We start from the raw sequence: 56,747 nt of genomic DNA on the forward strand, positions 1-56,747 counted from the left end.
CGCGCACCTCGGGGTCGGTGTAGCCCAGCTCCTCGCCGTCGGCGATCCGGAACATCTCCCGGACCAGGTCGATGCCGGTGACCTCCTCGGTCACCGGGTGCTCCACCTGGAGGCGGGTGTTGACCTCAAGGAAGGAGATGGTGCCGTCGGTTCCCACCAGGAACTCGCACGTGCCCGCACCCACGTATCCGGCCTCCGCGAGGATGGCCTTGGACGCCGAGTACAGGCGCTCGACCTGCTCCTGGGTCAGGAAGGGGGCCGGCGCCTCCTCCACGAGCTTCTGGTGACGGCGCTGGAGGGAGCAGTCCCGGGTGGAGACCACGACCACGTTGCCGTGGGAGTCGGCCAGGCACTGGGTCTCCACGTGGCGGGGCCTGTCCAGGTAGCGCTCCACGAAGCACTCGCCCCTGCCGAAGGCGGTGACGGCCTCGCGCACGGCGGACTCGTAGGCGTCGGTGACCTCCTCCAGCGTGTGGGCGACCTTGAGGCCGCGTCCGCCGCCGCCGAAGGCGGCCTTGATCGCGATGGGCAGGCCGTGCTCTCGGGCGAAGTCCACGACCTCCTCGGCGGAGCCGACCGGGTCGGTGGTGCCGGCGACCAGGGGCGCACCGACCTTCTGGGCGATGTGGCGGGCCTGGACCTTGTCGCCCAGGGCGGTGATCGCCGCCGGAGGGGGGCCGATCCAGGTCAGGCCCGCGTCGATGACGGCCTGGGCGAAGTCGGCGTTCTCGGCCAGGAACCCGTAGCCGGGGTGGACGGCGTCGGCACCGGAGCGGGCGGCCACGTCCAGGAGTTTGGCGACGTCCAGGTAGGAGTCGGCGGGAGTGGAGCCGCCCAGGGAGTAGGCCTCGTCGGCCGTCTTGACGTGCAGGGCGTGCAGGTCGGGTTCGGCGTAGACGGCGACGCTGGCGAGCCCGGCGTCGCGGCAGGCCCGGGCGATGCGCACGGCGATTTCGCCGCGGTTGGCGATCAGAACTTTACGCACGGTGGAAAATCCTTCTGCTGTGGCGTGTGGCGGATGCGCGCCGACCGCTCCATGAAAAGTCTAGGCAGGGAGGGTGCCCGGTCACCTGGTACTCATCCGCCAGGCGCCGGGACCGGGTCGCAGTGGGGCGCGCAGCCCACGCGAACGGTCCCGCCACCCGGACCGACGTCGGGATTCGGGTTCCTCGGTTCTGGGCACGGCCCTGGCCCGTGCGGTGAGCACCGCGGTGAGGACCGCGATCTCCTCGGCGGTCGGCTCGCCGCGCACCACGACCAGGTGCGGTGGTCTCCTCGGCGCGCTCACAGCGGAATGTTCCCGTGCTTCTTGGGAGGCAACTGCTTGCGCTTGTTGCGCAGTGCCTTGAGGGCCTTGGTGACCTGCACACGGGTCTCGGAGGGCATGATGACTCCGTCCACGTACCCACGCTCCGCGGCGGAGTAGGGGTTGAGCAGGGTGTCCTCGTACTCGCCGACGAGCCTGGCGCGCTCGGCCTCGACGTCGTCGGAGGCCGCCAGGGTGCGTCGGTGCAGGATGTTCACCGCTCCCTGGGCGCCCATGACCGCGATCTGGGCGGTGGGCCAGGCCAGGTTGATGTCGGCTCCCAGGTGCTTGGAGCCCATGACGTCGTAGGCGCCGCCGAAGGCCTTGCGGGTGATCACGGTGACCAACGGGACCGTGGCCTCGGCGTAGGCGTACAACAGCTTGGCGCCGCGGCGGATGATGCCGTCCCACTCCTGGTCGGTGCCGGGCAGGAAGCCGGGCACGTCCACGAAGGTCAACACCGGGACGTTGAAGGCGTCGCAGGTGCGCACGAAGCGCGCGGCCTTCTCGGAGGCGTCGATGTCCAGACAGCCCGCGAGGCTCAGGGGCTGGTTGGCCACGATGCCGACGGACTGGCCGTCCACACGTCCGAAGCCCACCACGAGGTTGGTGGCGAACTGGGAGTGGACCTCCAGGAAGTCACCGTCGTCCAGGACGCTCTCGATGACCGTCCGCATGTCGTAGGGCTGGTTGGCCGAGTCCGGGATGAAGGTGTCCAGGGCCAGGTCGTCGTCGGTGACCTCCTCGCCCGGCGGCTCCTCCGCGGGCAGGAGCGGCACGTCCTCCAGGTTGTTGTCGGGAAGATGCGCCAGCAGGGCCTTGACGTAGTCGATGGCGTCCTGCTCGTCGGCGCCCATGTAGTGGGCCACACCCGACTTGCCGGCGTGGGTGGCCGCGCCGCCCAGTTCCTCCATGGAGACGTCCTCACCGGTGACCGTCTTGATGACGTCGGGGCCGGTGATGAACATCTGGGAGGTCTGGTCGACCATCACGATGAAGTCGGTCAGGGCCGGCGAGTAGACGTGTCCACCCGCGGTGGCGCCCATGATCAGGGAGATCTGCGGGATGACGCCGGAGGCGTGGGTGTTGCGCTTGAAGATCTCGGCGTACAGGCCGAGCGCCACGACTCCTTCCTGGATGCGCGCACCGCCGCCCTCGTTGATGCCCACGACGGGGCATCCGGTGTTCAGGGCGTGGTCGAGGACCTTGCAGATCTTCTCGCCGTAGACCTCTCCCAGTGAGCCTCCGAAGACGGTGACGTCCTGGCTGAACACGGCGATCGGTCGACCGTCGACCGTTCCGTAGCCGGTGACGACGCCGTCGCCGTAGGGCCGGTTCGCCTCCAGTCCGAAGCTGGTGGAGCGGTGTCGGGCCAAGGCGTCGAACTCCACGAACGAGCCCGGATCGAGCAGGGCGTCGATCCGTTCGCGGGCGGTCATCTTGCCCTTGGCGTGCTGTTTCTCAACGGCTCGCGCGGACCCCGCGTGGACGGCCTCGTAACGGCGCCGTTGCAGGTCGGCGAGCTTGCCCGCGGTGGTACGGATGTCGATCTCGTCCGCGGACAGTGGTTCAGGGGCTTCTGTGGCCATAACTACGCAGGTTAACCGCGTGCCCCGGCACCAAGGAGAGGGAGGTTCGGGTTACTCGCCGGTAGGGATCGAGTGTGATCCGGCTCTCCCGAGAGGGCGACGCGAGGCTCGGAGAAAGCGAGAAGCGCCTCCCTCGTGCCGAGAAAACCGCGTGAGATAATGTGCTGATTTTTGCCCGGAGCAACAATTCTTAACGCTCGGGCAAAACCTCCGAAATGTGCCCCCGCGCACCTGGGAGGGGGTGCGATCTCTGTAGGCTCGGGGATCATGACAGCGGTAAGCGCAGAACGCGACAGTGCCCGGCAGGAAGTTCCCGAACAACTCAGGAATGACGTCAAACTGCTCGGCGAGATGCTCGGAAAGGTCCTTGCGGAAAGCGGTGGTGAGGATCTGCTCGACGATGTCGAAAGGCTCAGGCGGGCAGTGATCGGCGCTCGCGACGGCTCGGTGACGGGGGAGGAGATCACCGCGATCGTCGCCGCCTGGCCGCTGGAGCGGGCCAAGCAGGTGGCCCGCGCCTTCACCGTCTACTTCCATCTGGCCAACCTGGCCGAGGAGCACCACCGCATGCGGGCCCTGCGGGAGAGGGACGACGCGGCCAACCCGCCCCGGGAGTCCCTGGCGGCGGCCGTGCGCGCCATCCGTGAGGAGGAGGGCGGTGAGGAGCGCCTGGGCGAACTGGTCGCCGGCATGGAGTTCCATCCCGTGCTCACCGCCCACCCCACCGAGGCTCGGCGTCGGGCGGTGTCCACCTCCATCCAGCGGATCAGCGCCCAGCTGGAGGCCTGGCACGCCTCCCACCGGGGCAGTAGCGCCGCGGCCGAGGCGCACCGTCGCCTTCTGGAGGAGATCGACCTGCTCTGGCGCACCTCCCAGCTGCGCTACACCAGGCTCGACCCGCTCGACGAGGTGCGCACCGCGCTGGCGGCCTTCGACGAGACCATCTTCTCCGTCATCCCCCAGGTGTACCGGAGCCTGGACGCGGCGATCGACCCCGAGCACACGGGGACACGTCCGCCCCGCGCCACGCCCTTCGTCCGCTACGGCAGCTGGATCGGCGGGGACCGGGACGGCAACCCCTACGTCACCCACGAGGTGACGAGGGAGGCCGTCCTCATCCAGTCCGAGCACGTGCTGCGCGGCCTGGAGAGCGCCTGCGAGAGGGTGGGGCGCACCCTCACCGCCTACTCCAACCTCACACCCGCCTCCCCCGCGCTGCTCGACGCGCTCTCCACCGCCAGGGCGGGGCACCCCACACTGATGGCGGACATCGGCGCGCGCTCGCCCAACGAGCCGCACCGACAGATGATGTTGCTGACCACGGCGCGTCTGCGCGCCACGAGGGAGCGCGACGCCGACCTGGCCTACCCCGACGTCGCCGCCTTCCTGGCCGACCTGCGCGTCGTGCAGGACTCCCTGGCCGCGGCCGGCGCCGCACGCCAGGCCTATGGTGAACTACAGCACCTGGTCTGGCAGGCGCAGACCTTCGGCTTCCACCTCGCCGAGCTGGAGATCCGCCAGCACAGTGAGGTGCACGCCGCCGCGCTCGCCGAACTGCGCGAGGGCGGCACGCCCTCCGAACGCACGGAGGAGGTCCTCGCCACCATCCGGGTGATCGCCTGGATCCAGGAGCGTTTCGGTGTCGAGGCCTGCCGCCGTTACATCGTCAGCTTCACCCGCTCGGCCGAGGACATCGCGGCCGTCCACGAACTGGCCTCCTACGCCCTTCCGCCCGAACGCGTCCCCGTCCTCGACGTCATCCCACTGTTCGAGACCGGAGCGGACCTGGACGCCTCACCGCGGGTCCTGGAGGGCATGCTGGAGCTTCCCCGGGTCCGGGAGCGCCTGGAGGAGACGGGCCGTCGCCTGGAGGTCATGCTCGGCTACAGCGACTCGGCCAAGGACGTGGGCCCGGTCAGCGCCACACTGCGCCTGTACGACGCCCAGGCCCGCCTGGCGGCGTGGGCGCGCGAGCACGACGTGCGCCTGACCCTGTTCCACGGCCGTGGAGGCTCGCTCGGCCGCGGTGGCGGGCCGGCCAGCCGCGCCCTGCTCGCCCAGGCCCCCGGTTCGGTCGGCGGTCGGTTCAAGGTCACCGAGCAGGGGGAAGTCATCTTCGCCCGCTACGGGCAGTCCGCGATCGCCCGCCGTCACATCGAACAGGTCGGACACGCGGTGCTGATGGCCTCCACCGAGGGGGTCCAGGAGCGTGAGCGCTCGGCCGAACGCAGGTACCGCGGTCACGCCGACGCCATCGCCGCGGCGGCCCAGGAGACCTACCTGGAACTGATCGGCACCGAGGACTTCGCGGTGTGGTTCTCCCGGGTGAGTCCTTTGGAGGAACTGGGAGAGCTGCGGCTCGGTTCGCGCCCCGCGCGACGCGGCGCCGCACGGGGCCTGGAGGACCTGCGCGCCATCCCCTGGGTGTTCGCCTGGACCCAGACCCGGATCAACCTGCCCGGCTGGTACGGACTCGGCACGGGACTGGCCGCCGTCGATGACATCGGGGTGCTCCAAGCCGCCTACCGCGAGTGGCCCATGTTCTCCTCTCTGCTGGACAACGCGGAGATGAGCCTGGCCAAGACCGACCGCGCCATCGCCGAGCGCTACCTGGCCCTGGGCGGACGGCCGGAGCTGAGCGAGAGGGTGTTGGCCGAGTACGACCTCACCCGACGGCTGGTGCTGGAGGTGACCGGACACACCCGACTGCTGGAGAACCGCGCGGTGCTCTCCCGGGCGGTGGACCTGCGCAACCCGTACGTGGACGCCCTGTCCCACCTGCAACTGCGCGCGCTGGAGGCACTGCGGGGCGAGGAGGCCGACAGATTGTCCGAACAGGACCAGCAGCACCTGGAACGGTTGCTGCTGTTGTCGGTCAACGGCGTGGCCGCGGGCTTGCAGAACACGGGCTGATCCCGGCGGCGCCCCGTGCCCGGCGCGGGCGCGGGGCGCCGCCGCGCGAGGCGTCTTCTCTCGGACGCGGACCTTCGGTGCTTCCGGGAGCGGGGACGCGGGACTCCGGCGGGCGTCGTTGCCCGCCGGGGCACCGGCGCTGGTGTAATGGGGACATGACCAGCGCACCCGAGCCCTTTTCCCGCCCTCCGCTCGACGTCGCCTCGCTCGACGCCGTTCTCGTCCGGCCGGGCGGCATGTGGCGTCGGATCGAGGTGCTGCCCGAGACCGGATCCACCAACACCGAGTTGACCGAGCGCGCCCGTGGGGGCGCCGAGCACGGGAGTGTGCTGGTCACCGAGCACCAGACCGCCGGGCGGGGTCGGCTCGGGCGCGACTTCTCCACCCCGGCGCGCGCGGCCCTGACCTTCTCGCTCCTGCTCCGGCCGCGTGCGGCCGTCGAGCGGTGGGGTTGGCTCACCGCGCTCATGGGGGTGGCGGCGGTCGGCGCGATACGCCGGGTGGGCGGGGTCAAGGCCGCCCTGAAATGGCCCAACGACGTCATCGTTCCCGCGGGACTGCGCTCCGAGCCCGGAGCGGTGGACGGCAAGCTCGCGGGCATCCTCGCCGAGGCCGACCTCTCCTCCGAGACGCCCGGAGTGGTGGTGGGCATCGGGATCAACGTGTCCCAGGACCGGGCGGAACTGCCCGTGGGGCACGCGGTCTCCCTGCGCGGCGAGGGGGCCGCCGAGCCGGACCGGGACGCCCTGCTCGCCGCGATCCTGGGCGAGTTCGAGGAGCTGTACACGGTGTGGACCGCAGCCGGCGGCGACGCCGAGGCCAGTGGTCTGGCCACCGTCTACCGGGACATGTGCGTCACCATCGGCAGTCGTGTACGGGTGCATCTTCCCGGAGGGCGGGTGCGCGAGGGGACCGCGACCGAGGTCGACGCCGAGGCGAGACTGGTGGTGGAGGGGCCGACCGGAAGACAGGCGCTGAGTTCGGGCGACGTGGTACACGTGCGTCCGGGCGACTGACCGGCCGTCCACAAGCGGACGCGCGACCACTCCCGCACGCGCCCGGCCTGTGCCATGATCACCGGTATGGCTATCGCGGACCGCTACCTCTCCGAGGACGAGGAACTCGTCCACGTCGCGCGCCAGCACTGGACCGTCCTGGCGGGCGAGTTCGTGGCGCTCGCCCTCATCGTGGCGGCCGTGGTCGCCGCCCTGTGGTTCGTGCCCTGGGAACAGGACTGGAGCCTCATCGCGGCCGGGGTCGTGGTGGCCGTCGGCGTGGTCGCCGCACTCGTCCTGTGGTTCGTGCCCATGCTCAAGTGGGCCACGACCGTCTACGTCCTCACCGACCGGAGACTGATGATGCGTGACGGCATCATCTCCCGTCAGGGTCGCGATATGCCGCTCACCAGGGTCAACGACGTCGCCTTCACCATCGGTCTTTGGGAACGCCTCATGGGGTACGGGACCCTGTCCGTCCAGTCGGCGTCCGAGCAGGAGGGGATGGTCCTGAAACGGGTGCCCCGGCCCCAGCGCTTCCAGGCCGAGATCTACCGTCAGGTCAACGCCGCGCAGCGACCGGAGTACCCGTCGGGACCCCAGGGGTGAGCCCGCCCTCTCCTGTGGGCGAACCCTCCAGAGGCGACCACGGGCGTAAGCTGGAAGGGAACCCGCGCCACAGGCCGGTGACGAAGTGACTGCTCCCCGCCGCGGCGGGGATGGCCCCGTGAAAGAGAACTATGCCGTCGCGTCCTGACCCGAAAACGATCGAATCCGCCCTCCTCGGCGGTGAAGCGATCTACACCAGGGAGCAGGCGATCGAACTCGCCGGCACCGACGCGGAGCTGGCTGGACGCATCTGGCGTGCACTCGGCTTCCCCAACCAGGGCGATGGCACGGTCACCTTCGCCGAGAGCGACGTGGAGTCGCTGCGCATCGTCAACAGCCTCCTCCAGGAGGGTGTCCTGGACGAGGACGGCGTGGTCCGTTTCGCCCGGGCGATGGGCCAGACCATGGCGCGCCTGGCCGACTGGCAGACCAGCATCCTGAGCACGCTCATCTTCCAGGAGGGCGGCGAGGAGGCGGTCGACCCGTTGATGAACCGGGTCAAAGAGCTGCTACCGGACGTGGAACGGCTCCTGTTGCACATCTGGCGCCGCCAGCTCTCCGCCTCCGCGGCCCGCACACTGGCGGTGATGTCCAACGGCCAGGACACCGTCCCCAACTACTACCCGTTGATCGTCGGGTTCGCCGACCTGGTCTCCTTCACCACGTTGAGCCGCGAACTCGACGAGGTCGAGCTGGCCGGTGTGGTCGAGGGCTTCGAGGCCACCGCCGCCGACATCGTCGCCTCGGGAGGCGGGCGTGTGGTCAAGACGCTGGGGGACGAGATCCTCTACGTGGCCGACTCCCCGGCCGAGGCCGCCGACATCGCACTGCGGCTGGCCTCAGGGGTCAAGACCCATGTGGAGGTGCCCGACGTTCGGGTGGGTCTGGCCTCCGGACCGGTTCTGACCCTGCACGGTGACGTGTTCGGCACGACCGTGAACCGCTCCAGCCGCCTGACCTCCTTCGCTCGCCCGGGCACGGTCCTGATCGACGAGAACCTCGCCGAGAGCCTGACCGACCAGGAGGGGTTGCAGGTGGTCAAGGTGCGGGCCCGTCACGCGCACGGGCTCGGTCTCATCCAGCCCTACGCCCTGCGCCGCAACTTCGAGCCCTCGGGCTGAACCCGGCCCGATCGACCGTGTGCCGGAGGGGCGGGACGGATACTCTCGAAGACGACGCATCGGAAGCCCGCGAGAGGTCGAAAGTCTGTGAGCGCTCCTTCCATGGTCCACCGTCTTCGTACCTCGGGTGTCGTCAGCCTGGAGGGCGGCGAGGTCCATGTCCAGAACAACGTGTGGATCGTCGGAGACGAGGACAGCGCGATCGTCATCGACGCCGCGCACGACCACGAGGCCATCGCCCGAGGTCTGGGCGACCGCGAGCTGATGGCGATCGTGTCCACCCACGGGCACAGTGACCACATCAACGCGGCCGTCGCCCTGGCCGATCTCACCGACTGCCCGGTCCTGCTGCACCCCGAGGACGTCGAGTTGTGGCGCCGCGTCCATCCCCACCGGGAGCCCGACGCCCCACTGCTGCACGGTGAGGTGCTGGTGATCGGTGGTGTGGAGCTGGACGTCCTCCACACACCGGGTCACACGCCCGGCGGGGTGTGCCTGTACGCGCCCGCACTGGAGACGGTCTTCACCGGGGACACTCTCTTCCCGGGCGGCCCCGGTGCCACGGGGCAGCCGTTCTCCGACTTCGCGACCATCATCGCCTCGATCCGCGACCATCTGGTGGGCCTGCCACGGAACACGGTCGTCCATCCGGGCCACGGGGAGTCCACCACCATCGCCGAGGCCGCCGAACGGCTCGACACCTGGGCGGCGCGCGGCTTCTGAGGGGGCGGGCGGGCCCCACCGGCGGGCTCCCTCCACCAGAGCGGGGAGTCTCCGGCTCCGTTCCCCGCGTGGGACGCCGGGTCAGCCGAAGTCGTCCGAGGAGGAGATGAGCACCTCCAGGTCCGGGCCGAGTTCCTGTGGGGACATGTTCAGCAGGTACCGGCCGAGGTGGTGACGGAAGGCGTCCGCCGAGTGCGAGGGCTCCACGTCCTTGCGCCGCGCCAACGCCACCGTCCGCAGCAGACGGGGACGGGCCAGTGGGGTGCCGCGCAGGCCCGGCCGGTTCTTGAGCACCATGCTCGGTACCACCGCCAGTCCCAGACCCGCTTCCACGAACCGCAGGACGGCGTCCATCTCGCCTCCCTCCACCGCCAGACGCGGTTCGAACCCCGCCGCACGGCACGCGCGCAGCGTCGCCTCCCGTACGTCGTATCCGCGCCGGAACATCACCAACGGCCGGTCCTTGAGCTCGGTGATGCGGATGGACGCGCGGGCGTTGGGCGCGGGTCCCGACATCGGGCTCGCCACCACCAGGTTCTCCCGGAGTATGGGGGTGGTGGAGAAGTCCGGGTCGCTGCTGTGCAACGGCAGGATGATCAGGGCCAGGTCCAACTCGCCCCGCCCCAGACCGCGGATGAGATCGCGGGATCCGCTCTCCTGCACCTGGAGTTCGATACCGGGGTAACGGGTATGGAAGTCGGCGAGCACGTCGGCCAACAGGCCGGCGCACAACGACGGGGTCGCGCCCAGACGCACACGGCCACGGCGTACCCCGGCCAGTTCCGCGACCTCGCGCTTGGCCGTCTCCAGGTCGGCGAGCATGCGCTGAGCCAACGGAAGCAGTGCCTCACCAGCTGGAGTGAGTGTGATATTTCCCCGGGCACGAGTGAATAACGGCGCACCCAGCTCCCGTTCGAGGCTGCGGATCTGCTTGCTCAGGCTCGGCTGGGCGACGTTGGAAAGCTCGGCTGCGCGGGTGAAATGGCGTGTGCGGGCCACCGCCACGAAGTAGGACAGCTGCTGGAACTGCATGTTCCATAGCCTATGGCTATTGACACAAGCATCGTGATGACTTGGACGTCAGGCTCGGTCCAAACCTAAGGTGACAAGCTGTGGCGAACAGTACCCTGACTAAGAAGCGGTCTACGGCTTACGGGTCCACGGTGGCGCTCAAAGCAGCGATGGCGGTCACCGGAGCGATCCTCGTGCTGTATCTGATCGCGCACATGTACGGCAACCTCAAGGTCTTCTCGGGCCAGGAGGCATTCGACGGCTACGCCCACAGTCTCCGTGAGCTGGGCTACCCGTTGCTGCCCGAGAACGGCTTCCTGTGGATCTTCCGCGTCGTCCTCCTGGCGAGCGTCCTGATCCACATCTACGCGGCGGTGACGTTGTGGGCCCGTGCCCGCAGGGCGCGTCCGGCCGACCAGCGCTACAAGGTGAGGAAGCGAGTGGTCCGTAGCTACTCCTCCTACACCATGCGCTACGGCGGGCTGATCATCCTGTTCTTCGTGATCTTCCACGTCCTGCACCTGACCACGAACGACATCGCACCCGGCGGCGCTTCGGACAGCCCCTACGAACGACTCGTCAGAGGGTTCCAGCCCGAGTTCTGGTACGTGACGCTGTTCTACGTGCTGTCCGTGATCATGGTGGGCCTGCACCTGCGGCACGGCATCTGGAGCGGTCTGGCCACGCTCGGCGCCAACATGTCGCGGCGGCAGGGCACGCTCAACGCGATCGCCCTGGCCATCGCGCTGATCGTGACCGTCGGTTTCCTGCTTCCGCCTCTGGCGGTCACCTTTGGACTGGTGAGTTAATTGTCTGTCAACGACCTCTACATCGTCGGCGATCCGATCCGCGATGAGAAGGCGCCCGAGGGCCCGATCAACGAGCGCTGGGACAAGCGCCGTTTCTCGGCCAGGCTGGTCAACCCCGCGAACCGGCGCAAGCTCTCCGTCATCATGGTCGGCACCGGTCTGGCCGGAGCCTCGGCCGCGGCGACCCTGGGCGAGGCCGGCTACAACGTCGTCTCGTTCTGCTACCAGGACAGCCCGCGCCGCGCCCACTCCATCGCCGCGCAGGGCGGCATCAACGCCGCCAAGAACTACCGCAACGACGGCGACAGCATCTACCGGCTGTTCTACGACACCGTCAAGGGCGGCGACTTCCGCTCCCGTGAGTCCAACGTCTACCGTCTGGCCCAGACCAGCGTCGAGATCATCGACCAGTGCGTGGCCCAGGGCGTGCCCTTCGCCCGTGAGTACGGTGGTCTGCTCGACAACCGTTCCTTCGGTGGCGTGCAGGTCTCCCGGACCTTCTACGCGCGCGGACAGACGGGCCAGCAGTTGTTGCTCGGCGCCTACCAGGCCCTGGAGCGTCAGGTGGCGGCGGGCACCGTCGAGATGCACACCCGTCACGAGATGCTCGAACTCATCGTCGTGGACGGACGCGCCCGAGGCATCATCGTCCGTGACATGGTCACCGGTGAGATCGAGACGCACTTCGCCGACGCCGTGGTGCTGGCCACCGGTGGCTACGGCAACGTGTTCTTCCTGTCCACCAACGCCATGGGCAGCAACGTCACCGCGACCTGGCGCGCGCACCGCAAGGGCGCGCTCTTCGCCAACCCGTGCTACACGCAGATCCACCCGACCTGCATCCCGGTCAGCGGCGACTACCAGTCCAAGCTGACCCTGATGAGCGAGTCGCTGCGCAACGACGGTCGCATCTGGGTTCCCAAGAAGCACGGGGACACCCGCGACCCGCGCCAGATCCCCGAGGACGAGCGCGACTACTACCTGGAGCGCATCTACCCGTCCTTCGGCAACCTGGTGCCGCGTGACATCGCCTCTCGCGCGGCCAAGAACGTCTGCGACGAGGGCCGAGGCGTGGGCCCCAGCGGCCTGGGCGTGTACCTGGACTTCGCCGACGCGATCGGACGAATGGGACGCGACGTCGTCAAGGCCAAGTACGGCAACCTGTTCGACATGTACCAGCGCATCACCGGTGAGGACCCGTACGAGGTTCCGATGCGGATCTACCCGGCCGTGCACTACACCATGGGCGGCCTGTGGGTGGACTACGACCTACAGAGCACGATCCCGGGCCTGTTCGTGACCGGTGAGGCCAACTTCTCCGACCACGGCGCCAACCGCCTGGGCGCCAGCGCGCTGATGCAGGGTCTGGCGGACGGCTACTTCGTCCTGCCCAACACCATCAACGACTATCTGGCCGACGCTCCCTTCGAGACGCTCGACGAGTCGCACCCGGAGGTCGTCGCCGCCAAGGAGCAGGTCACCTCCCGTATCGACAAGCTGCTCTCCATCCAGGGCTCCCGCACCGTCGACTCCTTCCACAGGGAGCTCGGCAGTCTCATGTGGGAGTACTGCGGCATGGAGCGCAACGAGGAGGGCCTGACCAAGGCCATCGAGCGTATCCGTGAACTGCGCGCCGAGTTCTGGCGTGACGTCAAGGTGCTCGGTACCAACGACGAACTCAACCAGGCACTGGAGAAGGCCGGTCGTGTGGCCGACTTCCTGGAACTGGGCGAGCTCATGTGCATCGACGCCCTGCACCGCCGGGAGTCCTGCGGCGGGCACTTCCGTTCCGAGAGCCAGACCGAGGACGGCGAGGCGCTGCGTCACGACGACGAGTTCGCCTACGTCGCGGCCTGGGAGTTCGGCGGCGTTGACAGCAAGCCCGTACTCCACAAGGAGAACCTGGAGTACGAGTACGTCGAGATGAAGCAGCGGAGCTACAAGTGAACATCACCCTGCGCGTATGGCGTCAGAAGGGGCCCGACGACGAGGGTCGGATGGCCACCTACAAGCTCACCGACGTCTCCCCGGACATGTCGTTCCTGGAGATGCTCGACGTCCTCAACGAGAAGCTCACGCTGGAGAACGAGGACCCGGTCGCGTTCGACCACGACTGTCGTGAGGGCATCTGCGGTGCCTGTGGCGTCGTGATCGACGGTGAGGCGCACGGCCCCGAGCGCACCACGACCTGCCAGCTGCACATGCGCAGCTTCAAGGACGGCGACACCATCACGGTGGAGCCGTGGCGGGCCAAGGCGTTCCCGGTCGTCAAGGACCTGGTCGTCGACCGTGGCGCGTTCGACCGCATCATCCAGGCGGGCGGCTACATCAGCGCCCCGACGGGTACCGCACCGGACGCCCACGCCAACCCGATTCCGAAGCCGGACGCGGACCGGGCCTTCGACGCCGCGACCTGCATCGGCTGTGGTGCGTGCGTGGCGGCCTGCCCGAACGCCTCCAGCATGCTGTTCACCTCCGCGAAGGTCACCCACCTGGGCATGCTCCCGCAGGGGCAGCCCGAGCGGGCCTCGCGCGTGGTGAAGATGATCAACCAGCAGGACGAGGAGGACTTCGGCGGCTGCACCAACATCGGTGAGTGCGCCGCGGTCTGCCCCGTGGGCATCCCGCTGGACACCATCTCCCAGCTCAACCGCGACCTGTTGGGCTCGCTCAGCAAGGGCAAGGGCTAGAGCCCGGCGTGACACACGGGCCGCGTCCCCTCCGGGGGCGCGGCCCTTCGCCTTTCGTCGCCGGTCACCGTGGTGGGAGAGCACGGGCGGTGCCTCTTCCCTCGTCGCACGAGGGCGTGGAAACACCGAACATGGTAGGTCGCGGGGGCGTCACCGGTGGGGCGTTCCCGGCAAGAGAGCACCCGGGAGCCCCGGGTCTCAGGCGGGGTCGCGCAGCAGGAAGTAGTTGGCCCCCACGTCCGGGCTCTCCACCTCACGGACCACCCGGAAGCCGAACCGTTCGTAGAAGCCGGCGGTCTTGTCGTCGAGTGTCTGGGTGAACACCGGAAGCCGCTCGGAGTCCGCCCGTTCCAGCCCGTGGGAGAGCAGTCCCTCCCCGATGCCGGTGCCGGCGAGCGCCGGATCGACTCCCAGCGTGGCCAGGTACAGGTGCGGCTCCTCGGGCGCGGCGAGCTTCCACTCGGCGAACACCCGCACGAGCCCCGCCATCCGGGAGCGGCCGACCAGGGAGGCCCAGTGCGGCCACGTGCGCAACGACACCAACCTGCCCTCGGGGTTGGAGCCGGGAGGCGCCCACAGCGCCGCCCCGCGCACCACGGGAGTCCTCTCGGTGTCGTCCTTGGTCTCGGTGACCCTGGTGTCTCCCGAGGGGACATAGCCGAAACCCGCGGTCAGGGCGAAGAAACGCCGGATGCGGGCCATACGCAGGACGTCGTCGGGAAACAGCCAGCGGAAGAACGCATCCTCCTGCGCCGCCCTGCTCAGAACACGCGACACACCGGCCACGTCGTCGATGGTGGCGGGACGGGAGACTGCGGTGACGATCGGACTCATCCCTGTTCTTTCCGGTCGAAGGGCTTTCGCCCATGCTAGATCACGGAAATATCACGGCATCGCCGTGGTGGGGGTGGGAGCGCCCCCCGTGTCGGGAACAGGACCCGGGAGCCGCTGACCGAACACGTGGGCACGTACCCAGGAGTGCATGGCGATGGCGGCGGCGGCCCCGGCGTTGATCGACCGGGTCGAACCGAACTGCGCGATGGACAACACGTCGCGACACACCCGGCGGGCCTCCTCGGACAGGCCGGGGCCCTCCTGGCCGAACACCAGCACGGCCTCCCTGGGCAGGGGATAGGTCTCCAGCGGTACCGCGCCCGGCAGGTTGTCGACCCCCAGGAGGGGAAGTCCACGCTCGTCGGCCCACGCCACCAGCGCCTCGGTGTCGGGATGGTGATGGACGTGCTGGTAGCGGTCGGTCACCATCGCACCGCGCTTGTTCCAGCGGCGGCGGCCCACGATGTGCACGGCGGCGCAGCCGAACGCGTTGGCGGTGCGCACGACCGAACCGATGTTGAAGTCGTGCGACCAGTTCTCCACGGCGACGTGGAAGGGGTGGCGTCTGGTGTCCAGGTCGGCCACGATCGCCTCACGCCGCCAGTACCGGTAGCGGTCCACCACGTTCCGGCGATCGCCCTCCGCCAGGAGTTCGGTGTCGTAGTGGTCGCCTTCCGGCCAGGGGCCCGGCCAGGGGCCCACGCCCACCTCACCGCGTGCCTCGTCCTCGCCCGGGTCATCGGAAGGGGCACGCGGAACGGACCCGTCACCGGTGCCGGCGACGGGGGGACAGACGGAGTCTGATGCGGGGTGTTCGTTCATATCCGTTCCAGCTTACGAACGCCCCGCAGTGGAGGTCCTCGCAGCCCGGAGGGTGGCGTCCTCGTGGAAGCCCCGGATCCGAAAGTCCCGGGCGTGGCCGCCCACCCGGGCCTGGAAGCCGTTGTACACGGCGCGGTCGCCGTCCTGGACGACCTCCCGGCGCGGCCCGTCCGCCGGAGGAAGGACCAGGGGTCCTCGCCCTCGGCGTGTTCCCGGTGTTCCACGATCGTGACCGGCGCCGTCGGTCGCGGGGCCGGTGATCCTCGTCACCGCGTCCGTGGCGGTGGCGACGGCGAGGGTGGCGGGAGCGGTCATGGGGGACCCCTCCGTCCCGGGGCCGTGTTCCCGGCCCCTTCGTTCAGGCCCGGCGTTGTCGCGCTTTCACGACCAGGAGGGTCAGTCCGCGCCAGCCGAGCATGGTGGCGGCAAGGAACGCCGAGGTGACCACGACGAAGCTGAGAGGGGCGCTCTCACCGTCGAACAGGCGCAGCACCATACCGCCGGCCACGGTCACGGCCCACACGAACAGACCGGTCGGCCAGAGCCTGGCGGGGGCCTTCCAGGCCATGGTGACCACCCAGCCCAGGACCGTCCCGGCGGCGAAGGGCCATGCGACGGAGACGACGGAGGCCAGGGCGGTACCGGTCGCGTGGTCGATCTTGCCGATGACGACGAAGGCGAGGACACAGGCCAGGTCGGCCAGAAGGGCGACGAGGGCGATGGGCGCCGTGGAGGAACGCATGTGACCAGGTTACGCACGGTGTGCGAGCCTCCCCGCGGGGGGCGGACCCGGGGCCGGGCGTCTCGGTGAGGACGCGCTCCGGCGGTCGGAGCCCGCACCTGAGGAGCGAGCCGACACCTCTCGGGCGTCGCGGCCCCCGCCCCGGCCGTCGAGTGGGGCGGGGCCGCGCGTGGCGGCAGTCGAGCCGGACCGGGCACGGCGAAGACCCCGGTCGGGCGATCTAGCCCTCGCCCCGCAGGTTCTTCTTGAGGAACTCCACCTGGAGCAGCATCAGGTTCTCCGCCACGGTCGGGTCCGAGGGCGAGTGCGTCACCCCCGACAACGGCAGCACCGTGTGCGGGCGTCCCGCCGCCATCAGGGCCGACGACATCCGCTGGGTGTGGGCGAAGGCCACGTTGTCGTCGGCCAGCCCGTGGACCATCATCAGGGGTCGCTCCAGCCCGGCCGCCTCCTTCAACAGCGAACTGCGCGCGTAGGCGTCGGGCTCGCCCTGGGGGGTGCCCAGGTAGCGCTCGGTGTAGTGGGTGTCGTACAGCGCCCAGTCGATGACCGGTGCGCCGGCGACGGCGGCGTGGAAGAGATCCGGACGGCGCAGCACCGCCAGTGCCGCCAGATAGCCACCGAAGGACCAGCCGTGGATGCCCACCCGGGACAGGTCGAGGAAGTCGAACCGCTCCGCCGCGTCGCGCAACGCCGCCACCTGGTCCTCCAGGACGGGCTCCGCCAGGTCCAGGTGTACGCTCTGTTCCCACTCCATACCGATGCCCGGGGTGCCGCGCCCGTCCGCGATGATCACCGCGAACCCCTGCTCGGCGTACCACTGGGCGTTCAGGTAGGCGGCGCGGGAGTCCAGCACCCGCTGTGCGTGCGGGCCTCCGTAGGGCGCCATCAACACGGGCAGCCGCCCGTCCCCGTGGAACCAGGAGGGCAGTACCAGCGCCGACGGGATCCGGCGCTCGGCGGCCCGCCAGAACTCCACGCGAGGCTCGGGAAGATCGGGGACCTCGGCGAAACTCTCGATCTCGGTGAGGGTGCGACGTGTCTCGGTGCCGGCACCGCGCACGACCATCGTGCGTACTCCGGTGAAGTCCATCGAGCGATGCTGGAGCACAAGGGTGTCGCCGCGCAGCCGCCCCGAGCGCAGACCGCCGTGCGCGCTCCCGCCCTCGACGCCCCGGCCCTCGGGCACCTCCACCGGCGCGGCCAGGCCCGTGTCCGACTCGACCAGCCACAACGACACCTGGCCGGGACTTCCCATGGGAGAACCCGAGTACAGGATCCGGTCGCCGTCCACGTCCACCACGCCGCGCACGTACACGTCGTCGGGGCCGACCGGGTTCTCGCCCACGTACACCCGGCGTTCCCCTCCCGGCTCGCGGCCGATCCACACCAGTGCGCCCGAACCGGTGTAGGCGGGCACACCCGGCATGATCTCGACCCACACCTCGTCGGTCTCGGTGCGTACCGGCGCGACCAGGCCGGTGGCGGGGTCTGCGCTGAACAGCGTCAGCGTGCGCTGGTCCCGACTCTGGGCGGTGAACACCAGGGTCGGTGTGCCCTCGGGACCGGTCGTCCAGCCCACCGTCGCCAGATAGGGCAGTTCCCGGCGGTCCCACTCCATCCAGACGGGCGAGGGGCGCTCCCCGGCGTGTCGGTCGTCCGACGGGTCCAGCGGGAACACGGCCAGGCGCACATCGGCGTTGGTGCCGCCCGCGGGCGGGTAGCGCAGGGCGGTCGGCTCCTGTTCGGGGCGTCCCGGGTCGGACACGTACCAGGTGTCGACCTCGGACTCGTCCACGCGCGTGACCGCGAGGGAGGAACCGTCCGGAGCCCACCAGAAACCCCGGTAACGCCCCATCTCCTCGGCGGCCACCAGTTCCGCCAGACCGAAGGTGACCTCGGGGCCGTCCGGCTCGGCGACCACCCGGTCCCCATGGTCGGGCCGGGCTCCGGAGATGTCGATGACGCGTACGGCACCGCCGCTGACGTAGGCGATCCGGTCTCCGGCCGGACTGATCCGCGGGTCCACCACCGGGGTGGTGGCGGGAAGTTCACGCGGCGTACGGTCGTCTCCGACGAGGTCGACGTAGAAAAGTCGCCCGGACAGGGTGAACACCGCCCGGGTGAACGCGTCGTCCACCGAGTAGGCGACGATGCCGCCGCCGCTCTCACGCAGGCGCTCGCGGCGGGCCCTCTCCTCGGGGGGAAGGTCCTCGTCGTCGGCGCCCAGTGTGGTGGGGTCGGCGAGCAGCGTGGTGGCGCCCGCCCCTTCCGTCTCGTGGATCCACAGACAGGTGGAGGCGTCCGCCCCGTCTCGTCCCCTGAGGAAGGTGACACGGCGTCCGTCCGGCGAGATCTCGAACGCACGCGGAACACCGATCGTGAAGCGCCGGGTACGGGCCTGTTGGCGAGGAAAGCTCATAGGCCGATTGTGTCGTATGGGGCAGGGGTGGGAGGCGAGGGGCCACGGCTCCTCGCCCGGAAGGGAGAAGGGCACCGGATCCGGCGCGCTCGGCGAAGTCGGGGACGGAACGCGGACCTGCCCGGTATCGTTCGCTGGGTGAGCGACAGGCGACTGATGATGGTGCACGCGCACCCCGACGACGAGAGCATCGTGACCGGGGCGACCCTGGCCAAGTACGCGGCCGAGGGGGCCGGTGTCACCCTGGTGACCTGCACACTGGGGGAGGAGGGCGAGGTCATACCGCCGGACCTGGCGCACCTGGCCTCCGACCGTGAGGACACCCTGGGCGAGCACAGGATCGGCGAACTCGACAAGGCGTGTCTGGCCCTGGGCGTGCGTGACCACCGCCTTCTGGGCGGCCCCGGCCGCTACCGGGACTCGGGGATGATGGGCACCACCGCCAACGAGCATCCGGACGCCTTCTGGAACGCGAACGTGGAGGAGGCCGCCACCGGGCTGGCCGAGATCATCCGCGAGGTGCGGCCGCACGTACTGGTCTGCTACGACGAGTACGGAGGCTACGGGCATCCCGATCACATCCAGGCCCACAGGGTCACCCGTCGGGCCTTCCAGCGCGCCGCGGAACGGTCCATGCCCGGCGCGCCCTGGCAGGTGCGCAAGCTCTACGCGATCGCTCAGCCCATATCGCGCATCGAGGAGTCCATCGCGCGACTGAACGAGGAGTCCGGTCCCTTCACTCCGCCCACACGCGTGTCCGACATCGCAAGGGGCACTCCCGACACGATGGTGACCACCCGTGTGGACGCCACCGAACACTGGGCGGCCAAGGCCCTGGCGATGCGCTCCCACGCCACCCAGATCACCGTGGAGGGGGAACGTTTCGCCCTGTCCAACGGCATCGCGCAGGAGATCGACGCCGTCGAGTACTTCACCCTGCTGGCGGGCTCGGCTCCCCGCAGCCGACCGGGCGCCTACGAGGACGACCTGTTCGCGGGGCTGTGATCGCGACCGGTGGAGGGGACCGTCTACCCTCGTTGGCTGTGAGCACACCTGAGACCGCCGCGCCCGAAGAAAGACCCCGGGGACCCCTGTCACCGCTGCTGACCGCGGCCACCCTCGTGGTGCTGGTACCGCTCGGCGCGGCGGTGGGGATGTTCTGCACCTTCGGCGCGGGCTGGCTGACCCGGTACTGGGGGGCGGGGATGCCCGTCCCGGTGCTGGCGGTCGCCGGACTGGTGGTCTTCCTGGTGCTGCTGTACTGCGCCTGTCGCCTGTGCGCGTGGGGGAGCCGACGCCCCTCGGCCGCCGTCGCCTTCGCGGTCGGCTACCTGGCCTCGGCGGTCGCCCTGGTCGGCTACGTCGCCGGGGGGAACCTGGTACTCACCGACCACCTGATGCACAACGCCTACCTGTTCGGGTCGATGCTGGCGCTGATGCTCGCGGTCGTCCGCGGCTGGACGACCTCCCTCACGGCGTCCCCGCCGCACGCGACCCGGGTGCCCTGGAACTGACCGGAGAACGCCGTGGGAGCGCACCGGCGGGTGTCGCGCGCTCGGCGATCAGGACCAGAATTGCAGCAGCAGCTCGCCGTAGAAGACGATTCCGCTGAACACCGGGTTGGGCAGGACCAGGCTGAACAGGGTGTAGACCAGGTCGACCAGTGCGTCGTTGAGGCCGGGGAACCACAGGACGGCGAACACCGCGACCGAACCGAACAGGGCGTTGGCCCGTGCGGTCGGGACCCAGGAGGCACGGGTGCAGGCGGCCAGGACCTCGAAACCGTCCAGCCCGGGGATCGGCAGCAGGTTGATCAGGGCGGAGGTCAGGTTGGCGAAGCACAGGAAGGCCATGGCCGAGATGGCCCAGTTGGTGGTGTCGTTGCCCGGGGGCACCAGGATGGACACGGTGACGGCGAGGGCGGCGGCCGTCAACAGGCCGGCCAGTGGCCCCGCGAGCGCCACCAGGACGCGGTGGAGACGGGAGGGGATCCGCTCCCAGTCCACGTAGGTGGGCGGACCGGTCATACCGAAGGCCCCCAGGCCGAGGTAGGCCGAGGGCAGTACCAGACCGGCGAAGGCCTGCCGGTAGGCGAACGGGTTCAGCCGCAGGTAGGCGCTACCGCGCAGGGAACGGTCGCCCGCCAGGTAGGCGGCGAGGGCATGCGCGAACTCGTGGACGGTCAGGGAGACGATCCACCCGAGCAGGATGAACAGCGGTGGGATCAACGGGGTGACGCTGGTGCCGTCGGCGACCCATTCCAGCTCCACGGCCCGCCAGGACAACCAGCCGGCGAAGCCGGTCAGACCCACCAGGAGGACGAACACCGGGCTGGGCAGGAAGTCCATCCGGCTCGCGGCGGAGACGCCGTCGGGGTCCGTCCGGGAGACGGTGGCCCCTTCCCCACCGGAGGACGACGTGTCCGGCCGTGGGGCGGAGGGGGAGTCCGCGCCGTCGTCCCGGTCGAGGTTCGGCCGGTTGAGGGCGTCGTCGGGCATCTGCTCCCACGGGTCGGAGCCGGCCACCTCACCGGGCTCGGGCACGTCGGTCGTCTCCGCCTTGCGCGGCGGCTCGGGCGTGGACATGCTGCTCCTGCTGCTCTTGGATGGTTCCGTGCTCCAGATTAGGTGCTGTCCGGTACCTCTTCACAGCGGGTGGAGGTTGGGAGCGGATGCTCTTCGTTCCCGCGTCGCCTCGTACGGTCCACATCGACGCCGAGGGCACGGCCCTCGTTCGGGGGCGGTGGTCGGCGCGTGCTCCGATCCCACCGAGCGGGCTCTTCCTCGGGCGGCCTCTTTCTCGGGCGGGCTAGACCACGGCTCGGGGCGCCACCGCGGACCGGTGCAGACAGGCGATCGCGAACGTCCGCCCCGTCGGGGTCAGCTCCCGATGTCCGGCGCCGTCGTCCTCGTCGAGCAGGCCCAGGGCCTCCAACAGCCAGCTCACCGCCATCACCAGTGCGCGCACCTGGTCGGAGGCCGCCTCCGCCGTCCGCCGGTGCGAGGCGGCGTGACGTCCTGCGGTCACCGGCGGCTCCACCGGGACCCACCCCGACTCGGTCAACGTCCGCTCGGCCGCCTCCACGTCGGACTCGTCGCGCCGCGCGTGCGACCCCGTGCCCTGCGGGGAGCGCGCCAGCAGCATCCCCAGCAGCGTCTCCGCGGCCGCCTGCTCCAGACCGCCGGTGCGGCACAGGCTCTCGGTGGCCGCCTGCCACAGCGCCTCGGGGTCCTCCCTCAACTGGCGTCCTCGCCGGGTCAGCACCAGGCGACGCCCCGCCCGACGCACGGCCCGCATCCCGCGCAGTGTCTGGTGCAGGGCGATCAGCTGGGTGGCGTCGGTCTCGCTGCGCGGGGGCGCGGGCGAGGTCCGCCAGCCGAAGTCCTCGCACATCTGCCGCACCACGCTCGGCGAGATGTAGCCGATCTGGGTGAGCGCGATGCCGTCCGCGGCCAGGTCCAGCAGACGTTGCAGGGGCGCCATCGCCGACTCCGCGGCGCGCGGCACGTCCGAACCCGCGATGATCTGCCCCACCAGCGGCCAGAGACGTTGGCGGTGCGGATGCGCGGACGAGCTCAGCCAGGCCCGGACCCGTTCCTCGCGTATGCGGTCCAGGTGGCTCAGTCCCCGGTTGTCCGGCTGGGTGAGGAAGGAACGGGTGAAACGCTCCTGGGCGGGGCGCCAGCCGCGTTTTCCCGGACGCACGTCGCCCAGGAGGATCGCCAGCTCCAGAGCGGAGGCGGTCTCACGGCGGGCCCGGATCTCGGCGTCGCCGACCGCCGTCCCCCAGGTCAGCTCGGGCAGGTCCGGCGGTTCCACCCCCGACTCCCACATGAGCCGCTCGTACATGGCCAGTCCGGCCGCGTGGTCCTCGGCGTAGACGGTGAGCAGGGTGGTCGTCTCGGGAGACGAACAGATCTGTGCGTAGCGATACAGCTGGAGGAGGGAGAAGAGGGAGCCGAGGGCCCGGGCCGCGAACAACTGTTCATCGGTGGAGTTCTGGAAGCGGACCGGCAGCTCGAACCAGCAGAATCGTTGAACGGCGTGTTGGTTGAGTCTTTCGAGCTCCTGCCCCGGTGCCAGAGTGTCCAACGCCGAGCGGGCCATGTCGGCGGCCCGTTCGTCCCGTCGGGCCAACTCGGCGAGGGCGGACGCTACGGCTTCGCGCATGTGGGCGCTCACCACCTCCCCGCGTACCGGGCGCCCGCTCTCCGCGTGGGTGTTCGTCGGGGGCGCGATGCTCTTGGGTTCGTCCCGACGGGCCCGGAAGGGACCGCGCTGGGACTCGTGCCTCTCCTACCCCGCCCGGGGCGAAGAATGCCTCTGGTCAGGTGCGGTGTGCGTGCCGCCCACGGGCGACACCCGCGCCGCAGTCGCGGGTCCGGGGCGTCAGGGCGCCTGTGGAGGGCGCCCGCCACGACGGCGAGGGGGGACGGGGGGAACGACACGACTCGCGGCGATGGTCGGCTCCTCCACCTCCGTGGTGGAGCCGTCTCGTCGGCGCAGGGTGAGAACACCGTCGGCCCAGGACTCGACGACACCGACGATATCGGTGAATCCGCCTCCGGGGAGGCGGATTCGCACAGAAACCCTGCGGCCGACGTCCTTCGGGGAGATCCGATGGACCAGGCGTCCCCTGATGTGCATGGAAGCGACCCCCGAATGTGCGCTGCTCGTCCTCGGCAGCCATACTAGGAGTACGAGATCTGTGCCAATTGCTTGCAGGGCCCGTGAGCGGGGCGGAGCGCCCGCACGCCATCCCCGTCCGGGGCCTCTGAAAAGTCCCCGCCTCTCCGCGGAGCGCGGGGATGAGACAAGGAGTACGACGTGACCTACGTCATCGCGCAGCCCTGTGTCGATGTGCTGGACAAGGCGTGCATCGACGAGTGCCCCGTGGACTGCATCTACGAGGGTGAGCGCATGCTCTACATCCACCCGGACGAGTGCGTTGACTGCGGTGCGTGTGAGCCGGTCTGCCCCGTGGAGGCCATCTACTACGAGGACGACCTTCCCGAGCAGTGGTCGGACTTCTACAAGGCCAACGTCGATTTCTTCGACGACCTGGGGTCCCCGGGAGGAGCGTCCAAGGTCGGAAAGATCGACCGTGACCACCCGATCGTGGCCAAGCTGCCGCCACAGGCCGAGTAACCCGGCTGTGCGCCGGGTGTGACCCGGCCCCGCACCGCGGCGGGCGGCGCATCCCCGTGGCGCAGAGGGTGCGCGCCCGTTCCGTGACCTGTCGCGCCGATTCCGCCGGGCGGAGTCGGCGCGACTTTCGTGAGAACAGCTCGAACTGGATGGAGTGTGCACCGATGGCCGAACGGCGACCCGTGGCCGACCGGCTCCCGGCCTTTCCGTGGGACAGGCTGGCGCCGTACAAGCAGAAGGCCGCCGCGCACGCCGACGGCATCGTCGACCTGTCCGTCGGTACCCCGGTCGACCCGGTCCCGGCGGTCGTGCGCAGGGCCTTGGCCGAGGCGTCCGACGCCCCCGGATACCCCCCGACCTGGGGGACCCCGAAGCTGCGTGCGTCCATCCAGGGGTGGCTGGAACGCCGACACGGCGTGCACGTGACCGAGGGGGCCGTCCTGCCCACCGTGGGTTCCAAGGAACTCGTGGCCTGGCTGCCCACCCTTCTCGGGCTGGGGGAGGGGGACAGGGTCGTCCACCCCGAACTGGCTTATCCGACCTACGACGTCGGCGCCCGTATCGCCGGGGCGACCCCGGTGGCCTCCGACGGATTGGCGGCCCTCGGTCCCGCGTCGGTGGGGCTGGTGTGGGTGAACTCGCCGAGCAACCCGACCGGACGTGTGCTGGGTGTTCCGCACCTGCGCAAGGTCGTGCAGTGGGCGCGTGAGCGCGGCGCGATCGTGGCCTCCGACGAGTGCTACCTCGACCTGGGGTGGGGCGACACCGAGCCGGTGTCCATCCTGCACCCGGACGTGTGCGGTGACTCCCACGAGAACCTGCTGGCCGTGCACTCGCTGTCCAAGCGCTCCAACCTGGCCGGGTACCGCGCCGCCTTCGTGGCGGGCGACCCCGCGCTGGTCCAGGAGCTGTTGGAGGTGCGCAAGCACGCCGGAATGATCGTTCCCGCCCCGGTCCAGGCGGCCATGGGCGCGGCCCTGGACGACGACGCGCACGCCGACGAGCAGAAGGAGCGTTACCGCTCCCGTCGAACACGGCTCCGCGAGGCCTTCGAGGGCGCCGGCTGGAGCGTCGAACACTCCGAGGCCGGTCTCTACCTGTGGGCCCGCCACCCCGACCACGACGCCTGGGGCGCTGTCGCCCACCTCGCCGAGCGCGGCGTCCTGGTCGCCCCGGGGGACTTCTACGGGATCGCGGGCGCGGGTCACGTACGGGTGGCCTTCACCGCGAACGACGAGCGCGTGCGGGCCGCGGCCGAACGCCTGGGCTGAGCGCCCGCCGAGGGCGACCGGAGTCGGTCCCCCGAGGGAGGAGGACGCTAACGCAGGAGGAGGCCCTCCTCGGTGGAGGCGTCCTCGGCCGTGCTCCAGGCCTCGGCGCCGTCCACACCGTCCGAAGCGCGCCACTGTCGACCGTCGTAGGTCACGGTCGTCAATCCGTACTCCTCGGCGTGCGCCACCGCCCACAGGGCCATCGCCCATCCCAGGTCCCCCGTGCGGGGGCGGGAGGGGTCGACTTCGGGCAGGTCCTCCGGGTGGGTGCCGAACACACGGGCCATCTCCTCCCGGGCGCCCTCGACGTCGGCGTCGCCCGCCCGCGTCGCCTCCACGGTCTCGGCGTCGTACCAGCAGGTCAGGGCCGGCCCCAGAGCACCGGTGAAGACCTCGGTCATCCGCTCCGACAGCGGTTCGTGCTGGTCGTAGGCGTAGCCGTCCGCGCTGCGCTGCACCGCCTGGGCCGCCTCGAAGACCGGGACGTCCTCCCAGCCGTCGACCTCCACCAGTTCGTCGTAGAAGGAGGCGCTGGAGAACACGGGGTCGAGGATCTCCTCCGGCTCCCCCCACTCCTGTGACGGCCGCTGCTGGAACAGGCCCAAGGAGTCCCGGTCGCCGTACTCCACGTTGTAGAACGCCGACTCCTGCCACACCGTCGCGTAGGCGACCGTCACGGCCTCCGGCGGCAGGTCCCGGCTGAACGCCACCCCGCCCACGGTCGCCGCGCTCTCGGCCTGGGCGCCCTCCATCGGGTACCTGTCGTCGGACATCTCCAGACGGCAGCCCGGTTCGGGCGCGGAGGTGGTGTCGAGCGGGTCGAACGTGGTCAGCACGTAGTACGCCCCGGCGACGAGCAGACCGCACACGAGGGTCAGGGCGAGCAGGATCTTGACGAAGGCGGAGAGCCTTCGACGCTTACTGGGCACAGGCGAACCAAGGGTCGGGTCGGTGACATGTCCGGTGCGCTGCCGGGGAAGGTGGGGACTTCCGCAGCGCGTTGGAGGCGCCCGGCGGCACCGTACACGAATTGTAGTCACCACCGCCAAAAGCGACAGCGTGCCCGTGAGGGGCGGCCCCGCGGGGTGGTGGTGACCGCACACCCGTCACGAGCGGCTAACGTGTGTGCACATGACCAGCTCGTACTCCAGCCCACTGCCCGACCGGATCGACGAACTCTGGGAGAAGCGCGCCGAACTCACGCCCGACCACGCCGAGGCGCGTGAGGTCATCACCGGCGCGATCGACCAGATCGACGAGGGCGGGGCCCGTGTGGCCTTCGTCGACCCCTCCACCGACCAGGTGGTGGTCGACGAACGCGCCAAGCGTTCCATCCTCCTCGGTTTCAAGGTCCTGGACATGAAGGAGTCGCAGGTCGGCGACTTCTATCACCACGACCGCATGCCGCTCAAGACCCGTTTCGACGGCGTCCGTGTGGTCGCGGGAGCGATCGCCCGCTGGGGCTCCTACCTCGCCCCGGGGGTCGTGCTCATGCCGTCCTTCACCAACATCGGCGCCTACGTCGGTTCCGGCACCATGGTCGACACCTGGGCCACGGTCGGCTCCTGCGCCCAGGTCGGCGAGAACGTCCACCTGTCCGGCGGGGTCGGTGTCGGCGGCGTCCTGGAGCCTCCGCAGGCCTCACCGGTGATCATCGAGGACGAGGCCTTCCTCGGCTCCCGCAGCATGGTCGTCGAGGGCGCCCGCGTGCGCAAGGGCGCCAAGCTCGGTGCGGGCACCATCCTGACCTCCTCCACCCGTGTGTTCGACGCCGAGACCGGAGAGGAGCTCCCGCGTGGGGAGGCTCCGGCCTGGTCGGTGTGCGTCACCGCCAACAGGACCAAGAGCTTCCCCGGCGGTGACTTCGGCATGCCGGTGCTGCTGGTGCTCAAGCGTCTGGAGGAGGGGCAGGAGCACGAGAAGCTCGCCCTGAACGACCTGCTCCGCGAACACGGCGTGAACGCCTGACGGACGTGTCGGAGAACTCGGGGCGCCCCCTCGTACGGGGGCGCCCCGACGCGCTCTAAGGTGGTCTGCGCGCGCGGACACGCGTATGCGCGCACCCCCGTAGGTGCGCGCGGACCCACCGACCCACCGAAACGGGGCGACACATGCTGGACCTGACCTCGGACGCCGTGACCCTGACCGCCTCCCTCGTGGACATCCGCTCCGAGAGCGGTGACGAGAAGGTCCTCGCCGACGCGATCGAGAACGCCCTGTCCGGGCTCGGCCACCTGACCGTCACTCGCGACGGCGACGCGGTCGTGGCGCGTACCGACCTCGGCCGCCCCCGCCGCGTCGTCATCGCCGGCCACATCGACACGGTCCCGATCGTCGACAACGTCCCCTCCCACGTGGCCGACGGTCGTCTGTACGGGTGCGGTGCCTCCGACATGAAGGCCGGTGTCGCCGTCCAGCTCAGGCTCGCCGAGGCGGTGCCCGAGCCGGTGCACGACGTCACCTACGTCTTCTACGACAACGAGGAGGTCGACGCCTCCCGCAACGGTCTTCTCCGCCTCTCCCGCACCCACCCCGAGTGGCTGGCGGGGGACTTCGCGATCCTCATGGAACCCACGGACGGCGTCATCGAGGGCGGTTGTCAGGGCACCATGCGCGTGGAGGTCACCGCGCGGGGCGAGCGCGCCCACAGCGCCCGTTCCTGGATGGGAAAGAACGCCATCCACGGCGCCGGGGCGATCCTGGACGTCCTGCGCGCCTACACCCCGCGTGAGCCGGAGGTGGAGGGACTGCGCTTCCACGAGGGGCTCAACGCGGTGTTCATCGAAGGCGGCGTCGCGGGCAACGTCATCCCCGACGAGTGCGTGGTCAAGGTCAACTACCGTTTCGCCCCGGACCGGTCGATCGCCGAGGCCGAGGCGCACCTGCGCGAGGTCTTCGCCGGGTTCGAGGTGGAGGTGGTGGACGCCGCCGCCCCCGCCCGTCCGGGGCTGGACGACCCGTCGGCCGCCGCGTTCGTCACGGCGGTGGGGGAGGGCGAGGCCCGCGCCAAGCTCGGATGGACCGACGTGTCCCGCTTCTCCGACCTGGGGGTCCCCGCGGTCAACTACGGCCCCGGCGACCCGCTGCTCGCCCACACCAGGGACGAGTACGCCGAGATCGCCGAGATCCGTGAGGCGGAGGAGCGCATGATCGCCTGGTTGACCGGAGCCCGCTGACCCTCGACGGAAGGACGGCTCCCCGAGGATCCAGGACCCCACGGTCACCGCCAGGACATGTGTGGTTCAGGTGTGAGCATGTTCGGCCCGGATACCTTGTACGGCATGACGGAAGCACAAGAGCAGGTACGACGGGCGGGTCCCCTCACCTATCGGGGCAGCTCCATTCCCAACACCACCACCGACCAGCGCCTCCTGGACCGGCGTGGACCCTCCGAATGGGTGCACACCGACCCCTGGCGCGTGCTGCGCATCCAGTCGGAGGTAGTGGAGGGCTTCGGCCTGCTGTCGGAGCTGCCCGCGGCGGTGAGCGTGTTCGGCTCGGCCCGGATCAAGCCGGGCGACCGCTACTACGACCTCGGAGTCGAGGTCGGAGCCAAGCTCGCGCAGGCCGGGTACGCCACCGTCACCGGTGGGGGACCGGGTTTGATGGAGGCCGCCAACAAGGGCGCCCAGGAGGCGGGCGGGCTGTCGGTGGGGCTGGGCATCGAGCTGCCCTTCGAGCAGTCGCTCAACGAGTACATCGACATGGGCATGACCTTCCGGTACTTCTTCGTCCGCAAGTTGATGTTCGTCAAGTACTCCCAGGCCTTCGTGGTCCTGCCCGGTGGCTTCGGCACCCTGGACGAGCTGTTCGAGGCGGCCACCCTGGTCCAGACCCGCAAGGTCACCAGGTTCCCCATCGTGCTGGTGGGCACCGAGTTCTGGGGTGGGCTGCGGGACTGGATCCGGGACAGCCTGCTGGAGAACGAGCTGATCAAGAAGCACGACATGGAGCTCGTCCAGGTCGTCGACGGTCCGGAGGAGGTCGTCGACATCATCCGCGACTCCCACATGGACATGGCGCGACGGTACGAGGAGTCGGAGGAGCGGCCGGGACCCGAACAGTAGGGCACGGTGAGCGGTTCGGCGGACTCCGGGGAGGGGCACGACCGGAGTCCGCCACGGGGTCCATGTCCGGTCGGGTATGGCACGATCGTGTCCGTGCCTGTTCTCATCATGGTCCTCGTCGCCGCCGCCGCGCTGGCCGTGCTCGCCGGCGTGGTCTGCGTCGTGCTCGGCAAGGGCGGTCGACTCGCCCGCTTCGAGGCCGACTACCTCCCGCTCCCCCTGCCCGACGACCGCCCCGTCAAGGCGTTCGACCTCGCCCGTCTGGTCCTGCCCCTGGCGATGTGGGGCTACCACGTGCGCGCCGTGGACGAACTGCTCCTGCGCCTGACCGCCACCCTGCGCGAGCGGGAGGAGCGGATCCAGGACCTGGAGTGGCGTCTGTCGCGCCTGGACCCGTCCTATGTCCCGGAGGGAAGCGGTCCACGGCCGGGTTCCCATCTGCCCGGAGACGCCTTCGCCCCCGGGTTCCCCGAGAGGGGGACCGACCCGGACGGCTCCGGAGCCGACGGAGGGGGTCGCGGTGGGACGGAGGAGGCCCCGAGTGCGTCGACCGACGGCTCCGGGGGCGCGTCGCCCGGAGGCGACGTCGAGCGCTGACCCTCGGTCACGGCCCGGCGCCCCATCGTGGGTATGTCGTGCATCACATCCACGGTGCCCTTCTTGGGCGGTTCGACGTGTTCGGGTGCTCTATTCTCGTTCGCTGTACCCGGGTACCCCCACTCCGCCGGAGTGGGTGCAGCACCGTTGAGGATGGCGAGGATGGACGCAGCAGCCGAACTGGAATCGGGCGCCGAGGCCAAGGGTGAACAGCCGGCCCCCTCCGTGACGGTCGCCCCCGTGCAGCTGTCCCTGTGGCCTCCGCCCAGGTCGACCCGTCACAGTAGTCGTCGCCGCCGGCAGCTCACCGTGCTGGCCGCGGTCGTGCTGACCGTGCTGTTGATCGGGGGCGGCGTCACGGCGTGGGCCCTGCTCTTCGACGGCGCCGCCGAGGACGCGGACGAGAGCACGGCGCCGGCCGACTCCTTCTCCGGTTCCTGGTCCGGTGAGATGGTGCAGGTGGACACCGCGGGCGAACACGTGGCGGACTGGCACGCCGAGGTGCGGATCGAGGAGGGCGCCGAACGTGGCAGCACCGTGTGGACGACCTTCTCCTGCTCGGGAACGCTCGCACTGTCCGCCGCCGACAACGACCGACGCGTGTACGCCTACACCGAGCTCGCCGATCCCGAGGAGCGCTGTGTGGACGAGGCCGAGCTGACCGTGTGGCCCACCGCGGACGGCGGCCTGAAGGCGGAGTGGTCGTCGATCACCCGGCAGGGGACCCGCATGGTCTCCACGGGCGATCTGCGCTGACCGCACCGGCTCGGAGAGCGTGGGGGTCGGGTCGTGGTCGCCGCGGGGCGTACACGTCCCGTGTGGTCCCCGCTGCTCCCTCAGAGCGGGAGACCGTACGGTTCCCAGGCTCTCAACGGGTTTCGGTCGGTACCGATATAACCTTAATGGTTGAAGGTTCCTCGTCGTCGGGTGTCCTCGACAGCGGTCCGAGCGCGATCTGGCGCACACGCGGTGGCGAACCTCCGAGATAATGGATTCGAGAGTGATCCACGTCCCCAGGCCATGGGGGCGCGGAATCACCCGGAACCGGCCTGCGGCCACAGGGCCGAGCCGGACCAAGCGGATCGGAGTCGGTGCTGTGGGTCGGCCCCGGTCACCCGCGAGGAACACTGAGAAAGGGGAATGGCATGGCGGCGATGAAGCCGAGGACCAGCGACGGGCCGATGGAGGTCACCAAGGAGGGTCGCGGCATCATCATGCGGGTCCCGCTCGAAGGCGGAGGACGCCTGGTCGTCGAGTTGACGCCGGATGAGGCCACCGAACTCCGGGACGCGCTCCAGGGCGTCGTCGGCTAGGACCGGCAGCACGTTCTTCCCCCACCAGGGCCAGAACGCCCGACGACCTTCGAGGTCGTAGACCCCCATGACAGCGAACGATTGTGAGCGGCCTGTGCCATTCGCCACGCAGATCCATCCCCGTCCGGGGAACCTCGCCGAATCCAGCGCGGACCTGTGGGTCATCCCCGTGCTCTCGGGAGACAACGGACCGACGGAGGTCGAAGGGGTCGCGGACAGCGGCCTGACACAGGTGCTTCCGGCTCCGCTCACCGATCTCTTCGCGCACTATTCGCTCGCCGGGAAACCCGGTGAGTCGGCCCAGTTCCCGGTGCCCCGGGACCAGGGGCTGGTCCGTCTGGCGCTTCTGGGGGTCGGTTCGGGTACGCCCGACGACCTCCGGAAGGCCGGCGCGGCCCTGGCCCGGGCGGCCCGGGGCAAGGAGCACGTGGCCTTCGCCTGGCCCGGCTTCGGCGCCGAAGCCGCCACCGCGTTCGCCGAGGGCGCGCTCCTGGCCTCCTACACCTTCAGCCTCAGGAGCACCGAGCCCCCGGCGGACCAGCGTCCCGCTCCGGTGATCGACGTGGTCGGTCCCGAGGACCTCGCGGACCCCCTGGACCGTGGAACCCGGTTGGCCGCGGCCACCGCCCTGGCTCGTGACCTCATCAACACCCCCTCCCTGACCAAGGACCCCGCGTGGATGGCGGTGCGCGCCCGCGAGGTCGCCGAGGAATCGGGGCTACAGGTGCGGGTCTGGGACGAGAAGGACCTGGAGAAGGAGGGCTTCGGCGCCATCCTCGGTGTGGGCCGGGGTTCGTCGAGACCGCCGAGGCTGGTCCAGCTGTCCTACACCCCGGAGGACCCCACCGGTCACATCGTGCTGGTGGGCAAGGGCATCACGTTCGACACCGGCGGTCTTTCGCTCAAGCCCAACGAGAACATGTCGTTGATGAAGACCGACATGAGCGGTGCGGCGGTCGTGCTCGCGGTGCTCTCCGCACTGTCGGCCATGGGATCCCGTGCCCGGGTGACCGGTCTGCTGGCGCTGGCCGAGAACGCCTTCTCCGGTGACGCCACCAGGATCGGCGACGTTCTCACGACCTACTCCGGCAAGACCGTGGAGGTGCTCAACTCCGACGCCGAGGGCCGGCTGGTCCTGGCCGACGCCCTGGGCTACGCGGTCGCCCGACTGGAACCGGACGTGATCGTGGACGTCGCCACCCTGACCGGGGCGGCCAAGCTCGCGCTCGGAACGGGTATGGCCGCGCTCTACAGCACCGACGACGCGCTCGCGGTCGAGTTGGAGAACGCGGGCAAGGCCTCCGGCGAGCCGCTGTGGCGGATGCCCCTGACCGAGGAGTACGTCCCGACCACGGAGTCCCGAGTGGCGGATCTGGCCAACATCGGGACCCGTGGTGAGTTCGGCCCGGCCGGAGCCACCGACGCGGCGCTGTTCCTGCGCGCGTTCATCGGCGACGTCGCGTGGGCCCACCTGGACATCGCCGGCCCCGGTCGGTCGACGAAGGAGAGCGGTCTGCTCAGCAAGGGGGGTACGGCCTTCTCCACCCGTGCCCTGCTGCGCTGGCTCGCCGAGCGGTAGCCGTACCGGACCGGAAGGTCTTGGCGGCCGGGAGGCCGGTGTCCTCAAGGGGCACCGGCCTCCCGGCCGTTCCAGGGGCGGTGGCGCGAGGGGCCCGGGGCGGCTCCGGTCCCGTCCGCCCCGGGTCACCGGATGGCGGCCAACAGCCCCTCGCCCACGGGCAGCAGCAGGGGGACGAACTCCTCCTCCTCGCGCACCCGGCGGATCACGTCACGTACGGCGGTCTCGCGCGGGTCGGGCGCGCGCAGGGGCCCGTCGGGCTCGGAGGAGGAGACCATGACGGCGTTGAAGACCACCATCCCGCCCGGGCGAAGCAACCGAAGGGCCTCGTCCAGGTACAGCGGATAGGACACCGTGTCGGCGTCCACGAACACCAGGTCGTAACCACCGTCGGTCAGTCGCGGCAGCACCTCCAGCGCGGCCCCCCGGATCAGTCGGGCCCGCCCGGGACCGAAACCGGCGCGGGCGAAGGCGGAGCGCGCGTAGTCCTGGTAGGCGGCGTTGGTGTCCACGGTGGTCAGGATCCCGCCCGGGGCCATGCCCCGCAGTAACCAGATCCCCGAAGCCCCGCACCCCGTGCCGACCTCGACCACGGACCGGGCTCCGATGGAGGCGGCCAGGAAGCGCAGCGCGGTTCCCGTGGCGGCGTCCACCGGGGGCGCCGCGGAGCGACTCCCCGCCTCATAGGCGTCCACGAGGGGCTCGTCCTCCATGGCGTCCCGCTCGAAGCGGGCCTGTTCGGTGCGGGCCCAGGTGAACCGGGCCGCTGTCTCCTCCGGGCTGGTGATGACGGCCTCCCACTGCGTCACGTGTCGGGTGGGGCTCTGACCAGCTGATGGTCACCCACCGTAGAATGGCGATCGCGGCCAGGTCATGTCCCTGGCAAAAGATTAGCCTGATCCGGAGCGAACTCCGAGCGTGGTGACGGGAACTTAATCCACGTCTCCCGGCGTTGAATCGGGATGAACGCACGTTGATCGCCACGAAGCAACTCTCCTGCCCGGGCCTGGCGGTGGATCAACGGGATGAAGGGAGCAGCGGTGACAGAGTCCGGCCCCGCCGTGGAGTTCGAGCCATGGGAACCCCCGAGCTGGGACGAAGTCGTCCGGACCCACTCCCCGCGCGTGTACCGGCTCGCCTACCGGTTGACCGGGAACAAGCACGACGCGGAGGACCTCACCCAGGAGGTCTTCATCCGGGTCTTCCGCTCCCTGGCCAACTACACCCCCGGAACCTTCGAGGGCTGGCTGCACCGCATCACCACGAACCTCTTCCTCGACATGGCACGGCGCAGGGCGCGTATCCGCTTCGAGGGCCTGGCCGACAACGCCGACGAACGCCTGGAGGGCCGCGAGCCCTCACCCGCCCAGCGTTACGACGACCGGCACTTCGACGCCGACATCCAGTCAGCGCTGGACGCGCTGCCCGCCGAGTTCCGTGCTCCCGTCGTCCTGTGTGACATCGAGGGGCTCTCCTACGAGGAGATCGCGGCGACGCTCGACGTCAAGCTCGGCACCGTCCGCAGCCGTATCCACCGGGGCCGCGCCCAGCTTCGACGGGCGCTGGAGCACCGGCGCTCCCTGTCCGCCAAGAGCGAGGCGCGCAGCGGTGGAAAAGTGATCAACGGGGAGGCCGAGTGAGTAGGGAACACCTGGGAGAGCGCCTGTCCGCACTCATCGACGGGGAACTGGGCCCGGCCGAGCACGAGAGCGCCCTCATCCACCTGGCGAAGTGCGAACCGTGCCGCTTCGAGGCCGACATGATGCGCCGCCTCAAGCGCCGTCTGAACGGCCTGTGCGAGCCTGAGCCGGACATGGACTTCCTCGGGCGGCTCACCAGCCTGTCCCGGGACGCCGGGGCCGCGGGGCCGCCTCCCTCGGACCCGCCGATCGCGGGCTTCGGCTCCGGTCCGCCCCTGGGCTCCTCTCCTCTCCTTGGAGGCCTTCCCGACGGTCGACCCTCCTCCGTACCCGCGGACGGCGGCTCGGCACCGCTTCGGCCGGAACACGTGTCGCGCCCGGACCGTCGACGTCTGGGCGGGAACCGTCTCGCCCACCTGTTCCCCCCGCTTCCCGGTGGTCGTTACGCGGTCGCGGGCCTGGCCGTGGCCACGACCCTCATCGGCGGCGCGTTCGCGGCCGGAGGCGAGGCGGAGGAGCCACCGGTGGTGCGACCCCGCCTGTCCGACTACGCGGTCGAACACGCGGTGACCAGCCGCCACATGCCGGTGGTCGACGCCCGACCCACGGCGACCGATCCTCCGCACGGCCCCAACGAAACCACCCGGTGAGCACGGGAGGACACTCCTCCGCCCACTCCGCTCCGGTCGGCCTGCTCATCCTGGCGGTGCTGTGCGTCCTCCTGGTCACCACCGCCGTCCGTCCCGACGCCTCCGCGGTCGCCGCGGACGGCCCCGACGACGGGATGCCGGTACTCAGACGCGCCGCCACCGCGGAAAGCGAGGTCGCCTACTCCGCGGTCCGTCAGATGACCGGGCCCGAGGGCCGGACCCTTCGGGTGCGAGTGATCAACAGCCCGGGGGACGGGGTCTCCCTGTCGCCCGTCGGCGCCGAGGAGACCACCCTCATGGTGCGCTCCTCCCCGGCCCTGGAGTCCTTGGACGACCGTCTGCTGCGCATGCTCCAGGACACCTACGCCGTGGCGGAGGCGGGGACGGCCGAGTTGGCGGGCAGACGGACACGCGTGGTGGAGGCCGCGCGCGCGGACGGTACCGTGGCGGGCCGCTTCTGGGTGGACACCGACACGGATCTGCTCCTGGGCAGGACCGTCTACGAGGCCGACGGCGAACCCGCGTTCAGCGTCCGCCTCACCGGGCTCCTTCTCGGGGAGACCTCATGGCCCGAGGACGAGGAGGGCGATGTCCCCTGGGGAGACGATCTCGACGGGACCGAGCGCGCCCGACTACGTGAGGAGGGGTGGCCGCTCCAGGAGCATCTCGCCTGGAATCTGCGCCTGGTCGACGCCCGGTCCACCGAGCACGCCGGGCACCGTGTCGTTCATGCGATCTATTCGGATGGGTTGTCCCAGGTGTCGGTTTTCACGCAGCGTGGGAAGCTGGACACCGAGCATTCCCCCGCACTTCGGAACGGATACGCCGGAACCGGGACGGGGGGGAGCAGCGTCACAACACAACATGACACGATCTTCGGTGGCGACACGGGTCAGTACCAGAGCATGTGGCAGGCGGACGGCTTCGTCTTCACCGTGCTGGCCGACGCCCCCGCGGGCTTGGCCTCCTCGGCCGTGACCGCGTTGCCGGAACCCGGAGGCGCGGGCTTCTGGGCCCGGGTGCAGCGTGGCCTGGCCCGGCTGGGGATCCTCTAGCCTCTGCCGAGCCCAGTGTCGACCCCAAAGCCAAGCGACATACGGAGTAGGTCTTGAGCGAGGAAACCGGCCGTCCGGAACACAGCCCTGGTGGCCCGCCCCCACCCGTCTCCAGGGCCGGTTCCGCGCCGCCCTCCGGTGCGCGTCCGGTCCCGGCCCCCGGAACCCAGGCCCAGCGTGCCTCGTACCCGGCCAGGGGAGAGTCCACGGACGACGTCCCCCGCCCCGGGCCGGGGGAGCGCCCGGGCGCCCCCTCCCCGGTCCACGACGGTCCCGTGGGCCCGGGGTATGCCGCCACGGTCTCCGGTTCCGCGCCCGCCATGGGGCAGGCACCGCCCCACGGTCCCATCGGACACACCGCACAGCCCGGCACCGGCGTCGGTGCGGGCGGGCCTCGGGGACACGAGGGTGGGGCGTTCCCCTCCGACTACGCGGCCGCCTACCGATCGGGCGCACCGGCCTTCGGCGCCCCGGCGTCTCCTCAGACCCCGTACACGGCACGGCAGTCACCGGGGACGCCGCCCCGACGCGGCTTCCCCGCGTGGATGGTGCTGTCCGGCATGCTCGTGGTCGCGCTCATCGCCGGTGGTGTGGGCGGCGTCGCGGGTGCTCTCCTCAACGGATCCGGCGCCGTGGAGGCGGCACCGGAGGAGGAGGGGCCGGTCATGAACGAACCACCGCCCGAGGCGCCCAAACGCGACCCGGACACCATCGCGGGAGTGTCCCAGCGGGTCAGTCCGAGCGTGGTGTCGATCCAGAGCTCCAGCCCTCGGATCCAGGGGGGCGGCTCGGGGTTCGTCATCGAGGGGAACTACGTGGTGACCAACGACCACGTCTCCTCCGAACTGGAGTCGGACGGCATGATCGTGGAGTACAGCGACGGCAGTCGTTCGGACGCCTCCGTGGTCGGCTCCGACCCCAGCTCCGACCTCGCGGTGCTGTCACTGGAGGACCCCGTCGACGTCGAACCCCTGGAGTTCGGCGACTCCGAGCAGGTCATCGTCGGGGACGAGGTGATCGCGATCGGCGCCCCCCTGGGGCTGACCGGAACCGTCACCCAGGGCATCATCAGCGCCGTCAACCGCCCGGTCAGCTCCGGTGAGGGTGAGAACGCGAGCCGTTTCTACGCGTTGCAGACCGACGCGGCCATCAACCCGGGCAACTCCGGAGGCCCGCTCGTGGACCTTCAGGGCAGGGTCATCGGGGTCAACTCGATGATCGTGACCATGGGGTACATGGGCGAGCCCTCGGGCAACATCGGGCTGGGCTTCGCGATCCCGTCCAACGAGGTGGACCGCGTCGTGCAGCGGCTCGTCGAGGACGGTGAGACCACCTACGCCGACATCGGAGCCGACATCGACCTGGACAGCCCGATCGCGGGCGCGGTCATCGCGGAGGGCTCCGGAGCCGTGGACAGGAACGGACCCGCGGACGAGGCCGGCCTGGAGTCCGGTGACGTGATCATCTCCCTGAACGGGCGACGGGTGAGTTCGGGTCAGGAACTGCTCGCGATGCTCCGTGGCCTCAACCCCGGAGAAGAGGTCGAGATCGAGTACGAGCGGGACGGGGAACGCGAGACCACCACGATCACACTGGGGTCGTCCGACGACTGAGCGAGGCACCGGGACCCGGTCCGCCCCCTCTCGGTCGTGGGCGGAGGGTGTCCGAGGACGGAAGAGGCCGGGGTCCCTGTCGCCCAGGGACCCCGGCCCTCGTCGTCCCACTCCATCCGCGGACCAGGCGGTGACGCCGCCGACCACGCCGGCCGGCCGGGGACCACCGGACCGGAGGTCCCCGAAGGGCGTCGTCTAACGGCCGGCCGGGGAGATGCCCAACTGCATGCCGGCCAGTCCGCGCGGCTTGCCGACCAGGGCCTCGGCGACCGAGGTGATCACCTTGCTGGCCTCGGCGTCGGGCTCGGTCAGGACCAGGGGCTTGCCCTCGTCGCCGCCCTCGCGCAGCCGGGTGTCCAACGGCACCTGACCCAGCAGGGGGATGTCCATGCCCAGGGTCTTGGTGAGGGCGTCGGCGACCGTGCGGCCGCCGCCCTCACCGAACAGGTGCACCGGCTCGCCGCCGCCCGGCGGCAGGTAGTACGACATGTTCTCGATCACGCCCGCGATCCTCTGGTGGGTCTGGGCGGTGATGGCACCGGCGCGCTCGGCGACCTCGGCGGCGGCCTGCTGCGGTGTGGTCACCACGAGCAGCTCGGCGTTGGGGAGCAACTGCGCCACGGAGATGGCGATGTCGCCCGTGCCGGGAGGCAGGTCCATCAACAGCACGTCCAGGTCGCCCCAGAACACGTCGGAGAGGAACTGCTGGAGCGCGCGGTGCAGCATCGGGCCACGCCAGACCACGGGCTGGTTGCCCTGGGTGAACATACCGACCGAGATGACCTTGATGTCATGTGCGGTGGGGGGCATGATCATGTCCTCCACCTTGGTCGGGAAGTCCGACGCGCCGAGCATGCGGGGCACCGAGTGCCCGTAGATGTCGGCGTCGACGACACCGACCTTGTGTCCCTGGGCGGCCATGGCGGCGGCCAGGTTCACGGTGACGGAGGACTTGCCGACACCCCCCTTACCGGAGGCGACGGCGAAGACCCTGGTGAGCGAGTTCGGCTTGGCGAAGGGGATCTCCTTCTCCGCCTGGCCGCCTCGCAGCTTGGTCTGGAGCTCCTTGCGCTGCTCGTCGCTCATCACGTCGAGTTCGACGCGCACGGAGGTGACACCGGCGACCTTGGTCACGGCCGCGGTCACATCGTTCTCGATACGGCCCTTCATCGGGCAGCCCGCCACCGTGAGGTAGATACCGACGTGCACGGCACCGTCGTCGGTGACATCGACGCTCTTGACCATGCCGAGGTCGGTGATGGGGCGGCGGATCTCCGGATCTTGCACCGTGGTCAGGGCTTTGTGCACCTGCTCGGTGGATGGTGTGGAGGACATGTGCTCAATCGTAGGTCAGCGGGACGGGGTCAGAGGCCTCGCGGTGGACGGTCGGCCACCTGGTGCAACGAGGACGAAGCGCGCCGCATTCCACGATCGGGCCCGTGGAGGGTTCGCGCTCGGCGCACTCCTCCGTACGTGGTGTGATCATATGGTAACGGCATGGCCTTAACGCCGGCGATACACGCCCGGATAGTAGTCTCGGCGCACGATGGGAAATGTGCCGCCACCGCCTGGTTCGTCCTGGCCCGCCGCGTCCGACGGGCCGGAGGAGCGGAGTTCGGGATCCTACACACGGGAGCAGACCTGGGCGGGACCGCCGGGCGGGGGAAGGTTGACGCCCCCGGGAGGGCACCCCCTGGGCGACGTGGACCCGGACGTGTGGGCCTGGCCACCGCCCCGCCCCGTGCGCACCAGCGAGTTCGCCTGCGCCGAGACCCCCGAAGGTGAGCCCTATCACAGGCTCGGCCGGACCTCCCGTTTCCGTTGGTGGTCCGTGCCGCTGACCCTGGCCGTGCTCGCGGTGATGACGTTCTTCCTGTGGATGGGCGTCGTCCTGTCGGTGACGATCGTGGCGATCATGGGCGGTAGTGGGCTGACCCCGGACTCCGCCACCATCGGTGAGATCGCGCAGCTGGCCTTCGGTCTGCTGCCGACGGCGCTGTTCATCCCCATAGTCTTTTTTCTCGTGCGCGTGGTGCAGTGGCGCCGGGTCGGTTCCCTGCTGTCGGTGGAGGGGCGACTGCGGTGGGGCTGGCTGGCCCGTTGCACCGGGATCGCGGTCTTTCCGGTCTCTCTGTGCGTCCTGGCGTTCCTGCCCCTGGCCGAACTCCTACGGCCGGGGCTGGTGCCCACCGAGGCCACCGGGGGGACCGAGGTGTTCGCCGCGATGATGACCGTCGTCGTGCTGCTCGTGCCCTTCCAGTCGGCGGCCGAGGAACTCACCGTGCGCGGCCTGCTCATGCAGTTGGTCGGCGCGATCGGGGCCCGGAAGGGAGAACCCGGCGGAGGATCGGCGGTGTCGCGGGTGCTGCGTTCTCCGGGGCCGGCCGTCCTGGCCGGTGGGACCCTCTTCTCCGCGTTGTACCTGGCCCTGCGTCCCGACGACCCGTGGACGGCCGCGGCTCTGGCGGTGATGGGGCTGGGGGCGGCATGGCTGACCTGGCGCACCGGGGGACTGGAGGCCGCCATCGGTCTGCACGTGGTCAACGGCCTCGTGCAGTTCACGCTGTTGGCCTTCGAGGGGAGCCTGGGCCAGGTGACCACGGGGGCGGTGGCCGGCTCCGGCCTGCCGTTGGGGGCCGGCTCGCCGCTGGTCCTGATCCTGGCGCTGGTCCAGGCGGGCCTGTACGTCCTGGTGGTGACGTGGTTCGCGGACCGTCAGGGGGTACGCCGTAGGAGTGCCGTCGCGAAGACGGGGAGGTGAGGCCCCGAGGGCATCGCTCAGGGGACCGGGTCGCGTGGCGGGGTCTCCCGCGGTTCCGGAAAGACCCAGGTGCGGTAGGAGAAGAACCGGAAGAGCGTGCCAAGGCCCACGCCCACCACGTTGCCCGCGATGTTGCGTGCGAGCGGACCGTCCAGACCGAGCACGTACACCGTCGCTCCCAGGCAGCCCAGCTGTATGAGCATTCCGACGCCGTTCATGAGCAGGAAGAGCGCCGTCTCACGGCCGTACCCGGTACGGGCCCGGTCACCGAAGGTCCAGAAGCGGTTGCCGACGAAGGCCACCGCGATGGAGCACAGCGTTCCGATCACCTGACCGGTCAGTGGGGCCGCGCCGGCCACGCCCCACAGCAGGTTCGTCGTTCCCAGCTGCACCGCGTAGGCCACGGCGCCCACCGACCCGAACCTGCCCAGTTCGCGGACGAGCCGGGCAAGCCCCGGGTGGCGGGAGAGGAGATCGCGCACGGCCTGTGCCTTCCGTGGTGTGGTCGGGTGGACGCGGAGCGGTCGCCCGTCGGCGCGGGGCCGCCGGAGCGACGGCACCCGGAGACGACCCGCGTGTACGCCCTAGACTCTGGACCGGGGCCCCAGCAGGACCCCGGCCGCGGGTTCCGAGCCGAACCGGCCAGGTCCCGCAAGTCGAGCGGGGCCGCCCCGTCACCGCGGTTGACGAGCAGCATGTGAGTTGAGGAACTGTGAGCGAGCGTAACCGCACTGTCCCCCGCGTGGGAATGGTGGGAGGAGGCCAACTCTCCCGGATGACCCACCAGGCCGGGATCGCCCTGGGGGTCGACTTCTCGGTACTGGCGGCCGGTCCCACCGACAGCGCCGCGCTGGTCTGTGGTGACGTCGTCCTGGGGGACGACCGCGGCTTGGACGACGTCCTCGCCTTCGTCAAGGCCAACGACGTGGTCACCTTCGACCACGAGCACGTGCCCGAACCCGTCCTGCGGGCGGCGGAGGAGGCCGGAGGACTGCTGCGCCCCGGACGCGACGCCCTGCGCTTCGCCCAGGACAAGCTGCGTATGCGTACGCGCATGGCCGAACTGGGCGCGCCCTCGCCACGCTGGCGGGCGGTCACCGCCCTGGAGCACGTGGTCGACTTCGCCGAGGAGGAGAGCGGGCCCGGCCGGCCGGTCGTGCTCAAGGCCGCCCGGGGCGGCTACGACGGCAAGGGCGTGTGGATGGTCGACGACGTCGACCAGGCCCGCGAGGTGGTGGAACGCGCCGCCGCCGAGGACGTGCCGCTCCTGGTGGAGGAGAAGGTCGCCTTCTCCCGGGAGCTGGCCGTGCAGGTGGCCCGCTCCCCGCACGGGCAGGTGGCGGTCTATCCGGTGGTGGAGACGGTGCAACGCGGCGGTGTCTGTCACGAGGTGATCGCCCCCGCACCGCACCTGGACGAGGACAGGGCGCTGCGCGCCCAGCGGTTGGCCATCGAGATCGCACACGCCCTGGACGTGACCGGGATGCTCGCCGTGGAGCTGTTCGAGACGGCCGACGGAGTGGTGGTCAACGAACTCGCCATGCGCCCGCACAACTCCGGTCACTGGAGCATCGAGGGCGCGCGCACCTCCCAGTTCGAGCAGCACCTGCGAGCGGTGCTGAACCTGCCGCTGGGTTCGCCGCGTACCAACGCGCCCTTCACCGTCATGGCCAACCTTCTGGGCGGTGAGGACCCCGAGGTCTACCGCCGCTACCTGCACGTCATGGCCAAGGACCCCGAGGTGAAGATCCACTTCTACGGCAAGGACGTGCGTCCGGGCCGCAAGATCGGGCATGTCACCGTGATGGGCGACGACCACGAGGATCTGCTGGAACGCGCCCGAGACGCCGCCGCCTATCTGCGAGGAGACGACCAGTGACCGAGAGCGCCAACGGACGGGAGCCGGGCCGGGACGGGAGCCCCACGGGAGATCCCGTGGTGGGGATCGTGATGGGCTCGGACTCCGACTGGCCGGTGATGCGCGAGGCCGCCGAGGCCCTGCGCGAGTTCGGTGTCCCGTTCGAGGCCGACGTGGTCTCCGCGCACCGCATGCCGCACGAGATGATCGCCTACGGCTCCGAGGCCGCCGGACGCGGCCTGAAGGTGATCATCGCCGGTGCCGGTGGGGCGGCCCACCTGCCCGGCATGCTCGCGTCGGTGACGACCCTGCCCGTGGTGGGCGTCCCGGTGCCGCTGAAGTACCTGGACGGCATGGACTCGCTGCTGTCCATCGTGCAGATGCCCGCCGGGGTGCCCGTGGCCACCGTGGCCGTGGGCGCCGCGCGTAACGCCGGTCTGCTGGCGGTGCGGATGCTGGCGGCGCACGACGCGGAGCTGACCGAGCGCATGGCCCGTTTCCAGGAGGAGCTGAGGTCCCGGGCCCGCGCCAAGGGCGAACGCCTGCGCCGGGAGGCGGCCGGTGACGGAACCACGGCGGGCTTCGGCTTCTGACCGGCGCTGAGACGTCGTCGGACGAGTGGGGCGGGGAGAGGCCTCAGGGCGCTCCCCGCCCTCCATCCTGTCCCTGATCCGCGGCATGTTCGCCGATCCCGGTCAACGGGTCACGGCGGTCGGCGCCTGGACCATCGCCTTCACCGGCGGGGCGGTGGTCGGCGCGCTCCTCGGCGGTGCTCTCCTGGAGTTCTTCTGGTGGGGCTCGGTCTTCCTCGTCAACCCGCTGTTCATGGTCGTGCTGGTGGTCGCCGCACCCCTGGTGGTCCCTGAGTCGCGCGACCCCCGTCCCGGCGGTTTCGACCTACCGGGCGCGGCGATCTTCCTGGTCGCGGTACTCGCACTGGTCTACGCGGCCAGGGCCTGGCCGAACATGGGGTCGAGGGTCGGTACTTGGGCGTCGCGGTGGTCGGCGCGCTCCTCCTCACGCTGTTCGTGGTCCGCCGAAGACGGATCGCGCGTCCGTGGGAGCACCTCCTGAAACCTCAACGTCATTGACCTGCGGAGATACATGGTGCGCCCGGGGCTGGCCGGGCGACCGCATGGGCCGGTAGGCTCAGTGCTGGAACGAGTACACGAAGGCCCCCGACTAAGAGCCGGGGGCCTTCGCTCTTCCCACGTTCAGCGAGAAGTCTTCACGCTGTCGACGAACGCCCTCCATTCAGGCGACGCGAACAACAGGTGCCCCCGGTCACGGTTCTTCGTGTCGCGGACAGCGGACACTCCCGGCGCGTCTGCCACCTCCACACAGTTCTGCTGCTGCGTGTAGGACGACGTGCGCCAGGAAGCCTCAGCAGGGAACGAGTACATCGGCACTTCCTATCGGGTGATCATCTTCTTCAGGTACGGGATCGTCCGCTCCTCATCGAGCGCCGACGTGCGGATGTGATCCCACAGCCGCCGGTACTGGGCGACCTCCGCCTCACGCTCCAGGTACAGACCATCGGTGTACGTCTCCAAGTACACGATCGGTCCCGCAGGTTCGGCGAACTCCATGATCACGAACGGCCCGGTAGCGCCAGCATGCACCCCCGCGTCTGTGGGCAACACCTGAATCGTCACATGGTTTGAAGAATCTGCGAGCTCAATGAGGTGTTCGACCTGCTCGCGCATCACCTCAGGGGCGCCGCCGAGGCGCTGGAGGGCGTGCTCCTCGATGACTGCCCAGAGCTGGGTGGGGTTCTCCCCGGCGAGGATCTGCTGACGGTGCATCCGCGCGTCGACGGCCCGCTGGATGTCCTCGGGGTCACGCCAGAGCCGGGCGCGTTGCATGAGCCGTGCCAGGTCGGGGGTCTGTAGTAGGCCGGGGATGCCGAACGCTTCGTAGTTCGCGATGCTGGTGGCTTCGGCTTCCAGTTCCACGTAGGAGCCGGTGAGGATGTCGTCGTACCGAGTCCACCATCCTCGCTGCTGCGCATGTCGGACCAGAGCGAGGACCGCTTCGTACTGAGGGTCGGCAGGGTCCACGCCGTACTCGTGCATCAGCGCTCTGATCTCCACCACCGAGGGCTTCTTTCGCTCGCCTGTCTCGATGTGACCGAGCTTGGCCCGTGACCACTCCAGCCGCTTCGCGGCTTCTTCGAGGCTGAGGTCAGCCTCCTTGCGCATGCGGCGCAGGATCGCGGAGAGCTGTCTCCTGCGGATCGTGGGACTGGCTGCCACCTTGGCCTTCCTGATGCGTGTGCGCTGCTTCTTCGTGGTGTTGATGGTAGCTCCCAGGGCGAGAAACCGGACATTTAGCAATCTAAGGATGGAGGTCTATTCCGTAGCACTTGAATCTTAGATTTCTAGGGTTCACTATGGGTGGCGTACTCGTTTCCTGTCGCCCAGTTCCAGGCGGCACTCGTACCGGAGGTGTGCGCCCATGGCGCCCCGTTATCTGCTCTTGGCCTTGTCTGCGGTGTCCCTCGTGACCCGCGCTCTCGTCCACCGCACCCGTGTTACCGTGCGCCGACGCGCTCACCGTGTGCGCCGCTACGCCCGGAACGTGCGCCCCGCCCGCCCCAACGTGATCACCGGGCCTATCCCGCTCATCACCGCGCTAACCGCGTCGGGGGCCGACGCCCCGCCCCTGCCCGCCTGCCCGTCCCTGCCGTGGGACACGCGCCGCATCGACCGGTCCCGCTTCGGCCTGGCCGTGCTCCTCGACCTGGCGTTGCCCCGTCTGGAGGTGGCCGGATGATCCCCGACCCGCGACCGGTGATCCCGCCCCCGTGCGGGGAAAGCGCCCTCGACACGTGTGCCCGGCGTCGGGTGTGTGTGGAGGAGGCCGGGCACGACGGTGTGCACGTGGACGTGACCGGCTACCGGTGGGAGGAGCCCCAAGCCGTGCTGGCCCGGCTCCACCAAGCCTGGGGAAGCACCCACCGCATCGCCTGGACCGGTACCTACTGGGTGGCCACCGCGCGCGACCGGCGTGCTCGTTGGCGCTCCCACGTGGAACCCACCCCCGCCCAGCTGGAGGCCGACCTTCACCGCCACACCGGCCACCCACCGGTCCCGCACCCCAGGAAGGGAACCCCGTGGTGACCGCACGACGCAGGCCACGGCCGGGTGCCACGTCGGCCGACCGTCCGCTCACCCCCGCCGAACAGGAAGCGGTGGAACGCCAGAGCGCCTACCTGGCCTGGGTCCGCGCCACCCACCCCGACACCGGACCGGGACTGTTCACCGGTGGCGTGTGCGGCGGCTCGCCTCGGCGAGACGAGAAGGACCAGTAGACCCCCGCGCGGCCAGGTGGTGTTCCCGTCCTGCTTGGCCGTGCGGGACCATACGTCGCCCTCGACGTACTGGGGGGTGGCCAGGGCGACGCCGGCACCACAGGTGCCGGGTGTCCGGGGTGTGGTGGCCGACAGCAGACCCCCACACCCCGGACGCGAAACGGCCGGATGTGGCCACTCCCCCCATGCCAGAGCCCTCACCACGTGGGGATGACCTCATGCCCAACGAAACGGTGTCTGTGCGGTTACACGGCGGCCCTGCGTGCCGGCACGGCCAGACGATCCCCACCACCCACACCCGCGCCGCCCTCGAAGCGATTCCCGAGGAGGACCTCGGGCGCTCCCGATCGTCGACGGCGAGCACCTTCCCGACCGTGGCCCCGACGAAGACGAAGCCCCGCGCGCCCACCACGCGCCCGCGCGCGGCGGCCGGTATCCCCGAGAACCGGTGCCGACTCCGGGGCGGCCCTGGCCATCGCGGTCCTCGGCACCGCCGCCGTCTACCGCACCACCATGGAGCGGGAACCGCCCGAGGTCGGCGGAGTAGGGGTCGGGACGGGGGCCGGCCACGTCCGGCCGCCGGTCCCTGGGGATCAGCCGGCGAGGTAGTCGGCGAAGCCCCGCGGCATGGAGCACCTCCACGGGGCCCTCTCCTGGAGGAGGCCCTCCTCCAGGAGCAGGGCGACCGAGGCGTACTCCGCCTCCGGCTCCTCCACCAGGCCCTCGGCGGGGACCAGGACCTGCTCACCGCCGCCGGGCTGCTCGAAGTGCGGCGCGATCGGGCCCACCACGGCGGGAAGGGGAGCCGTCACCTCGTAGCAGTTGTAGTTGTGCTCGGGCCCGTCCGGCCAGGTGTTCAACGAGTCCGGCGGGAGCGCACGCCGCGGGTAGGGCGCGCCCGCCGGAGCCAGGAACGAACCGCGGGGGGAGCCGAACCGGTCCAGCATCCACCCCTCCGGCAGGACGCGGGTCTCGGTGACGGGTTCGCCGTACTCCACGACGAAGCCCATGTGGTCGGGATAGTCCCAGCCCTCGGGGGTGGCCCAGCGCTCCAGGAACTCCACCGGGGAGAGTCCACCGAGCCGGTCGTACCCCTCCAACAGCCGGCCCACCGGGCCGTCCTCGGGAAGGTCGGCGGGGCCCAGCCGGGGATCACCGCACAGATACCTCTCCCGATCCTCCTCGGAAGGAGGCGGGACGAGCACCGGGCAGTGCGCGGTCTGGGGTGCGACCGGCTCCGCGTGGGCGGAGGACACGGTCAGGGCCAGCCCCAGCAGGGCGGCGCCGATCGTCGCTGGAAACTTCACGGACAGGACTCCGTTCGTCCTCGGACACCCGGCCCGATGCCGAGTGTGCTCAAGAAATCACGGAGTGGAGAAGCACAGAGGAAGGCGAGCCTCAGGGGACGCGCCGGAGAAAGCACGCGGCCGGGTCCCACGGGACCCGGCCGCACATGTGCACGCCTACTGGCGACCCAACGCCCGGTAGGTCCATCCCGAGGCACGCCAGTACGTGGGATCGAGCGCGTTGCGGCCGTCCACGATGCGTCTGCGGGCCACGACCTCGGCCAGCTTGTCCGGATTGGCCTCGCGGAACTCCGCCCATTCGGTGAGCAGCAACACCACGTCGGCACCGCGCGCCGCCTCCAACATGGAGTTCGCGTAGTTCAGCTGCGGGTGCTCCTCACGGGCCCGCTCCAAGGCGGCGGGGTCGTACACCGTCACCTTCGCGCCGAGGGAGGCGATGGTGGAGGCCACGTCCAGCGCGGGGGAGTCGCGGATGTCGTCGGAGTTGGGTTTGAACGCCGCGCCCAGCACGGTCACCGTGCGACCGGCGAAACTACCGCCGATCAGCTGGCGGGCGATGTCGATGGTGCGCGCTCGGCGGCGCTGGTTGATCGCGTCCACCTCGCGAAGGAAGGACAACGCGGGCTCCACGCCCAGCTCGTCGGCGCGCGCCATGAACGCGCGGATGTCCTTGGGCAGGCACCCTCCGCCGAAGCCCAACCCCGGGCCGAGGAACTTGCCGCCGATGCGGTCGTCGTAGGACAGCGCCTCCGCGAGCTGGATGACGTCGGCGCCGGCCACCTCCGAGACCTCCGCCATCGCGTTGATGAAGGAGATCTTCGTGGCGAGGAAGGCGTTGGCCGCCACCTTGACCAGCTCCGCGGTCTGCATGTCGGTCACGAGGAAGGGGATCCCCTCGTCGATCTGCTGCTGCCACAGCGTCCGCACGGCCTTCTCCACACGTGGGGAGTCGGTGCCGATCACGATCCGGTTGGGGCGCAGGGTGTCCTCCACACCGAAGCCCTCACGAAGGAACTCCGGACTCCACCCCAGCTCCGCAGCCTCACCGGCGGGGGCCAGCGCGGACAGTCGTGCGGCCAAGGTCGCGGCGGTGCCGACCGGGACGGTCGAACGGCCCACGACCACGGTGGGCCGGGTCAGGTACGGGGCGAGCCGGTCCACCGCGGCGTTGACGTAGCGCAGGTCCGCGGCGCCGGAGTCGTCGCGCTGTGGTGTGCCCACACAGATCAGGTGCAGGTCGGCGAACTCGGCGGCCTCGGCGTAGGAGGTCGTGAAGCGCAGACGTCCGGTCGCGAGGTTGGCGGTGAGCAGTTCGTCGAGGCCCGGCTCGTAGAAGGGCACCCTGCCGGAGCGGAGTATCTCGATCTTGGCCTGGTCGACGTCGAGGCCCAGGACCTCGAACCCCATCTCGGCCAGGCAGGCCGCGGTGGTGGCACCCAGGTACCCGGTCCCTATGACCGAGACGCGCATACGGTCCGCTTCGACCACTGGCTTGTGTCCTTCCTCGCTTTCGTCCGCTTCCGTGCTGCTGTTGTGCCCACTGAAGGCGGTCAGCACCCTGTTCGAGGTGAGAAAACGGACATGATTCGGCCTACGGGTGACGCCCGGGCGCGATGCATCACCTTATGCGCCGGAGTGCGGCGCTTGACCGAACACGGCGTGAACAGTCAGGCGCTCAGGCTAGCCGGTGGGTCCGGAGCCGCGGGCGCGGGGTGGGCCTCAGCGCGGGCGGTCCCGCAGCGTTCCGGTCTCGTCGTGGGCGTCCTCCAGGGGCGTCCACACCGCGCCCGTCTCACCACGGCGGAAGGGGATCGTCGTCTTGTTCGGATCGCCTTCGAGATCGTCGTCGACCATCGGTCGCGCCTCGGGGAACACCTCGGGAAGGGTGTCGCCCGGCACTGCCTCGACCGGGTCCGGCTCAGACGCCGAGCGGCGGTACTCCTCCCGGCTCGTGGTGGCCACGACCCGGTCTGCCGAGGGCGAGTCCGCACCGTGGGAGACCCGCCACCGCGGGGGTGCCACGGCTGTGGCGGCCAGCAGGGTCCCCAACGGCAGGGCCAGGGCCAGTCCCGCCCCGGACGGGTACAGCGAGCTGTCCTCGTTGAGCCAGGACAACGCCGGTTCCATGGAGGACGGGTGCACCACGGGCCACAGACACAGTGCCAGGAGCAGGACGCCGCCGGCCCCCGCCACCAGAGGCGAGACGCGGGAGACCACCAGGTAGGCGCACACCGCCCCCAGGAGGAACAGCACCACCGCCGACGACACCGTGGACACCGTCACCTCGCCCTCCGCGAGGCGGGGAAGGAGAGCGGACGACCACGCGGCGGCGATCCACAGCACGGGGGCCAGGGCGACACCGGCGAGGAAACCGGCCAGGTGTCGGAACACGACAATCCCTCCTCGGGTCATCCGCAGACGTTGTCCCGCGCGGTCGAAACGGTCGGGGAGCCCTTGTCGGGGGAGGAATCCCCCTCCGGGGCGTCGTTCCCGTTCTCGCTCTCGGGGACCTCGAACGTCGTGTAGTTGAATCCGACCACGATCTGGAGCTCATCGCCCAGGGCGCCGTCCTCCACGATCCGCGACCCGGGGATCATCCCGGCCACGTACTCGGCCGCCGCCTCGTCGCCCGGCCCGTGCCGCACCTGGCTCTCGGCGATGTCGCTGGAGCTCCAGTTCGACGCCGGGGCGGTCACCTGGAACCCGGAGGTGCGCAGGGCCTCGTCCAGCTGTGAACCCAGGCCCGGCGCGCCGATCCCGTTGAACACCCGCACCCGGATGTCGGCGGGGTCGGGAGCGGAGCCCGCGTCGGGGGAGGGCTCCTCCGACCCGGAGATCGGCCTGTCGGCCTGGACCCGGGCGAACAACTCCCGTGCGGCCGGTTCGTCCCACAGCAGGGCGACGTCCCCGCGCTCGGTCCAGTGCTCCATGTCGGCGATGGGGGTCTGGGTGAAGTCGACCGCCTCCATGTCCAGGTCGCGCATCTGGTAGGCGAGTTCGTTGATCGTCCGGGTGTCCAGCCCCTGGTCCACGGTCACCGACGACAGGGAACTGTCCAGGAAGTCCGTCAGTTTGGCGGGGTTGGAGAGGGTCTCGGTGCTCAGCGCCTTGTCGAGCATCGCGGACAGTACCTGCTGTTGGCGGTCGATCCGGTCCAGGTCCCCCTGGGAGGTGGCGCGCGTGCGGGCGAAGGCCAGGGCCTCGGTACCGTCCACATGGTGGGTCCCGGCGTCCATGTCCAGGTGGGCCTTGGGGTCGTTGATCGGTTCGGGCAGGCACACCTCGATGCCGCCCAGGGCGTCCACCACGTCCACGAAGCCGTGGAAGTCCACCTCGACGTAGTGGTCGACGCGGACACCGGTGAGCGCCTCCACGGTCCGCACGGACAGCTGCGGCCCACCGTAGGCGTAGGCGGCGTTGATCTTGTCCTCCCCCTGGCCGGGGATGTCCACCCACAGGTCGCGCGGGATGCCCACGACCGTGACGCGGTCGCGCTCGTGGTTGAGCCGTACCAGCATGATGGTGTCGGAGCGCTGCCCCGGGGTGGAGCCCAGGCTCAGCTCCTCCTCGTCCTCCCGGTTGGTCCCGTCACGGCTGTCGGAGCCGATCACCAGGAAGGTCAGGCCGCCCGTGGGCTCGGGACGGCCCTCCTCGGACAGGCCGCCGAACACGTCGAACCGGTTGAGGCTGCCCGACATCCAGCCGGTGAGCGCCCATGAGGTCCCCGAGGCGAACAGGACCAGCAAGGACAGCGCGCTCATCAGCAGCAGTCCGGCGCGGCGTCGCCGGGCCGCCGCACTGGGCACGGTCACCCGTCCGGACCTGGGAGAGGGCTCGGGTGGAAGGGGTAGAGAACGCTTGCGTCGCAGTTCCTCCGGTCCGTTCCTTCCGGCGCCGTCGTCGCTCATCGGCATCCCCGTCCCAACCGGTCAACGGTGTCCACATCCTTAGGTTGTCACCCGTTCCGTGCGAGTGCGCGGGTTGCCGGGTCCCGGCGTGTTGTCCCTTCCGACCGTCCCTCGTCCCTTCTGACGCCGCTGGAAAAGGAAGGGTTCCGGGTGATATTTCGTCCTGAGGTGGGTCTGAGGCCTTTGCGTTATCAGAACCTTCGCCTGAACGAGCCGGGAGGTTCCTTCCCCGGAGCCGGGGTCGATGTCCCCGGCCGCCCCGCCCGGTGCGCGAAGAGCGCTGCCACCGGCCTCGTCACGGGGCGAGCGGACCGTGCGGGTGCAGTACCGTTGACGCGCGTACGCTCCTACGCAGTTCCGACATGTCTTGACCCTGGGAAGTGTCCGTGTCCTGGCCGCCTGTCTCCGTCGTCATGCCCGTACTCAACGAAGAGCGCCACCTCGCCGCCGCGGTGGAGCACGTCCTCGCCCAGGACTACCCGGGCGAACTGGAGGTCGTCCTCGGGGTCGGCCCGTCCTCGGACCGCACCCGCGAGGTCGCCGACGGACTCGCCGCCGCCGACTCCCGGGTCAGGGTGGTGGACAACCCCACCGGGAAGACCCCGGCGGGACTCAACGCGGCGATCAGAGCCTCCTCGCACGACATCGTCGCCCGTATCGACGGGCACGCGATGATGCCCTCGGACTACCTGAGGGTGGCCGTGGAGACGCTCCGCGAGACGGGCGCCGACAACGTCGGCGGCATCATGGCGGCCGAGGGGACGACCCCGTGGGAGAAGGCCGTCGCCGCGGCGATGACCTCCAAGGTGGGCGTGGGCAACGCGCGCTTCCACACCGGTGGCGAGGGCGGTCCGGTCGACACCGTGTACCTGGGCGTCTTCCGGCGGTCGGCGTTGGACCGGGTCGGCGGTTACGACGAGGCGTTCCTGCGCGCCCAGGACTGGGAGATGAACCATCGCATCCGCCAGAGCGGAGGGACGGTGTGGTTCCAGCCGCGCATGCGGGTCTCCTACCGTCCCCGCCGCAACGTGCGTCTACTCGCCAAGCAGTACTTCCACTACGGCCGTTGGCGCAGAGTGGTCGCCCGTCAGCACAAGGGCACCATCAACATGCGCTACCTGGCCCCGCCCATCGCCCTGGTCGGTGTGCTCGTCGGGCTGGTCGGCGGCTTCTTCCTCTGGCCGCTGTTCCTGGTCCCGGCCGCCTACCTGGCCCTCGTCACGGCCGCGACGGTGCCTCTGGGCCGTGGGCTTCCTCTCGCCGGCCTGGCGATGATCCCGGTCGCGTTGGCCACCATGCACATGTCGTGGGGCGCGGGGTTCATCACCAGTCCACCCGGACTCGGCTCGGACTCGCGCACGGCGCAGGCCGCACGCTCCTGAGGAGCCCGGCGCCTCCTCCGACCGTGTCCGCGCGCCGGGGCCGCCCACCGACGAGGAGTTCACCGCCGAGAAGGTCGGACCCCTCGACCGGATCCGACGGTCAGGCGTCCCCGGGATCGGCGTCGAGCCCCTTGAGGGCGGACACCACGCCGGGGACGTCGTCCACCACGACCGCGTCCATCCCCGCCTCGGCGAAGCGGGCGGCGTCCACCGGGTCGGGGCACCACGAGAGCACCTCGATCCCCGCACGGTGCGCCAGGTCCACGGTGTACTCCACGGAGCGGCGGCCGGGACGCGGCGCGTCCCCGGTCAGGCCGAAGGAGCGTGCGTCGATCGCCACGAGCGGGCATCCCATGCCGACCGCGCCCGCCACCGCCTGGTCCAGGGGGTTGCGCACGAACGGCATCCACGCCGTGGGGACCCGGGGCGCCCCCTCGTGGACGGACAGCAGGACGCCGGGGTCGAAGGAGCAGACGAACACCCGGCGGCGCGCGGCCTCCCGGCGCAGGTACGGCAGGAGGAGGCTCACCGTCCGCCGTGCCGGAGCGTCGACCGCGTCCTCCATCACCGACTTGACGTCCACGTCCAGACCCACGTCGTCGGGGAAGGCGTCCAGGCCCTCGTCCAGGCCCACCAGGCCCGCCTCGGCGCACTCTCGGGCGGTCAGGTCCACGATCGCGCGGCCGTCGTCCAGCGCGGCGTCGTGGTACAGCACGAGCGCGTCGTCCGCGGTGCGGCGCACGTCGATCTCGATCCAGTCCGCCCCGGCCCGCGCCGCCGCCACGAACGACTCCACCGTGTTCTCCCGTGCGCCGTCGACGACGCCGCGACCCGCGCCCCGGTGACCGATCACCTCGGTCGCCTCGAACACCCGGTTCACGCCTTCGCCCCCGTCGGTCCGGTGTGCTCGCGCATCCGGCGCAGCAGCGTCTCGGCGACCTCGATGTCGCCCGGGTTCGTCACCTTGATGTTGCCCTCCTCGCCCGGCACGATCCGTACCTCCTCCTCCGGCAGGTAGCGCAGCACCACACCGCAGTCGTCGGTGGCCACCAGGTGGGGGTCGGCCATGGCCGACTCGTAGGCGCGGCGGATCACGCCGAGCCTGAACCCCTGGGGGGTCTGCATCCTGCGCAGTTCATCGCGCGGCGGCACGTGTGCGATCACCTGGCCACCGGAGCGGCCCGGCGCCACCCGCACCACGGTGTCGGAGCTGGGCACCGCCACCCCGACCGCCCCCGCCTCCCGGAGGGCCGCCGTACACGCGCTGATCGTGGCCGGTCGTACGAGCGGACGCGCCGCGTCGTGCAACAGCACGAGGTCGGTGTCGGCGGCGTGCTCCATAGCCGCCAGGGCCGCCATGGAGGTGTCGGTGCGGGTCGCGCCCCCGGGAAGCACCGCGCCGACCTTGCCGAACCCGGCCTCGGCGACGAGGCCGCGCACGTACTCCAGGTGCTCCCGCACCATGAGCACGATGATCTCGTCCACGTCGGGGCACGCCTCGAAGGCGGCGATCGTGTGCTCGATCACCGGACGCCCCGCCAAGGGCAGTAGTTGCTTGGGCGAGGACGCGCCCATCCGCGCACCGACCCCTCCGGCCAGGATCGCCGCGATCACGCGCGGACGCATGGCTCCACCTCGTTTCCGTCGTTCGCGGTCGCGCCGCTCCGCACCCGTTCACCATGACGTCTTGTCTCGCCCATGGTCGCTCTCCGTACCGAGAGCGGCGTGGGTGCGGCAAACAGCGTAGGCCGAACCTTCCGCGAGCCGTCCGGGCGGTCGCCCAGGGCGGGAGACAGAACGCGCATTTCCGACAGGTGGGGTGGCGCGACTCGTCGTTCACAGCGGTAACCTATGGACGCCTGTATGGCGTGCCCGGCACGGACCACCTCCGAGATGCGGTCGTGAAGCCGGGCGCGGTCCGTGACATCCCCCGGTCGCCAGGACACCCTCCCCCCTGTTTCGGCACGGCACGCGGGGTGGACCGCGCGTGTCGGCCGGTGCGCGCAGGCGGACACGAACACGCCTGTCCGGCACATCGTGGACCGGACGAGACATCAATCCTTGGAGGTGGCGGTGGCGTCAAGGGCGCTGGCCGTCTGGGAGCACCGGAAGGTCGTCGGCCTCCTGGTCCGGCGCGACCTGAAGGTCAAGTACCAGCAGTCCGTACTGGGGTACGCGTGGACGATGTTGGAGCCGTTGGCTCTGACGATGGTCTACTTCTTCGTCTTCGGCGTCATCCTCAACGCCAACCGGGGACTGCCGGAGGAGGCCATGGCCCAGGGCGGCTTCCTGCTGTTCCTCGTGGCCGGGATCCTGCCGTGGAACACCTTCGGAGCCATCATGTCGGAGGCTCCGAGGGCGATGATCACGCACTCCAAACTGATCACCACGATGAAGGTGCCCCGGGAGATCTTCCCGCTGGCCACCGTCGGCACGAAGTTCGTCGAGTACCTGCTCACCTGGCCGGTGCTGATCGTCTTCGTGATCGTCCTGGGCGGCAGGCCCTCGTGGGAGGGCGTGCTGGTCTGGCTGCCGCTGGCCATCGTGTTGCAGTTCACCTTCGGACTCGGCCTGACCCTGTTCCTGTCGGCGGTCAACGTACTGCTGCGCGACGTGGAACGCCTGGTGCGCATCGTCACGCGCCTGCTGTTCTACGGTTCGGCGATCCTCTTCCCGGCCGCGATGGTGCTCGACTCCGCCGAGGTCCCCGCGTGGGCCAAGACGGCCTTCCAGCTCAACCCGTTGCTGGGTATCTTCGAGATGCATCGTTCCGTGTGGTTCGCGAACTTCGAGGAGTTGACTCCGACCACCGTCGCGTTGGCCGCGTCGGTGATCGGCTCGATTCTGATGCTGGTCATCGGATACTGGACGTTCCGCCGTCTTGAGATGTCCGTCCTGAAGGAGTTGTGATGGCGCACCCGACCTACGGCGCCGGGCTCACCACCGGGCCGGTCATCGAGGCCAAGGGGCTAGGCGTCAAGTTCGCCGTGAACCGCCGACGCAAACGCAGTCTGCGCGAGATGTTCATCCACGGGAACAAGCGCGACCCCAACGCCGAGGGCGACGAGTTCTGGCCGTTGCGCGACGTGACGTTCGAGATCGGCAAGGGCGAGTGCGTGGGCATCGTCGGCAAGAACGGCACCGGAAAGTCGACCCTGCTCAAGCTCATCGCCGGAGTGCTCATCCCCGACGAGGGCGAGGTCCACGTCCACGGCAAGGTCGCCCCGTTGCTGGAGCTGCGTGCCGGCTTCAACGACAACCTCACCGGACGTGAGAACGTCTACCTGGTCGGCTCCCTGCACGGGATGACCGAGAAGCAGATCGACGAGCGTTTCGACGAGATCGTCGACTTCGCCGAGATCAAGTCCAGGTTCGTGGACACCCCGGTGCGTCACTACTCCAGTGGCATGAAGGTGCGCCTCGGATTCGCGCTCATTTCCCAACTGGAGCACCCGATCATGCTGGTCGACGAGGTGCTCGCGGTGGGTGACAAGGCGTTCAAGCGCAAGTGCTACGAGGCCATCGACCGCATGCTGGCCAACCAACGCACGATGGTCCTGGTGTCGCACAACGAGAAGGACCTGCGCCGGTTCTGCAACCGCGGGCTGTACATCAAGGGCGGTGGACTGGCCCTGGACACCGACATCGACGCCGCCCTCGCCGCCTACAACGAGGACACCAAGCTGGAGATCGACGAGCGCAAGAAGCGCGACGCGGCGAAGAAGAAGCGTGCGGAACAGGCCGAGCAGGACGGTGCCGACGGCGACGGCGGCCAGGCCGCCTGAGCGTTCTCGCGAACCCTTCCCCGGCGGGGACGGGCCGGAACGTGCGCGCTGTCGAAGGATTCGGTGGTGCGCGCGTTCGCGTCCCCACGTGTCCGAAAAAGCCCCACGGGGCTCCTGGAATGCCCTGAACCACTGACGCGTGTCAGTGATTGAACGACCACACACCGTGAGGAACGGTGTCTCCCAGCAGAACCGGGGGAGGGCACGTCCATGGCCGACAGCGGCACGGTGGCGCGGTTGGTCGCGCGGACACTGGAACGCAGACACCTCACGCGAGCCGGGATGACGCGGATCGGCGCCCTGGTGGCGATCGGCGCGGCGGTCTGGTTCTCCCGGGCCGACACGGTGGGGGGCCTGATGGGATCGGCCCTGCTCGGCGTGGTCCTGTTCTGTGACGCGGTCCGTGGGCACATGCGGGCCGACCGTCATGACGCCCTCACCCTGTGGCTCGCGCAGATGCTGGCGCACCTGCGCGAGTACGCGGTCCACCTCGGCCTGGCCGTCGGGGCGGTGCTGGCCGGAATCAACGGGGCCTGGGGTTGGGCCGCCGGCGCGCTCGTGGCCTTGGCCTTGCGCGACTCGCTCCTTGAGGCGGGGAACGCTCCGGCCGCCTCCGTGGCGGGGCGCGGGGGAAAGCGGTCCCCCGCCTTCCGCGAACACGCGGGAGGACTCGGGGGGCCACCGGGGTCTCGGTCCTCCCACGCCTCACGGAGGAGCGATCCCGTCCTGACCGCCCGTCTGTTCGGCGCCACCGTGATCACGGACGCCGGCACGGCGAGTTCCCCCGACACCCCCGAGCCCCGTACCGAGGGAGGAGGACGATCCCCGGTCCCCGAGGCCACGACGCCGGCGGGACGACGCCGTTGCGTGGGCTCACCGCTCCGTTCCCTGCTGGCCTTCCCCCAACCCGTGCG

At 70.2% G+C, this 56,747-nt stretch carries 58 protein-coding genes (1 of these 58 running past the window's edge); 34 read left to right on the top strand and 24 right to left on the bottom strand.

The genetic code is table 11. The features are described 5' to 3' along the window. The 3 genes from PFX91_RS10865 to PFX91_RS10875 all read right to left on the bottom strand — a co-directional run. On the bottom strand, positions 1-985 hold a 985-nt coding region (locus PFX91_RS10865), incomplete at its 3' end, for an acetyl-CoA carboxylase biotin carboxylase subunit (protein ID WP_285731369.1). A gap of 81 nt (positions 986-1,066) precedes the next feature. Continuing rightward, positions 1,067-1,288 (bottom strand): acyl-CoA carboxylase subunit epsilon, encoded by a 222-nt coding sequence (locus PFX91_RS10870; protein ID WP_285731370.1) that lies wholly within the window; start codon positions 1,286-1,288, stop codon positions 1,067-1,069. Further along, positions 1,285-2,895, bottom strand: coding sequence for an acyl-CoA carboxylase subunit beta (locus tag PFX91_RS10875; RefSeq protein ID WP_285731371.1), 1,611 nt, complete (start codon positions 2,893-2,895; stop codon positions 1,285-1,287). The genes PFX91_RS10870 and PFX91_RS10875 overlap by 4 nt, the downstream gene beginning before the upstream one ends. Positions 2,896-3,162: 267 nt before the next feature. Between PFX91_RS10875 and PFX91_RS10880 the strand changes: the two genes are divergently transcribed. The 5 genes from PFX91_RS10880 to PFX91_RS10900 all read left to right on the top strand — a co-directional run bounded on the left by PFX91_RS10880 (position 3,163) and on the right by PFX91_RS10900 (position 9,256). Next, positions 3,163-5,808 carry a phosphoenolpyruvate carboxylase gene (locus PFX91_RS10880; RefSeq protein WP_285731372.1) on the top strand — a complete coding sequence of 882 codons (2,646 nt, stop codon included), beginning with the start codon at positions 3,163-3,165 and terminating at the stop codon, positions 5,806-5,808. A gap of 155 nt (positions 5,809-5,963) precedes the next feature. Next, entirely contained in the window at positions 5,964-6,824 is an 861-nt protein-coding gene (locus PFX91_RS10885) for a biotin--[acetyl-CoA-carboxylase] ligase (protein ID WP_285731373.1), read from the top strand. 66 nt (positions 6,825-6,890) lie between these two features. After that, positions 6,891-7,412, top strand: coding sequence for a PH domain-containing protein (locus PFX91_RS10890; RefSeq protein ID WP_285731374.1), 522 nt, complete (start codon positions 6,891-6,893; stop codon positions 7,410-7,412). 131 nt (positions 7,413-7,543) lie between these two features. Then, positions 7,544-8,533, top strand: coding sequence for an adenylate/guanylate cyclase domain-containing protein (locus PFX91_RS10895; protein ID WP_285731375.1), 990 nt, complete (start codon positions 7,544-7,546; stop codon positions 8,531-8,533). An 87-nt stretch (positions 8,534-8,620) separates the two neighbouring features. Continuing rightward, entirely contained in the window at positions 8,621-9,256 is a 636-nt protein-coding gene (locus tag PFX91_RS10900) for an MBL fold metallo-hydrolase (protein ID WP_285731376.1), read from the top strand. A gap of 81 nt (positions 9,257-9,337) precedes the next feature. Here the strand turns inward: PFX91_RS10900 and PFX91_RS10905 are convergent, their stop codons facing one another. After that, a complete protein-coding gene (locus PFX91_RS10905) occupies positions 9,338-10,288 on the bottom strand; it encodes a LysR family transcriptional regulator (RefSeq protein ID WP_285731377.1) in 951 nt (316 codons plus the stop codon). 131 nt (positions 10,289-10,419) lie between these two features. Here PFX91_RS10905 and PFX91_RS10910 point away from each other — a divergent pair, with 131 nt between their 5' ends. The 3 genes from PFX91_RS10910 to PFX91_RS10920 are packed head-to-tail and all read left to right on the top strand — an operon-like array spanning position 10,420 to position 13,766. Next, positions 10,420-11,076, top strand: a complete 657-nt coding sequence (locus tag PFX91_RS10910) for a succinate dehydrogenase cytochrome b subunit (protein WP_285731536.1) — start codon at positions 10,420-10,422, stop codon at positions 11,074-11,076. Further along, entirely contained in the window at positions 11,077-13,023 is a 1,947-nt protein-coding gene (locus tag PFX91_RS10915) for a fumarate reductase/succinate dehydrogenase flavoprotein subunit (RefSeq protein WP_285731378.1), read from the top strand. Then, positions 13,020-13,766, top strand: a complete 747-nt coding sequence (locus PFX91_RS10920) for a succinate dehydrogenase/fumarate reductase iron-sulfur subunit (protein WP_285731379.1) — start codon at positions 13,020-13,022, stop codon at positions 13,764-13,766. Before PFX91_RS10915 ends, PFX91_RS10920 begins: the two co-directional genes overlap by 4 nt. 198 nt (positions 13,767-13,964) lie before the next feature. On the opposite strand, the gene PFX91_RS10925 is transcribed toward PFX91_RS10920, so the two are convergent. From PFX91_RS10925 to PFX91_RS10945, 5 genes are all read right to left on the bottom strand, one after another. Continuing rightward, positions 13,965-14,600 carry a GNAT family N-acetyltransferase gene (locus tag PFX91_RS10925; protein WP_285731380.1) on the bottom strand — a complete coding sequence of 212 codons (636 nt, stop codon included), beginning with the start codon at positions 14,598-14,600 and terminating at the stop codon, positions 13,965-13,967. 51 nt (positions 14,601-14,651) lie between these two features. Beyond that, positions 14,652-15,422, bottom strand: a complete 771-nt coding sequence (locus PFX91_RS10930; protein WP_285731381.1) for a TrmH family RNA methyltransferase — start codon at positions 15,420-15,422, stop codon at positions 14,652-14,654. A gap of 12 nt (positions 15,423-15,434) precedes the next feature. Next, complete coding sequence (locus PFX91_RS10935; RefSeq protein WP_285731382.1) at positions 15,435-15,737, bottom strand: hypothetical protein; 303 nt, start codon at positions 15,735-15,737, stop codon at positions 15,435-15,437. Positions 15,738-15,780: 43 nt separating this feature from the next. Next, complete coding sequence (locus PFX91_RS10940) at positions 15,781-16,164, bottom strand: DUF3054 domain-containing protein (RefSeq protein WP_285731383.1); 384 nt, start codon at positions 16,162-16,164, stop codon at positions 15,781-15,783. 220 nt (positions 16,165-16,384) lie between these two features. Next, positions 16,385-18,586 carry a S9 family peptidase gene (locus PFX91_RS10945; RefSeq protein WP_285731384.1) on the bottom strand — a complete coding sequence of 734 codons (2,202 nt, stop codon included), beginning with the start codon at positions 18,584-18,586 and terminating at the stop codon, positions 16,385-16,387. A gap of 138 nt (positions 18,587-18,724) precedes the next feature. Between PFX91_RS10945 and mshB the strand changes: the two genes are divergently transcribed. Continuing rightward, the gene (gene mshB / locus PFX91_RS10950) at positions 18,725-19,591 is read left to right on the top strand and encodes an N-acetyl-1-D-myo-inositol-2-amino-2-deoxy-alpha-D-glucopyranoside deacetylase (protein WP_285731385.1); all 867 of its coding nucleotides are present in this window, start codon (positions 18,725-18,727) and stop codon (positions 19,589-19,591) included. A gap of 38 nt (positions 19,592-19,629) precedes the next feature. Beyond that, complete coding sequence (locus PFX91_RS10955; protein WP_285731386.1) at positions 19,630-20,100, top strand: hypothetical protein; 471 nt, start codon at positions 19,630-19,632, stop codon at positions 20,098-20,100. Between the two features lie 48 nt (positions 20,101-20,148). Here the strand turns inward: PFX91_RS10955 and PFX91_RS10960 are convergent, their stop codons facing one another. From PFX91_RS10960 to PFX91_RS10970, 3 genes are all read right to left on the bottom strand, one after another. Beyond that, a complete protein-coding gene (locus PFX91_RS10960) occupies positions 20,149-21,171 on the bottom strand; it encodes a site-2 protease family protein (protein ID WP_285731387.1) in 1,023 nt (340 codons plus the stop codon). Positions 21,172-21,394: 223 nt separating this feature from the next. Continuing rightward, positions 21,395-22,756, bottom strand: a complete 1,362-nt coding sequence (locus tag PFX91_RS10965; protein WP_285731388.1) for a hypothetical protein — start codon at positions 22,754-22,756, stop codon at positions 21,395-21,397. A gap of 219 nt (positions 22,757-22,975) precedes the next feature. Further along, positions 22,976-23,233, bottom strand: coding sequence for a putative acetyltransferase (locus PFX91_RS10970; protein WP_285731389.1), 258 nt, complete (start codon positions 23,231-23,233; stop codon positions 22,976-22,978). A gap of 180 nt (positions 23,234-23,413) precedes the next feature. On the opposite strand from PFX91_RS10970, the gene fdxA reads away from it, so the two are divergent. Continuing rightward, positions 23,414-23,734, top strand: a complete 321-nt coding sequence (fdxA, locus tag PFX91_RS10975; RefSeq protein ID WP_285731390.1) for a ferredoxin — start codon at positions 23,414-23,416, stop codon at positions 23,732-23,734. Between the two features lie 164 nt (positions 23,735-23,898). Beyond that, positions 23,899-25,005, top strand: a complete 1,107-nt coding sequence (dapC, locus tag PFX91_RS10980; protein WP_285731391.1) for a succinyldiaminopimelate transaminase — start codon at positions 23,899-23,901, stop codon at positions 25,003-25,005. Positions 25,006-25,052: 47 nt separating this feature from the next. On the opposite strand, the gene PFX91_RS10985 is transcribed toward dapC, so the two are convergent. Further along, on the bottom strand, positions 25,053-25,934 hold the full coding sequence (locus tag PFX91_RS10985) for a hypothetical protein (RefSeq protein ID WP_285731392.1): 882 nt from the start codon (positions 25,932-25,934) through the stop codon (positions 25,053-25,055). 202 nt (positions 25,935-26,136) lie between these two features. Between PFX91_RS10985 and PFX91_RS10990 the strand changes: the two genes are divergently transcribed. From PFX91_RS10990 to PFX91_RS11020, 7 genes are all read left to right on the top strand, one after another. Further along, positions 26,137-26,973 (top strand): 2,3,4,5-tetrahydropyridine-2,6-dicarboxylate N-succinyltransferase, encoded by an 837-nt coding sequence (locus PFX91_RS10990; protein ID WP_285731393.1) that lies wholly within the window; start codon positions 26,137-26,139, stop codon positions 26,971-26,973. Positions 26,974-27,116: 143 nt separating this feature from the next. Then, on the top strand, positions 27,117-28,181 hold the full coding sequence (gene dapE, locus PFX91_RS10995; RefSeq protein ID WP_285731394.1) for a succinyl-diaminopimelate desuccinylase: 1,065 nt from the start codon (positions 27,117-27,119) through the stop codon (positions 28,179-28,181). Between the two features lie 105 nt (positions 28,182-28,286). Continuing rightward, positions 28,287-29,072: an LOG family protein gene (locus tag PFX91_RS11000; protein ID WP_285731395.1), complete on the top strand. Its 786-nt coding sequence runs from the start codon at positions 28,287-28,289 to the stop codon at positions 29,070-29,072. A gap of 93 nt (positions 29,073-29,165) precedes the next feature. Further along, positions 29,166-29,669, top strand: coding sequence for a hypothetical protein (locus PFX91_RS11005; protein WP_285731396.1), 504 nt, complete (start codon positions 29,166-29,168; stop codon positions 29,667-29,669). A gap of 162 nt (positions 29,670-29,831) precedes the next feature. Next, a complete protein-coding gene (locus PFX91_RS11010; RefSeq protein WP_285731397.1) occupies positions 29,832-30,425 on the top strand; it encodes a hypothetical protein in 594 nt (197 codons plus the stop codon). 389 nt (positions 30,426-30,814) lie between these two features. Continuing rightward, a complete protein-coding gene (locus PFX91_RS11015; protein WP_014909697.1) occupies positions 30,815-30,982 on the top strand; it encodes a DUF3117 domain-containing protein in 168 nt (55 codons plus the stop codon). A gap of 94 nt (positions 30,983-31,076) precedes the next feature. Next, a complete protein-coding gene (locus tag PFX91_RS11020; RefSeq protein ID WP_285731398.1) occupies positions 31,077-32,561 on the top strand; it encodes a leucyl aminopeptidase in 1,485 nt (494 codons plus the stop codon). Between the two features lie 125 nt (positions 32,562-32,686). On the opposite strand, the gene PFX91_RS11025 is transcribed toward PFX91_RS11020, so the two are convergent. After that, complete coding sequence (locus tag PFX91_RS11025) at positions 32,687-33,274, bottom strand: O-methyltransferase (protein WP_285731537.1); 588 nt, start codon at positions 33,272-33,274, stop codon at positions 32,687-32,689. A gap of 312 nt (positions 33,275-33,586) precedes the next feature. Between PFX91_RS11025 and sigE the strand changes: the two genes are divergently transcribed. The 4 genes from sigE to PFX91_RS11045 are packed head-to-tail and all read left to right on the top strand — an operon-like array spanning position 33,587 to position 37,519. Further along, entirely contained in the window at positions 33,587-34,201 is a 615-nt protein-coding gene (gene sigE, locus PFX91_RS11030; protein ID WP_285731399.1) for an RNA polymerase sigma factor SigE, read from the top strand. After that, positions 34,198-34,851: an anti-sigma factor family protein gene (locus PFX91_RS11035; protein ID WP_285731400.1), complete on the top strand. Its 654-nt coding sequence runs from the start codon at positions 34,198-34,200 to the stop codon at positions 34,849-34,851. The genes sigE and PFX91_RS11035 overlap by 4 nt, the downstream gene beginning before the upstream one ends. Beyond that, positions 34,848-35,906 carry a sigma-E factor regulatory protein RseB domain-containing protein gene (locus PFX91_RS11040; RefSeq protein ID WP_285731401.1) on the top strand — a complete coding sequence of 353 codons (1,059 nt, stop codon included), beginning with the start codon at positions 34,848-34,850 and terminating at the stop codon, positions 35,904-35,906. The genes PFX91_RS11035 and PFX91_RS11040 overlap by 4 nt, the downstream gene beginning before the upstream one ends. A 53-nt stretch (positions 35,907-35,959) precedes the next feature. Then, the gene (locus tag PFX91_RS11045) at positions 35,960-37,519 is read left to right on the top strand and encodes a trypsin-like peptidase domain-containing protein (RefSeq protein WP_285731402.1); all 1,560 of its coding nucleotides are present in this window, start codon (positions 35,960-35,962) and stop codon (positions 37,517-37,519) included. Between the two features lie 195 nt (positions 37,520-37,714). On the opposite strand, the gene PFX91_RS11050 is transcribed toward PFX91_RS11045, so the two are convergent. After that, positions 37,715-38,854, bottom strand: a complete 1,140-nt coding sequence (locus PFX91_RS11050) for an Mrp/NBP35 family ATP-binding protein (protein ID WP_285731403.1) — start codon at positions 38,852-38,854, stop codon at positions 37,715-37,717. A 406-nt stretch (positions 38,855-39,260) separates the two neighbouring features. On the opposite strand from PFX91_RS11050, the gene PFX91_RS11055 reads away from it, so the two are divergent. Next, on the top strand, positions 39,261-40,280 hold the full coding sequence (locus PFX91_RS11055) for a CPBP family intramembrane glutamic endopeptidase (RefSeq protein ID WP_285731538.1): 1,020 nt from the start codon (positions 39,261-39,263) through the stop codon (positions 40,278-40,280). A 17-nt stretch (positions 40,281-40,297) separates the two neighbouring features. On the opposite strand, the gene PFX91_RS11060 is transcribed toward PFX91_RS11055, so the two are convergent. Then, positions 40,298-40,762 carry a GtrA family protein gene (locus tag PFX91_RS11060; protein ID WP_285731404.1) on the bottom strand — a complete coding sequence of 155 codons (465 nt, stop codon included), beginning with the start codon at positions 40,760-40,762 and terminating at the stop codon, positions 40,298-40,300. Positions 40,763-40,992: 230 nt separating this feature from the next. On the opposite strand from PFX91_RS11060, the gene PFX91_RS11065 reads away from it, so the two are divergent. Genes PFX91_RS11065 through PFX91_RS11075 form a run of 3 tightly spaced genes read left to right on the top strand, consistent with a single transcriptional unit; the run spans position 40,993 to position 43,212 of the window. After that, a complete protein-coding gene (locus PFX91_RS11065; RefSeq protein WP_285731405.1) occupies positions 40,993-42,159 on the top strand; it encodes a 5-(carboxyamino)imidazole ribonucleotide synthase in 1,167 nt (388 codons plus the stop codon). Further along, the gene (gene purE, locus PFX91_RS11070; protein WP_502888304.1) at positions 42,156-42,731 is read left to right on the top strand and encodes a 5-(carboxyamino)imidazole ribonucleotide mutase; all 576 of its coding nucleotides are present in this window, start codon (positions 42,156-42,158) and stop codon (positions 42,729-42,731) included. Before PFX91_RS11065 ends, purE begins: the two co-directional genes overlap by 4 nt. 25 nt (positions 42,732-42,756) lie before the next feature. Then, entirely contained in the window at positions 42,757-43,212 is a 456-nt protein-coding gene (locus PFX91_RS11075; protein ID WP_285731406.1) for an MFS transporter, read from the top strand. A 140-nt stretch (positions 43,213-43,352) separates the two neighbouring features. Here PFX91_RS11075 and PFX91_RS11080 read toward each other — a convergent pair whose 3' ends face one another. Beyond that, positions 43,353-43,541, bottom strand: coding sequence for a DUF397 domain-containing protein (locus tag PFX91_RS11080; RefSeq protein WP_285731407.1), 189 nt, complete (start codon positions 43,539-43,541; stop codon positions 43,353-43,355). 9 nt (positions 43,542-43,550) lie between these two features. Then, entirely contained in the window at positions 43,551-44,393 is an 843-nt protein-coding gene (locus PFX91_RS11085) for a helix-turn-helix domain-containing protein (RefSeq protein ID WP_285731408.1), read from the bottom strand. 202 nt (positions 44,394-44,595) lie between these two features. Here PFX91_RS11085 and PFX91_RS11090 point away from each other — a divergent pair, with 202 nt between their 5' ends. From PFX91_RS11090 to PFX91_RS11100, 3 genes are read left to right on the top strand one after another with little or no spacing between them, the layout of a single operon-like run. Continuing rightward, complete coding sequence (locus PFX91_RS11090) at positions 44,596-44,913, top strand: hypothetical protein (protein WP_285731409.1); 318 nt, start codon at positions 44,596-44,598, stop codon at positions 44,911-44,913. After that, positions 44,910-45,260 carry a hypothetical protein gene (locus PFX91_RS11095; protein ID WP_285731410.1) on the top strand — a complete coding sequence of 117 codons (351 nt, stop codon included), beginning with the start codon at positions 44,910-44,912 and terminating at the stop codon, positions 45,258-45,260. Before PFX91_RS11090 ends, PFX91_RS11095 begins: the two co-directional genes overlap by 4 nt. Then, positions 45,254-45,451 (top strand): hypothetical protein, encoded by a 198-nt coding sequence (locus PFX91_RS11100; protein ID WP_285731411.1) that lies wholly within the window; start codon positions 45,254-45,256, stop codon positions 45,449-45,451. Before PFX91_RS11095 ends, PFX91_RS11100 begins: the two co-directional genes overlap by 7 nt. A 593-nt stretch (positions 45,452-46,044) precedes the next feature. Here the strand turns inward: PFX91_RS11100 and PFX91_RS11105 are convergent. From PFX91_RS11105 to PFX91_RS11120, 4 genes are all read right to left on the bottom strand, one after another. Beyond that, positions 46,045-46,758 (bottom strand): TNT domain-containing protein, encoded by a 714-nt coding sequence (locus tag PFX91_RS11105; protein WP_502888305.1) that lies wholly within the window; start codon positions 46,756-46,758, stop codon positions 46,045-46,047. Positions 46,759-46,914: 156 nt separating this feature from the next. Beyond that, on the bottom strand, positions 46,915-48,246 hold the full coding sequence (locus PFX91_RS11110; RefSeq protein WP_285731412.1) for a UDP-glucose dehydrogenase family protein: 1,332 nt from the start codon (positions 48,244-48,246) through the stop codon (positions 46,915-46,917). 231 nt (positions 48,247-48,477) lie between these two features. Further along, positions 48,478-49,149, bottom strand: a complete 672-nt coding sequence (locus PFX91_RS11115) for a YIP1 family protein (protein WP_285731413.1) — start codon at positions 49,147-49,149, stop codon at positions 48,478-48,480. A 17-nt stretch (positions 49,150-49,166) separates the two neighbouring features. Continuing rightward, complete coding sequence (locus PFX91_RS11120) at positions 49,167-50,666, bottom strand: LCP family protein (RefSeq protein ID WP_285731414.1); 1,500 nt, start codon at positions 50,664-50,666, stop codon at positions 49,167-49,169. A 386-nt stretch (positions 50,667-51,052) separates the two neighbouring features. Here PFX91_RS11120 and PFX91_RS11125 point away from each other — a divergent pair, with 386 nt between their 5' ends. Next, the gene (locus tag PFX91_RS11125; protein WP_285731415.1) at positions 51,053-52,048 is read left to right on the top strand and encodes a glycosyltransferase family 2 protein; all 996 of its coding nucleotides are present in this window, start codon (positions 51,053-51,055) and stop codon (positions 52,046-52,048) included. A gap of 100 nt (positions 52,049-52,148) precedes the next feature. Here the strand turns inward: PFX91_RS11125 and PFX91_RS11130 are convergent, their stop codons facing one another. Both PFX91_RS11130 and PFX91_RS11135 read right to left on the bottom strand, forming a co-directional pair. Continuing rightward, a complete protein-coding gene (locus PFX91_RS11130; RefSeq protein WP_285731416.1) occupies positions 52,149-52,928 on the bottom strand; it encodes a glycerophosphodiester phosphodiesterase in 780 nt (259 codons plus the stop codon). Beyond that, positions 52,925-53,674 (bottom strand): IspD/TarI family cytidylyltransferase, encoded by a 750-nt coding sequence (locus PFX91_RS11135; protein WP_285731417.1) that lies wholly within the window; start codon positions 53,672-53,674, stop codon positions 52,925-52,927. The genes PFX91_RS11130 and PFX91_RS11135 overlap by 4 nt, the downstream gene beginning before the upstream one ends. Positions 53,675-54,109: 435 nt before the next feature. Between PFX91_RS11135 and PFX91_RS11140 the strand changes: the two genes are divergently transcribed. The 3 genes from PFX91_RS11140 to PFX91_RS11150 form a co-directional block, all read left to right on the top strand. Further along, complete coding sequence (locus tag PFX91_RS11140; RefSeq protein WP_285731418.1) at positions 54,110-54,958, top strand: ABC transporter permease; 849 nt, start codon at positions 54,110-54,112, stop codon at positions 54,956-54,958. Next, positions 54,958-55,833 carry an ABC transporter ATP-binding protein gene (locus tag PFX91_RS11145; RefSeq protein WP_285731419.1) on the top strand — a complete coding sequence of 292 codons (876 nt, stop codon included), beginning with the start codon at positions 54,958-54,960 and terminating at the stop codon, positions 55,831-55,833. The genes PFX91_RS11140 and PFX91_RS11145 overlap by 1 nt, the downstream gene beginning before the upstream one ends. Positions 55,834-56,043: 210 nt before the next feature. Beyond that, a protein-coding gene (locus tag PFX91_RS11150) for a hypothetical protein (protein WP_285731420.1) crosses the window boundary here: on the top strand, positions 56,044-56,747 show its 5' portion. 130 nt of this gene lie beyond the right edge of the window; 704 of the gene's 834 nt are visible here — the first part of the coding sequence; it begins with the start codon at positions 56,044-56,046; the stop codon falls past the right edge of the window.

Origin of the sequence: Nocardiopsis sp. ATB16-24 (genome assembly GCF_030271535.1) — a bacterium.
Taxonomy (GTDB): Bacteria; Actinomycetota; Actinomycetes; order Streptosporangiales; family Streptosporangiaceae; genus Nocardiopsis.

Bases quoted from the DNA above. Each gene is read 5' to 3' on its own strand.
- PFX91_RS10875 (WP_285731371.1), bottom strand. From the start codon at position 2,895: ATGGCCACAGAAGCCCCTGAACCACTGTCCGCGGACGAGATCGACATC.
- PFX91_RS10925 (WP_285731380.1), bottom strand. From the start codon at position 14,600: ATGAGTCCGATCGTCACCGCAGTCTCCCGTCCCGCCACCATCGACGAC.
- PFX91_RS11050 (WP_285731403.1), bottom strand. From the start codon at position 38,854: ATGTCCTCCACACCATCCACCGAGCAGGTGCACAAAGCCCTGACCACG.
- PFX91_RS10970 (WP_285731389.1), bottom strand. From the start codon at position 23,233: ATGCACATCAGGGGACGCCTGGTCCATCGGATCTCCCCGAAGGACGTC.
- dapE (WP_285731394.1), top strand. From the start codon at position 27,117: ATGCTGGACCTGACCTCGGACGCCGTGACCCTGACCGCCTCCCTCGTG.
- PFX91_RS11090 (WP_285731409.1), top strand. From the start codon at position 44,596: ATGGCGCCCCGTTATCTGCTCTTGGCCTTGTCTGCGGTGTCCCTCGTG.
- PFX91_RS10895 (WP_285731375.1), top strand. From the start codon at position 7,544: ATGCCGTCGCGTCCTGACCCGAAAACGATCGAATCCGCCCTCCTCGGC.
- PFX91_RS11080 (WP_285731407.1), bottom strand. From the start codon at position 43,541: ATGTACTCGTTCCCTGCTGAGGCTTCCTGGCGCACGTCGTCCTACACG.
- dapC (WP_285731391.1), top strand. From the start codon at position 23,899: ATGGCCGAACGGCGACCCGTGGCCGACCGGCTCCCGGCCTTTCCGTGG.
- PFX91_RS11135 (WP_285731417.1), bottom strand. From the start codon at position 53,674: ATGCGTCCGCGCGTGATCGCGGCGATCCTGGCCGGAGGGGTCGGTGCG.
- PFX91_RS11015 (WP_014909697.1), top strand. From the start codon at position 30,815: ATGGCGGCGATGAAGCCGAGGACCAGCGACGGGCCGATGGAGGTCACC.
- PFX91_RS10930 (WP_285731381.1), bottom strand. From the start codon at position 15,422: ATGAACGAACACCCCGCATCAGACTCCGTCTGTCCCCCCGTCGCCGGC.
- PFX91_RS11000 (WP_285731395.1), top strand. From the start codon at position 28,287: ATGACGGAAGCACAAGAGCAGGTACGACGGGCGGGTCCCCTCACCTAT.
- PFX91_RS11010 (WP_285731397.1), top strand. From the start codon at position 29,832: ATGGACGCAGCAGCCGAACTGGAATCGGGCGCCGAGGCCAAGGGTGAA.
- PFX91_RS10880 (WP_285731372.1), top strand. From the start codon at position 3,163: ATGACAGCGGTAAGCGCAGAACGCGACAGTGCCCGGCAGGAAGTTCCC.
- PFX91_RS10965 (WP_285731388.1), bottom strand. From the start codon at position 22,756: ATGCGCGAAGCCGTAGCGTCCGCCCTCGCCGAGTTGGCCCGACGGGAC.
- PFX91_RS11120 (WP_285731414.1), bottom strand. From the start codon at position 50,666: ATGAGCGACGACGGCGCCGGAAGGAACGGACCGGAGGAACTGCGACGC.
- PFX91_RS11145 (WP_285731419.1), top strand. From the start codon at position 54,958: ATGGCGCACCCGACCTACGGCGCCGGGCTCACCACCGGGCCGGTCATC.
- PFX91_RS10905 (WP_285731377.1), bottom strand. From the start codon at position 10,288: ATGCAGTTCCAGCAGCTGTCCTACTTCGTGGCGGTGGCCCGCACACGC.
- PFX91_RS11095 (WP_285731410.1), top strand. From the start codon at position 44,910: ATGATCCCCGACCCGCGACCGGTGATCCCGCCCCCGTGCGGGGAAAGC.
- PFX91_RS10990 (WP_285731393.1), top strand. From the start codon at position 26,137: ATGACCAGCTCGTACTCCAGCCCACTGCCCGACCGGATCGACGAACTC.
- PFX91_RS11025 (WP_285731537.1), bottom strand. From the start codon at position 33,274: ATGGAGGACGAGCCCCTCGTGGACGCCTATGAGGCGGGGAGTCGCTCC.
- PFX91_RS10945 (WP_285731384.1), bottom strand. From the start codon at position 18,586: ATGAGCTTTCCTCGCCAACAGGCCCGTACCCGGCGCTTCACGATCGGT.
- PFX91_RS10940 (WP_285731383.1), bottom strand. From the start codon at position 16,164: ATGCGTTCCTCCACGGCGCCCATCGCCCTCGTCGCCCTTCTGGCCGAC.
- sigE (WP_285731399.1), top strand. From the start codon at position 33,587: ATGAAGGGAGCAGCGGTGACAGAGTCCGGCCCCGCCGTGGAGTTCGAG.
- PFX91_RS10885 (WP_285731373.1), top strand. From the start codon at position 5,964: ATGACCAGCGCACCCGAGCCCTTTTCCCGCCCTCCGCTCGACGTCGCC.
- PFX91_RS10960 (WP_285731387.1), bottom strand. From the start codon at position 21,171: ATGTCCACGCCCGAGCCGCCGCGCAAGGCGGAGACGACCGACGTGCCC.
- PFX91_RS10890 (WP_285731374.1), top strand. From the start codon at position 6,891: ATGGCTATCGCGGACCGCTACCTCTCCGAGGACGAGGAACTCGTCCAC.
- PFX91_RS10935 (WP_285731382.1), bottom strand. From the start codon at position 15,737: ATGACCGCTCCCGCCACCCTCGCCGTCGCCACCGCCACGGACGCGGTG.